The sequence below is a fragment of the Mycobacterium sp. 050134 genome, from assembly GCF_036409085.1.
Taxonomy (GTDB): domain Bacteria; phylum Actinomycetota; class Actinomycetes; order Mycobacteriales; family Mycobacteriaceae; genus Mycobacterium.
Window position 1 is genome coordinate 169411 of the sequence record NZ_JAZGLV010000010.1, and the last position, 57241, is coordinate 226651.

Sequence of the window (57241 nt, forward strand, 5' to 3'; positions counted from 1 at the left end):
GCGCCAGCCGGGACGGGGGGTCGGCCGATGGCGCGGCGGATTCCGCGGATTCGGTGCGGCGGTCGGCGTAGAACGGCGGCATGGAGCGGCGTTTTGGGTCGCGGCTCAGCGCGTCGGTGATCATCTGGAAGCCGGCCACACCGTCGACGACCGTGTGGTGCACCTTGATGTAGAAGGCAAACCGCCCGCCGTCGAGGCCGTCGATCAGATACGACATCCACATTGGACCCGACCGGTCCAGGGGCTGGGCGTCCAGTTCGCCGATCAATCGCCAGAATCCGTCCGGGGAAACGGTGCGGCGCTGACAATGTCGGCTCATGTCCAGGGTGTGCAGCTCCCGCCAAACCCAGAGGCCGCCGGTGTCCACCCCGCGGTGGGGATACCGGCGCAGCCGGGCGTCGACCGCGTCGCCGCCGGCGAGCGCCTCGCGATACAGCTTGTCGGCGTAGCGCTTACCGGCACCGCGCGGCGGTGCCAGGATGAGGACGGCCCCCACATGCATCGGGTTGGAAACCAGCTCCGCGGTCATCATCGCGGCGTCCAGCGGGTCCAGGGGCTTCACGGCGTCGCCGCCGCCTAGGCGGGACGTTCGCGCCGCGTCGAGGCTCCCTCGAGGAGCCCCGACTGCGCCAGCGCGGCCTCCACGAAGCGCTGCACCGGCCGCGCCCGGAAGAAGCCGGTGTGACCGCCCGGGTACCAGACGATTTCGGGCTTGCCCCAGTGCTCCCAGAGCCGGACCACCTGCTCACGCGGATGCACCACCTGGTCGGCGACGCCGGCGTAGATGAACCGGCCCCGCATGGGCACGAGCGGGGCAAGCGACAACGGCGACGTCATCCGCCCGATCGGTTCGGCGAACTCCATGGTCTGGCGTCGGGGATCGTCGGGGCGCAGCCCGGAGTGCCGGCCCAGCAGCGCGACCAGGTCAGCCACCGGGACGCCGAGAATCGCACAGGTGAGCCCGGTTTCAAGGCTGGCCACCAGGGCGGCGATGTAGCCGCCCAGCGACAGGCCGTTCAACCCGATCTGCGACTCCGGCTCTTCCCTCCGTATCCAGGACAGCAGCCGCCGGATGTCCCACACCGCCTGAGCGGTGGCGTGCACGTCGTCGAGGATGTCCTCGCCCGGAAAGATGGCGCCCTTCGGGAGGCCGCGGGCACGGGGCCCGTGCATCGGGAGGACCGGCATGACGACGTTAAGCCCCAGATCCTCATGCAACCGACGGGCCCGGAACAGCGCGAGATCCAATGCGGCACGGCCCATTTCGGTCCCATGCACACACACGAGCCAGGGCCGGGGTTCCGCGTGCCGCAGCAGCAGGGCGTACTCGCGGTTGTTGGCGGTGTATCCCATCCACCGCTCGGCGCCCGGCTCCCCGGGGCGGGGCAGATATTCGCTCGAGAAGAACAGTCGATGATGGGAGCTTCTCCCGCCCTTGACCTTTGCCACGGTGACGTCCGTGAGCGGCGGTGGGGCGCCGAAGAACCGCTTGGGGTTGTCCAGCCATCCGCGCTCGCCGTAGAAGTCCAGCCCGGCCGTCACCTCACGGGTGATGCGCTCGAACTTGGCGGGCCGGCTGACCGGGCGGCGGGCCTTAAGGCCCATGAGAACGATCTCGTCGCGGAACGCTTGGGCCGCGAGGGCGACGGTGGGCCGGGCGATCGGCAGGCTGCCCGGCTCCGGGTGGTCGAGATACTCCCGCCACGACTGCGCCACGTACCGGCCGGTGTGCATGAAGGGTTTGACGACATCGCCCAGGCCGACGGGGCCCGGACCGCTGGGTACGGCCATCGTTGCAAACTAGCAGCACCCCTACTCGGGCGGTTAGGGACTTACGTCCGCTCTGCGGGCCGCGAAAGTCCTTGACCAGCAGACAAAGGACTTTCGCCACTCGTGTCGGCGCACCGGCGGTCGCAACGTCGGGTCGTCGGCAGTTCGCCGGCACACATTAGCCATCCCGAGTGAGGAGTCTCACAATGTCCAACCTCGGAGTCGACCACCCCGGAGTCGACAACCCGGGAGAAATCCGAGCCGCACTGGGCCGAGTTTTTCCGCAGCGTCGTGCGCAGCGCGGCCCAAGCGACGAGCAAACACGAGGACTAACGGGACGGATCACTCGACGTCCGGTTCGCCCGAGAGGTCCAGGACGGCATTGCGGACTGCGTGGTGCAGCTCGACCGCCGCGGCCCAGTCGGTGCCCGACGGGCGGATCGGACTGCCGACCACGATCTCGATGGCTCCGTGCCGCGGGAAGTGGTGTTCGGGCCGCAGGATGGTCCGGGTCCCGCGGATGGCCATGGGAACGACGGGCAGGCCGGTTTGCGCGGCCACCACGAACGCACCCATGTGAAAGGCGCGCAAACCGGGTGCTCGCGCCAGGCGGCCTTCGGGGAAGATGACGAGAGACTGGCCGTCGCGGGCCAGGGCAGCCAGCCGGTCGGTGTCGGCGACGCCGTGTTCGCGCTCGTGGCGCTCGACGAACTGGTGACCGAGCCGTCGCAGCACGAACCCGTTGATGCCTTGGTGCGCAAGGACTTCCGCGGCAACGAAGCGAAACGACGGCGGCATCACCGTGGCCAGTGCCAGCGGATCGATCCAGCTGGGGTGGTTCGCGACCGCGATACACGTTCCCACCGGCAGGTTGGCCATGCCGTGCACGGCGACCGGCGTCCCGGTGAGGCGGGCCAGCAGCCGTACCGCTCCCCCGGCGGCCCCACGGCGCCACGCGGGCCGCGGGAGCAGCAGCAACAGCAGTGCCACCGACAGGCCGAGCGTCGCGTACACCGCCCACGCGTAGGCGGCGAAGGCGACGGCGGCCGTCGCCCGCCAGGCGCGCCGCAGCGACGGCGCCGCGCCGCGCATCTGGAGCCGCGCCAATTCCCACCACACCGCCCGGGGACGCGCCCCCACTTTTGCTGCCGCATAGAGCTTTTCACTCGCGGCCCGACGGATTTTCCCGCTCGACGTCTTCAGCACCGTGCGTGGTGGCGCCAAGACGACGTCGTCGGGGGCCACACCCAACAGATCCACTGTCGTCGCGGCGATTTCGGCACGCAGCGCGGCGCGCGCGTCGTCGCGGAGCGCGCGCGTTTCGGCCATGACGACGAGCCGTTCCGGGCCGCCGGACGGGTCGGGCGAGGCGAACACGGCCACGCACCCCTTGCGCACGCCTTTGAGGTTGCCGACCGCCTCCTCGAGTTCCGCGGGATGCAGATTGCGGCCGGCGCGGATGATCACGTCCTTGATCCGGCCCGTCACGTACACGTCGGCGTCGACGGTGTAGCCCAGGTCGCCGGTGTCGAGCCAGTCGCCGCGATACAGCGCACGGCTGGCCGCCGCGTTGTGGAAATATCCCGCCGTGGACGACGGCCCGCGGAACTCGATGCGCCCCTCCCGGCGGTCCCCCACCTCGTTGCCGGTGGCATCGACGATGCGGATCTCGTGGCCCGGCAACGGTTGACCGCACGCCACGAAGCGCAGGTCCGGCTCCCCGGGCTGGACGGGCTCGGCACGACCGGACCGCACGAAGACGTCCCGGCGGATTCGGTCGATCACCGGGCCCCGGCCCAGCGGCGGGAACGCCAGGCCCACCGAGGACTCGGCTAGCCCGTATACCGGCGTCATCGCCTCCCGCCGGAAACCGTAGGGCGCGAAACGATCGCCGAACCGCTCGATCGTCGCCGGACTCACCGGCTCGGCGCCGTTGTAGGCGAGGCGCCACGAGCTCAGGTCGAGCCCCTGGATCTCCTCGTCGCGGATCTTCGACAGGCACAGCTCGTAGGCGAAGTTCGGGCCGGCCGACATGGTGGCCCGGTTATTGTGAATCTCCCACAGCCACCGCGACGGCCGGATCAGGAAAGCCTGCGGGCTCATCACCACCAGCGGGACGCCGAAATACATGCAGCCGAGCCATGCGCCGATCAGCCCCATGTCGTGGTAGAGCGGGAGCCAGCTGACGAAGGTGTCCGCGGCCGACGCCCCGGCGGCGTGACCCATCGCCCTGATGTTGGCGAGCAGATTGCGGTGGGTGAGCGACACGCCTTTGGGCTGGCCGGTGCTGCCCGACGTGTACTGCACCAGTGCAAGGTCGTCCGCGCGGGGCCGGGGCAGAGCCGTTCCGCCCGCGGCCGCGAGGGTGGCCGGAACCACCACGTGCCGCAGGCTTTCGACGTTCGCTCGCAACAGGTGACCCAGGGTGGCGGCCTCGGGCACGGTGACCAGCATGGTGGCGCCGGCGTTCGCGAGAATCCCGGTCGTGCGGCGCAGGTGGTCGGCCAACTGCGACGGACGGGCCGGCGGGTAGACCGGAACGGGGACGGCGCCGGCCAGCATCACTGCGGCGAAGGTGACGAAATACGAACGGCACGTGGGCAACATGATCGCCACCCGGTCGCCGGGCAGCACGTCATACGCGATCAGCGCTGCCGCTGCGGCGGTGGCCTCCCGGTGCAGGTCGGCATACGTCAGGTCCGCGGGAGCGGCCGGTTCGTCCAGGATCCGGAGGTGGGTGCGGTCCGGAGTGGCGCCGACGTGCCACGTGAGGGTGTCGTTCAGCGTCGCCACGGTGTCGGGCGCGCAGACGCCCGGCTCGGCGACCGGTGGCGGGAGCCCCCGGTGGCCGTCGCGTGCGGCGGGGTGGCCGCGGCTGACGGCCGCGACGAGGTCGCGGGGCGTCTCCGCGCTGGCCAGAATGTGGGGCGGCAGCGCGATCGCGAACTTGTCCTGCACGCGCAGCAGGAGTTCCGCCAACTCGAGGCTGCCGACCCCCAGGTCGTCGAAGGTGGTGTCCAGCGTCACCGCCGGCGACCCGCCGTGCGGGTGCACCTCGGTGACGAGGCCGCGCACCAGCGCCAAAACCGCGGGGGTGGCTTCCTGGCTGGGCATCGGTCACGAAGCCGGCAAGTCAGGGGGCGGTCGCCGGGGGCGCCACCCGGTTGCGCAGGCGTTCCGCGAACGCCGCGGCCCGGTCCAGGTCGGAGTCTCCTGGCCGGCCGCGGTTGATTCCGCCGATGAAGCCGAACGGACCCACCGTGTCGAATCCACGACAGGAGAACGAATCGAGAACATGAAAACCCTTGGCGGCCAGTGGCTTTCGTATCGGCGCGGTGTAGTCCATCAGCGGCATCTGGCTGGCGCCGCTGGTGAAGAACGTGAACGCGCGCACACCATCCACGTTGTGCAGGCGGCGGATCAGCTTGCGTATCCGCGCGTCGAATGCCATGTAATAGATACCGGAGCCGAAGCCGACGAGATCGTACTCGCTCAGTTGCCCGGGATCGACGGACTCGGGTTCGACGACCTCGGCACCCAGCACCTCGGCCATCCGGTCGGCCACGCGGCGGGTGTTGCCGTGGGACTTCGACACGCACACGATGAGCGACTTCATGGGGTCAATGCTGCGCGTCGGCCAGCGGCCCGGTAAGGGCGCAAAGCCACCGGTGCCCGGGGCATTAGTCCTTTGGCAGGTCCTTTGCAGGTCCTTTCGAGTCTCAGTCGAACGCGTGGATCACCTGGCGAGCCACCTGCTCGATCCGGCGGCGCAGCGCCCGGTCGAGCTGAAGTTCGTTGAATTCCGGGATTTCCCCGGTTGTCGTGACCACGCCGGGCTCCTCGTGCTCCCAGCGGGCGTGCACCTTGTCACCCAGCGCGCGGGCGGGCGGATTGTCGGCGAACACCCGGGCGTGGAACCGCTTGACGCCGTCCACCCGCGCAGCGACCGCGAGCGCCCCGAGCAGCAGCGTGCCGATCCCCCGGCCCTGATAGGCGTCGGCCACCGTGAGCGCCACCTCGGCCGACGCCGGGTCATCCTGGTCGCGGATGAACCGCGCGTCGGCGACCACCGGTCCGTCGCCGCCGTGCGCGCCGTCGACCACCACCCACACGAAGTGGTCGACGTAGTCGACCTGGAACAGATAGACCAGCCGCGCCTCGGACGGGACGCCACCCTGGTAGCGCCGGTACAGCGTCTCGCGCGAAAACGACCCGTCGTCGGTGAATCGCTCGGCGTCGCCGGGCAGGACCGGGCGCAGCAGCAGCTTGGCGCCGTCCTTCGTCGCGACCGGGATCGGGGTGACGTACGCGGCCATCCGTTGCCGCGCGGTGGGGACGAGCCGTTCGGCGACGGCCGGCATCGCCAGCATGCACTCGAAGGCCGCGTTGTCGCCGAGGTAGCCGTGGATGTCGTCCCTGGCGACCACCGTCGCCGTCCGGGGCGCCCGTCGCAGCAGGGCGATCTCGCCGACGATCGTCGGCGGCGGCAGCTCGACGATCACCACCTTGCCGTCCGGACCGGCATGCCTGATCTCGACCCGGCCCGACGCGATGATCGCGAAAGATTCCGCGTCATCGCCCTGCCGCATCAGCACGTCGCCGGTGACCGCGCGCAGCGGCCGTAGGCCGGCGGCCAGTCGGGCGAGGTCCTGCCCCGCGATGCCGGCGAATACCGGCAGCGCCGCCAGGTCCTCGACCCTGGCGGGGCTCACGTCGTGGCATCCCCGTGATGCGCCCTCACCGGACGTAGGGTACGCGACCCCCGGCGCCCGACGCCCGGGAAATTGGTGGTCAGGGGTGGTGACAAAGGACCCTGAAGTGCCGGCGCGGGTGACGTTTGCCGGTGGTCGCGTGACTTTCGTCTCTTTTTCCGGCCCGCCGAAGGGCGCCAGCATCGAAGGCGTGCCGGCCACCGCCGGCATCCGGTTCGGCACCAACGGAATCCACTATGAACGCAGCACCGGCCGCAGCGGAGCGGCCTGACGTCAGCAAGATCGACAACCGCGCACCGTCGGTCGCTCACCTGTTCCTCGACCGAGTCGCCGCCACCCCGCACGCGGAAGCCTTCCGCTACCCGCAGGACAACACCTGGGAGAGCGTGACCTGGCAGCAGGTCGGCGAGCGGGTCCATAACCTTGCCGCCGGGCTGATCGCGCTGGGCATCGCCCCGGAAGACCGGGTCGCGCTCGCGTCCGCCACGCGCTACGAATGGGTGCTGGCCGACTTCGCCATCATGTGCGCGGGCGCGGCGACCACCACCGTGTATCCGACCACCAACGCCACCGACGTCGCCTACATCGTGGCCAATTCGGGCAGCCGGGTCGTGATCGCCGAAAATCAGGCCCAGCTCGGCAAGCTGCTCGAGCACCGCGGCGAGCTGCCCGAGGTGCGCAGGGTCGTGCTGATCGACGGCAACGGGGACGGCGACTGGGCGATCACCCTGACCGAGCTCGAGCAGATGGGCAAGCAACTGCTCGCGGACTCCCCCGGCGCCGTCGACGAACGGGTCGCCGCCATCGGGCCCGACCAGCTGGCCAGCCTCATCTATACGTCCGGCACCACCGGGCGGCCCAAAGGGGTGCGGCTGACGCACCGCTCGTGGACCTATACCGCCGCGGCCATCGACTCGCTCGGCATCCTGGGCCCCGACGACCTGAACTTCCTGTGGCTGCCGCTGGCGCACGCGTTCGGCAAGGTGATGCTGGCGCTGCCCCTGCAGATCGGCTTTCCCACCGCCATCGACGGCCGCGTCGAGCGGATCGTCGACAACCTCGCGATCCTGCATCCCACGATCATGGGGGCGGCCCCGCGGATCTTCGAGAAGGCGCACGCCCGGGTCCAGGAGATGGCGGCCGAACAGGGCCGGCTCACCAAGATGATGTTCGATTGGGCGGTGGGTGTCGGCCGGAAGGTGTCGGAAGCCCGTCAAGCCGGACGGAAGCCGTCGCTGGCCTCGTCGCTGGCCTACAAGGTGGCCAACCGGTTGGTGTTGTCGAACATCCGGGAACGGTTCGGCGGCCGGCTGAGGTTCTTCGTCTCCGCGGCCGCCGCGCTGGACCGCGACGTGGCGCAGTGGTTCGACGCGGTGGGCATTGCGGTGCTCGAGGGTTACGGGCTGACCGAGACCGCCGCGGCGTCATTCATCAACCGCCCCAACGCCTATCGTTTCGGGACGGTCGGCCATCCCTTCCCGGCCACCGAGGCCAGGATCGCCGACGACGGCGAGATCCTGCTCAGGGGGCCAGGAGTGATGACCGCCTACCACGACCTGCCCGACGCCACCGCCGAGGCGATCGACGAGCAGGGGTGGTTTCACACCGGCGACATCGGGGAGATCGACGACGACGGGTATCTGCGGATCACCGACCGCAAGAAGGACATGTTCAAGACCTCGCAGGGCAAGTACGTGGCGCCCTCGGCGATCGACGCGAAGTTCAAGGGCCTGTGCCCGTACGTCAGCGAGCTGGTCGTCTACGGCGAGGGCAAGCCGTACTGTGTGGCGCTGGTCAGCCTCGACACCGAGGCGATCACCGATTGGGCCGGCAAGTCCGGCCTGGCGGGTAAGTCCTTCGCCGAGATCGCCGGCGACGAGAGAACCGAGGAACTGATCGCCGGCTACATCGACGCGTTGAACGTCGAGCTCAATCGCTGGGAGCAGATCAAGAAGTTCGTCATCGCCGATCGCGAATTCACGGTCGAGTCGGGCGATCTGACGCCGAGCATGAAGCTTCGGCGCAAGGTCGTCATCGAGAAGTTCGCGGATCGCCTGTCGGCCCTCTACGGGCCGTGACGGCGATTGGGACCTTAGACCCCCGGCCGGTGGCCAACGACCCTCGTGCCGTCCCGGCCGTCCTTTCTACGGTTGGCGCAACAGCAGGCACGTAGCGAAAGAGGAATGGCATGCAATCACAACGCCTCAGGTGGCTGGTCAACGCGCAAGGCCCGTTCGTCTCGGTGTATTTCGACGACTCGCATGACACCGCGGACGCCATCGAGCACCTCCAGACGACCTGGCAGGACATCCGCAAGGAGCTCGAGGCCAGGGGCGCGGGCGACGACGTCGTCGCCACGCGCGAGGAGGCCGTGTTGCGCTTCCGGCCCGCGGTCGGCCGGCGCGGCAGGGCCGTGATCGCGACCGCCGACCAGGTTCTGGTGAACGAGCACCTGACCAGTCCGCCACCGGCCATGGAGGTCCGCGTGTCGGATTACCCCTACGTGGTCCCGCTGGTCGAATTCGAGATGCAGCGACCGACCTACGTGTTCGCCGCGGTCGACCACACTGGCGCCGACATCACGCTGTACCAGGGCGGCAGCGTCGCCGCCACCAGCATCGAGGGCGGCGGGTTTCCGGTACACAACCCGGTCAGCGCGGGCTGGAAAGGCTACGGCGACCATCAGCACACCACCGAGGAGGCGATCCGCATGAATTGCCGCGAGGTCGCCGACGCGCTGACCCGGCTGGTGGACGAGGCGGACCCGGAGGTGGTGTTCCTGTGCGGCGAGGTGAGTTCGCTCGCCGACCTGGGTGCCGAGCTGCCGGAACGCGTTGCCAACCGGGTGTCCCAGCTGCACGCCGGCGCACGCAAGAGCGGCATCGACGAAGAACAGGTCCGGGAACTGACCGCCGCGGAGTTCACCCGGCGCCGCGGCATCGAAATCGCCGGCTTCGTCGAACGATTCGAGGCTGAGACGGGACGCGGCTCGGGGCTGGCCGCCGAGGGGCTCGCCGCGGTGTGCGCGGCGCTGCGCGACGGCGACGTGGACACCCTGATCGTCGGCGAGGTGGGCGACGAAACCGTCGTCACCGGCGAGGCGCTCATCACCATCGCCCCGAACGCCGACGCACTCTCCGAACTGGGCGAGCCGGTTCGACGGGTGGCACGGGCCGACGAGGCGTTGCCGTTCGCGGCAATCGCCGTCGGCGCGGCGCTGGTGCGGGCCGACGGCCGGATCTCGCCGGCGGACGGGGTGGGTGCGCTCCTGCGCTACGCCGCGACCGACCGGCTCGCCGGCCAGCGATAGGACTTCTCAAGTGTGAGCGGCGGTCCCGGACGGGGGGAGTTCCGGGACCGCCGCGGCATTCAGATGGCGTGAGGGCGACCGGCCTCAGCCGGCTGGAGTGATGAGCCCGTAGTGACCGTCGTAGCGGTGGTACAGCACGCTTCCCCGCCCCCGGGCCGCGTCGACGAAGAACAGGAACGGCAGGCCGAGCAGGCCGATCCGCTCGATGGCCTGATCGGCGGTGAGTCGCGGGGCCGGCTGCGAACTAATCGTCACCGGCGCCTCGAACGGCGTCAGATTGCCGGCGGATTCCGGATCAGCCAGGGCCAGGCGGTATTCCGTCGGTCCCGCATGATAGACAACGCTGTCCTGCCGCGTGCCCGCCTCGGTGAAGAGATGGAAGTCGTAGTCGAGCAGTTCCATCTCGGCCGCGGCGTCGTCGACGGAACAGGTCGGCAGGCTGTACGACTTGCGCCGCATGATCCTGCGCTCGCTTTCCGGGCGGGGGAAGTAGTTCGTCCGGTGATTCGGCTCGGACTGGTGGCGCCATTCGTGTGCGCCCGCCTTGGGCATGCCGCCCCGTTTGGCTTCCCAGTGTTCCGCGCTGCGCTCCAGCCGGCGCCGCAGACGCGCATCCAGTCCGTCGATCGCCTCCCGCGCGGTGGCGCCTTCCACCTGGGCGCGCACCAACCGGCCGTTGACGTCGAGGTTCGCCTGGGCGATCACCCGCCGGGCCACCGCGGGGTCGCCATGCTCGCTCAGTCGCACATGGGCGTCGAGGATGGGTTCGTGGGTGAGGTGACCGAGTTCGCCGATCTTGGTCCGGGCGTAGTCCTCGGCGCCCGGCAGCTCACCGTGCGTCGTCACACGGACGTCGATGACGGCCGGTAAATCAGGTCGGTGCCTCATGATTCGTCGCTACGCCCTTCTCGTGGTGCTCGATCCGACAGTCACGCGGTCAGCGGTGCAGGCCGGTGACGGGTTCGTGGGTACTCGCCGCAATGTCCGCGGAGGTCAGCGCCAGCAGCTGATTCGCCAGGTCGGAGAGGGCGCGGGCGACCGCGAGCTCGTCGCCGATCCTGTCCACCGGTTCGTCGGCGGGATCCAGGCGCGCCAGGCCGACACCCACCAGGTGGCGGCCCGCCCAGGACAGCCGGGCTTTGGCCCGCGTGCGCTCGTCGCGCTCCTCGATGAGAACCTCGACCAGGCAGGCCTTGCCGTCTTCGTCGCTCATCTCGAGTCTCCCTGTCGCGCGGACTGTTTCGCACCCAGATCCGACCATCCGCGGTCGGCCGGGCAGTAGGGGAAGAAGTCCCGAGTCGGCGGGTCGTTCGTCGTCACGTCGGGGCGCTCCCGCGGTGCAGCGTGGCCGCGAGCTGCGGCGCCGACACGGCGGTGCGCCAGATCATGATGGACAGCACGGGGTTCCGCGCTTGTACGGCACCGATGACGCCCCGCCGCGGTGGTCGCCTCCCGGCTCACCGAGCTCGGCGATCTCGGCCGAGATGTCGTCCTGAGAGGCGACACCCTCGGCGGACATGAGCCGGGAGGCTACCCCGTACAGGTCCTTACAGGGCGCGCACCAAGGCCGCACGCCCCCGGGTGCGGAGTCGGTGCATCGCGGAGCCGCGGTACTGCTCCATCTTGGCGGCCATCTTGTTGCCCAGCTCCTCGAGCTCGGCATCGGTGATCCGCACCGGCGGCGGGGCGGGAATCATGTCGCGCTCCTCCTCGTCAGCGTGCGCTTCGAGGACGGTCTTGAACGAGTTCCACTCGTCGGGGTAGCCCGGTTCGCTCTGCGGGGTCCTCAGCAGGACGGAGAGCTGGTCGATCACCTGGCGGTGTTCGGCGTGCGCCACCGCGATCAGCTTGCTGGCTTCGCCGAGCGCCGGGTAGTACAGGTCGTCCTCGATGCGAAAGTGGATGTCGAGCTCGACCAGCATCTCGTCGAAAAGGGCATGGCGCTCTTCGGAATTCACCGGGGCCTCGCTGACCTTGCGGCCCAGGCCCTTGAGCACGACGTGGTGCTCTTTCAGTACGTCGTAGGCGTTCACTCGGTCATCCCCTTCTGTCCGCCCAGGGCGGGTTCGCGCTCGCCGCGGACTTCGACCATCCCGTTGACCAACCTGGCCTCGTAGCACGGCAGCGGAGCTGCGGACGGGCCGCGCACCACCTCGCCCGACTCGGCCGCGAACCACGAGCCGTGCCACGGGCAGACGATCCGGCCGCGGTCGACCCAGCCGTCTTCCATCGGCGCGGCCAGGTGCGGGCAGAACTCGCCGAACGCCGCGACCTCACCGGGGCTGGTTTGGCACACCACCAGCCCGACCCCGTCGACCTCGACCCGCACCGGTTTGCCGTTGAGCGAGCTGGACGGCAGCACGGGTGTCCACTTGGTGGTCCGCAGCCGCTCACCCGACTGGTCGATGCCGATGCCGGATTCGAACACCAGCGCGCCGCCGACGTAACTGCCGGCGAGGGTGACGCCGTACCCCAGGGCGGTCAGGGCGATGCCGCGCCGGTGCCGACCCTGGCGGCGGTCCCACCACGACCGCGCGTAGAGGGCGGTCGCGGCCAGGTTCACCAGGCCGTGCACGGCGCCCACCCGGCGGGCCTGCTCGTGGGTGTGCTGCCAGTCGGCAACACCCGTGACGGCCGAGCCGACGCTGGCCAGGATGCCCACACCGAGGGCGCGGGACGCGAACCGCGAAGCGTCGCGGACCTCGGTGGCCGGCTGTCCCGGGAACAGGCTGAGCGCGTCGAGGGCCACGGTGGTGCCGAGCGCTCCGCTCGTCAGTGACGCCAGCGGCGGGTGTACGGGGTGGCCGAGCCAGACGCCGTTCAGGGCGTTGGCCACGGTGTTGCGGGCGCCGCCCAGCGCGTTGAAGCCGAAGCTGAGCAGGTGTTCGAACCGATAGCTCGGCCGATCCAGCCACGCCTGACGCCCGAGGGCGGCAACCGCCCGCGGTCCCAACCTCGGCAATCCCCCACCAGGCGACCGAATGACCATGACACCAGTCCTTCCCTCACATTCCGCCGTGAAACGCACGTGATATCGGGTGATGACCGCACGGTAGCCGCGGCACCTTGCTATGCGGTTGTGTGGCAGCTGTGAGTTAGCACAAAGCTCTCTTGTAAAAACCCGGCGGGGTCACGCTCGCCCGGCGTCGGCCAGTTGCGGGGAAACGACCGGTGGTTTCTCCGCAACCCGCACGACGGCGACTACATGGTGCGTCGGGTGCTCGACGACTCCTTCATCCTCACCCGGGATTCGGACGGCGCCCTGCGAGCCTTGGTCAATATGTGCCTGCACCGCGGGATGCACGTCTGCCGCGCCGAGCTGGGCAATGCCTCCGGATTCGGGCCGGGCGCGCCGCGGTGACGCCCGCTAGCACGAGCGTGCGCGGATGTACGCATTCGGCGGCGTGTCGTCGTACCGACACGCACGCTCGCCTGACCGGACCTCTCGAGCACGTCACAGCTTCGCATCGAGTGGGCGCCGCGCGGCGTGGGTGAGCCGCGCCGCGTCGGCCGTCGACCTAACGTTCGCTGGTCCGACCCGCGAACTCAGGAGCAGTCAGGTGAGCGAACTTGCCCGGCGGCGCTTCCTGCTCGCCCTGGCCGCGGTGTTTGCGGGCGTCTCTTCGTGCGCCGCCGGCGGACCCCCGGCGCCGGTGGCCCGGGGCGACGTCCTCGGCTCCGCCCCCGGACCAATCAACCCGGGATCGCGGGTGGCGCTGCCGGGCGGCGCCGTACTGAAGAGGTTGCCCGGCAACGGCGGTCTACTGGCCTGGACGGTCGACGACGGCGCCAACTCCGACGTAGTGCGCCTCTACACACAGTTCGCCAAGGACAGCGGCGTGCGGCTCACGTATTTCGTCACCGGCGACTACCGCTCGTGGACCGAGCACGCCGCCCTGCTGCGCCCGCTCGTCGATTCGGGGCAGATTCAGCTGGCCAACCACACCTGGACGCACCCGGACCTGACGAGGCTGACGCCGAGCCAGGTCGCCGACGAGCTCCGCCGCACCGACGGGTTCCTGCGCAACACGTACGGGGTGGACGCCACCCCCTACTTCCGGCCACCCTACGGTCACCACAACGCCGCGGTGGACGCGGTGGCCGCCGACCTCGGCTATCAGCATCCCACGTTGTGGTCGGGCGACCTGCACGATTCCGCGCTGCTGTCCGAGGACCAGATCGTCGCGCTTGCGAACCAGTCCTTCATCGCGCAGAACATCGTGATCGGCCACCTCAACCATCCGCCGATCACCCACGTCTACGGGCAGCTGCGGGAGATCATCCGCGCCCGCGGGCTGCGCACCGTGACGCTCGACGACGTGTTCGCGCGCCGGTGAGCCGGCCTCAGCCCAGTTGGTCGCCAATGGCTTGGGCGGCGGCGTTGAGCACGAGTCGACGGGACCCACCTGATGCGTCGGCGGCGTCACTCAGATCAGGCTCAGCACCGTCGCGCCGAGCAACCCGGCCGCGACCACCGCGGCTGCGGCGGTCGTCGTCGCCTTCCATCCCAGACCGCGCGCCACCATCACGGCACCCGGGACGCTGACCGCGGGGAGCGTGATCAGCAGGGCGCCGATCGCCCCCGACGAGACACCCAGCAGCGCAAGGCTTTGCAGGATGGGAATCTCACCGGCCGTGGGGATGACGATGAGCGTGCCGACGATCGCCGCGAGCACCACGATCAGCAGGCCGTGGTGCGGGAGCCGGGTCGCGGCGAGCAGCCAGCCCCGGCAAGCGCCCAGGGCGAGCACGATCACGGCGTACTCCGGCAGCAGGATCAGGCACAGCCGCAGCAGTGCCCGCGCGAAACTGCGGGCGGGCGACCCCGCGTCGAGCGCGGGCGGGTTGTCCGGCGCCGACGGCGCGGCCCCGCGCGGGCGCGTCACCAGCGCCACCGCGACGGCGGCTCCGACCACCGCCACGGCGCCGACGAGAATCCTCGTCAGCGTCCACTGCCAGGGCACAACGAAGAACAAGAAAACCAGCACCGCGGGATTGAGCAGCGGATTGCCGAGCCAGTAGGCCACGCTGGCGGCGCGGTCGACCCCGTTGCGCCGCAGCGTTATCGCGACCGGGGCGGTGCAACACGTGCACATCATCGACGGCGTGCTGGCCACCGCGCCGGCGAACGCGCTCGACAGCACGTGTCGCCGATTCAACAAGCGGGGCAACCAGGTTGGCGGCACCAGCGCCTGCACCGACGCGCTCATCAACAATGCGACGACGAGCGCCGGCCAGATCGAGGACAGGTACGCGTGGAAGAACGTCGTCGCGGCGTGCCAGGTCGGATCATCCCCCGGGCGGACGCCGCCCGTGGTGAGGATGTCGGACCCCGGCCAGTGATGGGTTCGCCGGGCCTTCAAGGCTTTGGCCGCGTATGGCGTCCACTTCGCCCACGCCAGCCCCGCCACGAACACCATCAGCGTGACCCCGACCCCGACCGCGAGGCCCGCGCGGCTCCTGACGTCCCGCGCGTTCGCCATTCCCGTCACGGCCACACCCTCCGGTTCGCGCCCTGTGAATTGGGGTCACCCCTATCCCAACCGGGGCGCCGCTCGCTCTTCATCACTGATCTCCCTGCGCTGCAACCGCTTTAGCCCAACGGTAGTCGGCCTTGCCGGACGGCGACCGTCGCAACCGGTCGCGGAAAACGATCGCCTTGGGCAGCTTGTAGCGGGCGATGTGGCGGGCGGCCTCGGCGATGATGGCGTCGGCCAGGCCGTCCCCGTCGGCCCGCTCGCCATCGCCCAGCTGGACGACGGCGACGACCTCGTTGCCCCACCGCGCGCTGGGCCGGCTGGTCACCACCACGTCGTAGACGGCGGGGTGCCGCACGATCGCGGCCTCCACCTCCTCGGCGAAGATCTTCTCCCCGCCGGAGTTGATCGTCACCGAGTCGCGGCCCAACAGCTCGATCCCGCCGTCCGCGTGCCATCGGGCCCGGTCACCGGGGACCGAGTGCCGGATCCCCTCGATCAAGGGGAAGGTGCGCGCGGTCTTCTCCGGATCCCCGAGGTAGCCGAGCGGTATCCGGCCCTGCTGAGCCAGCCAGCCGATCTCGTCGTCACCGGGTGACAGGATCTTGGTCATGTCCGAGCTGACTACCACCGCACCGGGATTGGGAACAAACCGGCCCAGCGCGGCCTGCGCGCGGCTGGACACCTGCCCCATCTGGGCGCCGGACTCCGACGCGCCGCCCGCGTCGACGATCGTCAGCTGCGGCAACAGTTCGACGAAGCGCCGCTTGAGCGGGGCGCTGAGCGCCGCCCCGCCCGTGACTAGGATCAGCAATCCGGGCAGGTCGTAATCGCCGGCCCCGAGCTCGTCGAGCAGCGGCCGCCCGAAGGCGTCGCCGACCATCGACAGCGAGACCACGCGCTCGCGGCTGGCCAGCGCCCACGCCTCGGCCGGATCGAAGTGGGTGGTGGTCGGCGCCATCACGAACGGTCGCCCGGCGCACAGGTTGGTGAAGGCAGCCCATTGTGCGGCCCCGTGCATCAGCGGTGCCACCGTCATCGAGCCCGGCCCCTCGGGCCGCGACCGCTCGACGATCTCCGCCAGGCTCGTCACCACTTCGCCGGTGCCGAAGTTGCGGCCGCCCATGGCGTTCAGATAGATGTCGTGTTGGCGCCACAGCACCGCCTTGGGCATCCCGGTGGTTCCGCCGGTGTAGAGGACGTAGAGGTCGTCGGGCGAGGGCGTGAGATCGAGCGGCTCGTCGGACACCGATGCCAGCAATTCCTCGTAGCGCACGGCGCCGGGCAGCGGCTCCTGGCCGGACCCGTCGTCGACGTGGATGAGGCGGATGCCGGCGCCCATGGTGTGCAGCGCCTCGCCCAGCGTTGGCGCGAAACGCGCGTGATACATCACCGCATCCGCGCGGGCATTGCCGAGCAGGTACACCAGTTCGTCGGCGACGTAGCGGTAGTTGACGTTGAACGGCGCGACCCGCGCCTTGTACGCCCCGAGCATGGCCTCGAGGTACTCGTTGCAATTGGCCATGTACAACCCGAGGTGGCTCTGGCCGGACTCGTGGGGCGCCAGCTCGGAGCGTTCCCGGCGCGCGCCGAGGCCCCACTGGTTCAGCGCGCGGGCGAAGCGGCGGGCACGCGCGTCGGTCTGAGCGAACGTGAACCGGCGGTCGCCGAACACGATGCAGTCGCGGTCCGGGTTGGCCGCCGCGACCGCGGCGAACACCTCGGCGAGGTTGAACTCGACGTCCTGCATGGACACTCCTCACCAGCGAGCGGCGGCGCGCCGAACGTGCACTCGCGGGTGCTCGCGAGTCGCGGCGAAGCCGGGCGACGCGGGTCGCCGCCACCAAACTAGTCTCGGCATCGTGCGCGGGCTTGGTCACGCCGGTTATCGCCGATACGTCGCCCTCGGAGACAGCCAGACCGAGGGGCTGTGGGACGGCGACGATGTCGTCGGCCTGCTGGGGTTCGCGGACCGGCTCGCCGCCATGATCGACGCGCTGCGCCCGGGCCTGCACTACGCCAACCTCGCGATCCGCGGCAAGCGGATCGGCCACGTGCTGCGCGAGCAGGTTCCGCCGGCGCTGGCCATGCGGCCGGACCTGGTCACGGTGTGTGTCGGGATGAACGACGTCATCCAGCCGGGCCGGTCGTTCGGTCCCGCGCTGCGCGACCTCGAAGAGCTCTACGCCGCGCTCGCCGGATCCGGCGCGACCGTGGTGACGACCACGTTCCCCAACGTCGCGCAGTTCCTGCCGCTGGGCCGGCTGGTGGCGGGGCGGTTGTCCCGCATCAACGCCACGATCCGCGGGGCCAGCGAGCGCTACGGCTTCCGGCTGGTCGATCTGTACGGCGCCGGGTCGATGCGCGACCTCGACACCTGGGACATCGACCGGGTGCACGCGTCCACCAAGGGCCACATCCTATTCGCCGCCGCGGCCGCCGAGGCGCTGAATCTGCCTGGCAGCAACCATGATTGGGCCGAGCCGAGCGTCAACCCGGCACGACTGTCGCTGCCCGCCACCGCCTACGGGCAGCTCCGCTGGACGCAGGACGCCTTCTTCCCCTGGATCTGGCGCCGGATGCGCGGCCTCTCGTCGGCGGACGGGCGCGAGCCCAAGCGCCCGCAGTTGGAGCCGTTTCGCATCGCGGGGCCGGGGAATACGGCGCGGGATGCCCGACGGTCGGGCATCCTTGACCCATGAACGTGGAGGCCTTGCTGCAGTCGGTCCCGCCGCTCGCCGTCTACCTGGTGGTGTGCGGGATCGTCGGGGTCGAGAGCCTGGGCATCCCCCTCCCCGGTGAGATCGTCCTGGTGACGGCGGCGCTCATGTCGTCGCAACACGACCTGGCCGTCAACCCGGTCGGCGTGGGCCTCGCCGCGGTGATCGGCGCCGTCGTCGGCGACTCGATCGGGTACGCCATCGGGCGCCGGTTCGGCATGCCGCTGTTCGACCGGCTGGGCCAACGGTTCCCCAAGCACTTCGGGCCCGGACACGTGGCACTCGCCGAGCGGCTGTTCAACCGCTGGGGAGTGCGGGCCGTCTTCTTCGGCCGCTTCATCGCGCTGCTGCGGATCTTCGCCGGGCCGCTCGCCGGCGCGCTGAAGATGCACTACCCGCGGTTCCTGGTGGCGAACGTCTCGGGGGCCATCTGCTGGGCGGGCGGCACGACGGCCCTGGTGTACTTCGCGGGAATGGCCGCCGAACGGTGGATGGAGCGATTCTCCTGGGTCGCGCTCGTGGTCGCGATCGTGTTCGGCCTGATCGCCGCCTTTGCGTTGCGCGAGCGGACCGCGCGGGCGATCGCCGAGCTCGAGGCCGAACATCACCGCAAGAGCGAGGCGTCGCCGGTCGAGGGCACGGTTTAGGCGACGTTCGCGCTCCCCTACGACCCTACCGCCTCGCCCGCGTCGGACGCCGAGAGCGGCCGGTGCTCGTCGATGAGGGCCCGCCCCATCCTGCGGGCCCGCAATGCCGCGTCCTGGTCACCGACGGCGGCCAGGACGATGGCGCCCTTCATCAAGATGTGCCACGACGAGGCGAACTCCTCCACGTCGGTCAGCCCCGCCGCGGCGGCGCGGCGGCGCACGATGTCGCGGACGTGCTCGATGTGGGTGATGCAGGCCTGCCCGGCCGGGTGATCCGCCCCCAGCTCGAGCAGCACGTTGATGAACGAGCAGCCCTCGAAGCCGTCGCGCAGCTGAAACCAGTCGTGCATGACGTCGAAGATCGCCAACAGCTGCTCTTCCGGCGTGGCGCCCCGCTGCCGCGATTGCTCCTCGATCAGGCCGTGCGTCCAGACCTGTTCGCGCCGCTCCAGCACGGCCAGCACCAGGTCGTTCTTGGTGGCGAAGTGCCGATACAGCGTCGCCTTGGCCACCCCGGCACGCTCGATCACCTCGTCGGTGCCCACCGCGCGGATGCCGCGCCTGCTGAACAGCTCGTACGCCGCGGACAAGATGCGTTCCCGGGCCGATGCGGCGGGAGCGACGTCGTGCGTCGTCATAGCCCGCCTCACCATACTCTTAGCCCCGCCATGTAGACAGACCGCCCTGTCTCGTTATACAACAGAGATTCGCACTGTGCGAGTCGGTCTTCAGTCAGCAGGACGGACAACCGTCTCGGCGTAGTTACGCTGAGCAATTAGGGAGTCCACCATGAGCCCGGTCATTGCAGAACCGCTACCCAGCACGCCCCTGAAGCTCAGCACGCGGCTGGTGTACGAACTGGGCGATCCCCACAGCACGCTGCGGGCGACGACCGACCGATTCGGCCCCGCCGTGCTGATCAATGCGGGCGGCGAGGTCGACGCGTGCAACGAGCACACCTGGCGCCAGCTGGTGAGCGAGGCCGCCGCCGTCGTGATCGCTCCCGGGCCGTTCATCGTCGACGTCACGGGACTCGATTTCATGGGCTGCTGTGGGTTCGCGGCTTTGGCAGACGAGGCCCAACGCTGCCGGGACCGCGGCATCGAGCTACGCCTGGTGAGTCATGAGCCGATCGTCACCCGGATCGTCGACGCCTGCGGGCTGGGCCGCGCCCTGCCGATCTACCCGACCGTCGACTCGGCGCTCGCGGCGGCCGCTCGCTGGTGAGCCCCGGCCGGGCCACAGCACGCGAATAACCTCCCGTCAGGTGGGTTGCGGCGCACCCCGGCGCCGCGCGGCATGGGCGGCGGCGTGGATGCGATTTTCCACACCGAGTTTGCTCAAGATCGAGCTGACGTGTGATCCCGCGGTCCGCGGGCTGATGTGCAGCGCGGAGGCGATCTCCGCGTCGCTGCACCGGCGTCCGAGTAGCTCGAGTACCTCCCGTTCGCGGCGGGTGAGTCCGTCCGGGTCCGACAAGGTTTCCGCTCGGCGCGGGTAGTAGGTGCGACCCCGCAGTTGAGCGAGGCGGCGCTGTGCACGTCGGGCCGCGGCACGGGCGCCGAGCCGCCGAAAGGTGCCCAGCGCCGCTTGGACGCCGTCGATGTCGCCACCGACTTGGGCCAGCGCAGCGTCGTAGGGGCAGCCGAGGGCTGTCCATTCGGCGGCGGCGGTCGCCCAAGCGCCGCCGATCTCGAACCGGTACGGCGTGACGGTGTCGACGGTGGCGACGTCCATCGGTGGGCCGCCGGCCACATGCGCCCACCGTTGTAGGTGCCCGACCAGCCACGGGTCGGCATGGGCGGTCGCCGCCGCCAGTCCAGCCCGCGCTTCGGCGCGTGCGGTGTCATCGTCACCCGCCAGCCAAGCGACTTCGGCGCGCGCGGCCCACACGAGCCCGAGCCGTGACAGGTCCTTGGGTTCCGCGGCGGTCAGGGCTTCGTCCAGCAACGAGTCCGCCTGCTGGTGTTCCCCGCGCCGGGCCCGGATGAGCGCGACGGTGACCAGTGGCATGATCCGGTGCAACGGAGTCAAGCCCGGCCGGGTCAGCACGTCTTCGGCGTAGGCGAGAGCCTCGGTCCACTCACCACGGTGCAACGCAACCAGGCCGGCGGAGCTCGTGGACAAAGCGTGGAAGGTGCCCAGGTCGTGGTCGGCGCAGAACGCGGCGGTTTCGCTGAGGTAGGCCTCGGCGCGCCCGTGGTGCTGCAGGCTGGCGGTCCAACAAATGATCGAGCCGATCACGCCGGCGTGCTCGGCCAGCTCCTCGCAAGCCATGGTGTCACGCCAAGCCGCCTGCAGCTGATCCCAGCCGCCGATTCCGCGCAGTACATTCGGCAGCGCACCGTAGCAGCGGGCTCGCGCAATCACCGCGGGATCATTTAGCTGATCCCCGAGCGCGATCGCACGCGCCGCGTATTCACTGCAGCGCGGGTCGTAGCTCCAGGCGGCCAACTGGGCCATCGTAACGAGCGACCAGGCCAGCTGCGGGCACGGCCCGATGCCTTCAAGCCGGCGCAGCGAGGCCATACCCGCCTCGGTGGCCTCGGCGGTGCGCCCCAGCGGCCAGAGCATGTTGGACAGCCAGCGTAGGTTGTCGCCCTCTCCAAGCCGATCGCCCAGTTCGCGACGCAGTTCGATCGCGTCGCGAAACGACCGCACCGAAGCCTCCGTGGGCCCGCTCAAGTAATTGGTGAAAGCGTGCTTCTCCAGCCATTGCGCCTTCTGCCTATTGGGGATGGCGGCGTCGGCATGGCGCAGCGTCAATGCGTAAAGTTCTGCGGCTTCGCGGTTGGCGTTCAACGTCGAAGCTCGTTCGGCGGCCGCCGGCCCGTACCGGATGACTGAACCGACATCGCCGGCCTGCTGAGCGTGAAACGCCAACGCGGCTAGCGCGTCTGAGTCGACTGGCGGTTCGGCCAGCGCGGCCAGAGCGCTTCTGTGCAATGCGACGCGCTGGTATTCAGGGATCTGCTCGAGGGCGGCGCGGCGAGCCAACTCGTGGCGGAAACCCACCGTGGGCCCGTCGGCGACCAACACCCCGGCACCAAGGCACTCATCGATCGCCGTAACGGCCGCCGGACAGACCTTGTCCACCAAATCCAGGCTCGCCCGTGGCCCACACACCGCGACCGCCTGCACAACCTCGCGCGCCCCGACCGACAACCGCGCCAACCGGCCGCACACCGCCTCCGACACACTGCGTGGCAACCCCGAGTCTTCGAGCGCCGAAGCCCCGGTCGCCAACACTTCGGTGACGAAAAACGCGTTGCCGCCGGTTAATTGGTGCAACCGCTCCGCGTTCACCCCGCTGCCGCTGGCCAGCACCGCCACCGCAGCCGCGCTCAGTGGGTCCAAGCCGATTCGCGTCACTGCTCCGCAGTTGGCAACATCGCCGAGTGCGACCGCCAGTGAGTGACATCCATCGACCTGCTCGTCGCGATACGACACGACGAGCAACACCGGCAGCAATCCCACTCGGCGGGCCAGGAACCGCAGCAGATCCAGCGTCGCACCATCGGCCCAATGCACGTCCTCAATCACGCACACCCACGCGTTGTCGTCGCGGAACAGTTGCAGGAGGCCGCCATAGATAGCCTCGGAATCCCCGGCGTCGATGGCGGCGCGCAACGGCAGGGCGTATTCGGCGCCCAGCGCGCTCAGCATGTCCATCAACGGGCCTAGGGGACGCGGGGCACTCAGGGGGTCACACCAGCCCCGCAACACTCGCGCGCTTCCATCCAGCCCGCCGAGAAATTCGCCAATGACCGCGGTCTTGCCGACCCCGGCCTCGCCCCGCAACAGCGCCAGACGGCCCGTGCCGCGGGTTGCCTGCCGGTACAAGGCGGCGAGCTCTGCCAGCACCGCGCGACGCTCCAGCAAGCCCTGCACCGGAATCGCCGTCCTTTCGCCCACAGCGCTCGACGCGTGGCCCCCTCCGCGGCAGCGCACCGAAGATACGGACAGGTTCCCGATGTCTTGCGCTCGAACAACAGGCACCGTAACCGACAGGCGGCGGAACGCCCAGCAACCCATACCGGGGCCTCATCCAGCCCACACCCTAACGCTTCCGGCGCACCCGTTGAACAGTCTTGAAGGCGCTCAGCGCGCAAAACCTGGCCGACGTCCGCTCGATCAGGGGCACCAAGGCGGTATTGGGCAGAAGTTGAGACCCGGCGGTGGGGGCGGGGGCGGTGGTGGAGCGTCCCCCTCGAAGATGTTTTGAGCCACATTCCCCTGCCCGGGCGTGACATACCAGTAGGTGTGGCAGACATTGTTATCCCAGATCACCGGGTTCACCCGACGATTTCCGGTCTGCACCGGGGGGTCACCCGGGCACCAACGACATGGCCCCGCGGGGTTGGCGTCCGGACAGCCTGGCCAGGCATGGTTATCCAGCGGCGCTGGGCCAGGCTTGGCGTGAGCGGGAACCCCCGCCACACCCGTAAGGCCGCCCACCACGATTGCCGTTGATATCGCAGCGATTTTTCGCTTCACAATCCGCCTCCCTGACATGGGACTGGGTCACAAACCTGTCTGTTGGCCACGTCGTTGGGCGGCATGGCGGACGCGGCGGTCGCACGGCTTCGACACGTGATCACAGGCGGGCGAGATTGAACAGACCTGCCAGGCCGGTGCCGACGTTGAACAGCCCCGATTCGATGCCGCTGGTCAAACCGCTGGGAAAGCTCCCGAAGGGACCGGTGATGCCGGTATTGAAGAAACCCGAGATCCGGCCATTCACGCCGGAGGCGCCGCCGGCGGTGTTGCCGAAGCCCGACATGTCACCGGCGAACAGCCCGCCGCTGGCCGTGTTGAAGAAGCCTGACACGCCGATTCCCGTGTTCGCGAAGCCCGAATTGTCGGCACCACTGTCGGTCGCGAAGCCGAACCCGGTGTTTGTGTCGCCCGAGTTCCAGAAGCCCGTGTTTATGCCGCCAGAGTTCCCACCGCCGGTGTTGAGCCTCCCCGAATTCTCCCAGCCGGTGTTGAAGTCACCGGCGTTGCCGTACCCGGTGTCTACCCCGCCCGAATTGCCGAAACCGGTGTCGAGCCTCCCCGAGTTTCCCACGCCGAAGCTTCCGAGACCGGAGTTCCCCAGGCCGATGTTGGCCGTACCCGATTCCCCGATGCCGAAGTTATTCATGCCGCCGGTGAGAGTGTTGGTGCCGGAGTCGAATAAGCCGACGTTGCCGTTCCCCGAGTTGAAAAAGCCGATGTTGTCGTTGCCCGAGTTACCTATTCCGATGTTGCCGCTGCCGGAATTCAGCCCGCCCAGGCTGAGCTGATGAGTCACGAGGCTGAAATAGGTGTTCCCAACACCGATTTCGTTGTCACCCGTGAGCCCGAAGCCGATGTTGTCGTTGCCGGTGTTTCCGCAACCGACGTTCCCGGTGCCGCTATTGCCGCCGCCGTAGTTTCCGTAGCCGAAGTTCCCGACTCCGACGTTGTTGTTGCCGACGTTTCCGACGCCGACGTTCGAGCCGCCCGGCGTGCCAGGGATATGGGCTCCGACGTTGCCAAAGCCGATGTTGTAGTTCCCGATGTTTCCGCTTCCAATGTTCGCGCTGCCGATGTTTCCGCTGCCCACGTTGGCGTCGCCGGCGTTGCCGCCCCCCAGATTGGAGCTGCCGGTGTTCCCGCTCCCCAGGTTGCCGCTCCCGACGTTGCCGTTGCCCAGGTTGGCGCCGCCGATGTTGCCGATGCCCAGATTGGGCAGCCCGTCGAGCAGTTGCTGCAAGCTCTGAGCGGGCGTCAGCGCGGCTGCCGCAGCAGATCCCGCGACATGGTAGGCCGCCATCGCCGCCGCATCCCGGGCCCACATCTGCTCGTAGTCGCCCTCAAGTTCGGCGATCGCGGGCGCGTTCAGACCGAACCAGTTCGACAGCACCATCTGAACCAGCGAATTGCGGTTCAGCGTCACCACGATCGGCCGCACCGCCGCCGCCTGCGCGGCCTCGAACGCGCTCGCCGCCACCCGGGCCGCGCCGGCGGTTGTCCTCGCCTGGGCCGCCGCGGCGCTCAACCACTCTGCAAGACGGCTTGCGACGCTGGTCATCGCCGCCGATGCGGCCCCCCGCCACGCCACATCGGTTAACCCCGAGATTACCGACGCGAAAGACTCTGCGGCATAGAATAATTCGGTCTCCAACCCGTCCCAGGCCGCCGCCGCTTCGAGCATTGGCGTGGCCCCTGGGCCGGCGAATATGAGCGCTGAGTTGATCTCCGGCGGCAGCGTCGAGAAGTTCATCGCGCGTTCCTTCAAATCGCACCGTGTTGACGAGTGACTACACGCCGGCGGGCAGATCCGGATATGGCCCACCGGCTGACTGCACGACGCTCTCTTGGGTTGCCGCCGTGCGGTTGGTCAATAGGGTGGCGGGTGTCCGTAACGAAGACATCGGGAATTTGTCCGTATTTTTACGATCCCGGCCGCTGCTTCGGGGGTCGCGGGAAGACCCGCCGGCCGGGTGTCGGTCGTCCGCCGCGCGGGTACTTCTTGACCAGGCGGTGCCGCCCGACGGACGCCGGGTCGGCGTGTGCGGCTGAGCAGTCAGGGGCCTGATGAGCGACCTTCCCACCTTCGGCGCGGAGGAGGAATTCCTTCTCGTCGACCCGCGCACCGGTGAGCCCGCACCGCGCAACACCGCGGTCGCCGCCGAGGCCGAGCGCCGGGGCATCGAGCTGCAGGTCGAACTGAGCAGCTGCCAGGTGGAGACCACGTCGAGCGTGATGTCGAGCAGCGCGGAGCTGTTCGGGGAGCTCACCCGGCTGCGCCGCGCCTCCGCGCGGGCCGCCGAGGCCACCGGGGTTACGCTGCTGGCCTCCGGCCTTCCCCCCGCCACGCCGCACGAGTTCCCGGTGACCGATACCCCGCGCTATCGGCGGATCGGCGAACGGTACGGGATGGTGGCCCACGAACAGGGCATCTGCGGATGCCACGTCCACGTGCGGGTCCCCGACCGCGCGGCCGCGGTCCACGTCAGCAACTGGCTGCGGCCCTGGCTGCCGTCGCTGCTCGCGCTGTCGGCCAATTCACCGCTGTATCGCAACGCCGAGAGCGGCTACGCAAGCTGGCGCAGCGTGCTGTGGCGGCGTTGGCCGGCCGCCGGGGCGCCGCCGTTCTTCCCCTCGCCCGGCGACTACGACCGAACGGTGCGGATGCTCGTCGACGCCGGGGTGATCCTGGACCCCAAGATGATCTATTGGGACGTGCGGCCCTCGGCGAACTTCCCGACGGTCGAGGTGCGGGTCGCCGACGTTCCGGCCACGGTCGCGGAGACGGTCCTCATCGCCACGCTGATCCGGGCGGCGGTGATGACGGCGCTGGACGCCCCCGACGAGGGCGACCAGCTGGGTCGGCTGCCCCCGGGCGCCCTGCGGGCGGCCTACTGGAAAGCCGCCCACGACGGGCTCGCCGGCGACGCGCTGGACCTCGTCCACGGCCGGGGCGCGGTGCCGGCACGGGAACAGCTGGCGGCGCTGGTGTCGACGGTGCGCCCGGCGCTGGAGGCGCTGGGCGAATACGACCGCGTCAATGATGAACTCGACCGGATCGCCGCCGAAGGCAACGGGGCGATGCGTCAGGTGCGGGCGTGGCGGCGGCGCGGGAAGGTGATGGACGTGGTCGCGCTACTCGCCGCCACGACGGTGGGCTGACGTTCAGGCCACCGCGAGCAGCCGGTACAGGCCGATCAGGCCCACCACCACGATGGTGCCGCGCAAAGCCTTCGGCGAGAGCCGCCGCCCGTAACGCGCCCCGATGATCCCGCCGATCAGCGAGCCCGCCGCGATCACCCCCGCAACGGGCCAGCTGATCCGGCCAAAGGCCGCAATCGAATAGCCCAGCGCGGCAACGAAATTGACGACGAGCGTGAGCAGGTTCTTGGCCGCGTTCATGCGCTGCACCGACTCGGGCAGCAATACCCCCATGACGCCCACCAGCAAAATGCCCTGCGCGGCGGTGAAATAGCCGCCGTAGACGCCGACGACGAAGGTGCCCAGCACCAGCGTCGCCATCCGCGCGGGTGTGGTGTGCTCCGTCGAGCGCCCCTGCGCCTCGGCCCGCTTCGCCGTCCACGTCTGGATCCGCGGGCCCACCACCACCAGCACCAGGGCGAGGATCAGCAGCGCCGGCACGATCTCAGCAAACACCTTCTCCGGCAGGTGCAGGAGCAGGTACGCCCCCACCACCGCGCCCGCCAGCGACGCCGGAATCTGCCAGCGCAGCCGGTCCCACTGACCGCTCAGTTCGGCGCGGTAGCCCCAGGTTCCGGACACGCTGCCCGCCACCAGCCCGACCGCGTTGGACATCGTGGCGGTCACCGGGGGGTAGCCCAGCGCGACGAGGGTCGGAAACGTCACGAGGGTGCCGGAGCCGACGAGGGCGTTGATGGCGCCGGCGACGAAGCCGGCAAGCGCGATCAGAATCAGGTGGGAGAGTTGCACTTGCGACCACATTAGTCGGCGAAGGCATTGCTCCAAAAACAGTCGGACGAGCGAGTTTTGTCACACCCGGGGCGCTTCGGCCCCCCGGTCGACGCCGGTGCGCAGCTTCACCGAGGCGGAGTACGCGAGGGTGCGGAAGCGCAGGACGGGGTCGTCGGAGGGTTCGATCCCGTCGGTGACCCGCATGGGGTCGAACACGACGATGTCGTTGCCGTGCTCGCGCCCGGTCTCAAGCCCGGTGATCTCGAAGTTGCCGACGACGACCTTCTCGGCGTCGCGCCAGGCCGCCGACGGGTCGACCGTCGAGTCGTTGGGTCCGGCGATCTCGACGACGTAGTCGAACCGCACCGGCGCGCTGGCCAGGCGATGGTTCAGTTCGTGATGCAGGAAGTCGGCGTCGCGGCCCTGCGCGGCCGATGCCGAGAGAAAGTGCTCGCCCGCGACCGGCCGCAGGTGGTAGCGGACGAATCGGGAGCTGCCGTCGGCGGCGACCCAGCGGAAGGCGTGCAGCCCGTGGTAGGAGACCGTGGCGTAACTCTCCGGAATCCTGTTGGCGTCGCGCAGCACGGGCAGCGCGCCCAGCAGGCGCGGGTGGGTGAGGAAGTACTTGCCCAGGCGCAGCGGCTGCGTGGGGCCGGGCCGCATCGCCTTGAGCAGGTCGACGAATCCCTCCGGCGTGCTCGACACGAACAACCGGGCGGTCTGCGTCGAGACGTCCGTGGTCGACCCGTCGGGCAGGGTGAGCTTCACCGCCAGCCCGCGTACGCCGGGCAGCGCGTCGCGCTGGGCGGGGTTGCCCGACCCGTTGGAGAACCGGAACAGCGCCGGGACCGCCGAGCCATCCAGATGCCTGGCGCGGGACAGCTTGACCGCATCGGGGCCCGCGGTAAACCGGCCGCGGTACAGCGTCCCCTTCGCGTGCAGGGCACGGGAACCGGGCTGCGCTCCCCCGGTGCCGCGGATCGCCTCGATCGCTTCGTCTGGAGTGACCATGGGCGAATCCTAAGGCGCTAGTCGGGAAACCCGAAGAGTTTGACGACACCGTGATCGCGACCCGCGGTATACCCGCCGTCGACGGCGATGGCCTGGCCGGTGACGAAGGAGGCGTCGGGCGAGAGCAGGAACGCCGCCATGGCCGCGACCTCGTCGGGCCGGCCGAGCCGCTGCAGGGCGTGCTCGGCGGTGATGGAGGCAAGCGGGCCCCCCATCCCCGGCAGCCCGAAGACGTTCTGCGCCATGGGCGTATCGATAAAACCCGGGCAGATGACGTTCGCCCGGATGCCGCTGGGCCCGTAGTCGAGCGCGATGTTCTTGGTGAGCAGGACGACGCCGCCCTTGGCCGCGTTGTAAGAGCTGCCGCCGGCCGTGCCCTCCAGGCCTTCGATGCTGGCGACGGTGACGAGCGAGCCGCGCTCCCCGTCGACGCGGGGTTGCTCGATCATCCTCGCGAGCGCCGCCTTGGCCACCAGGAAGGTGCCGGTCAGGTTGATGCCGATGACCCGGTTCCACTCGTCCCGATCGAGCAGGTGGACCGGCCCGCCGCCCGCGACGCCGGCCGCGTGGAACACGCCGTCGAGGCGGTCGGGCACGGCCGCGAACACCGCGGCGACGGCGGCCTCGTCGGTGATGTCGGCGGTGACGAAGTGAAAGTCGGCCCCGAGGTCGGGCGGGGACGCCACGTCGGCCCCGACGACGGTGCCGCCCTCGGCCAGCAACCGCCGCGCGGTGGCGAGCCCGATCCCGGACGCCGCGCCGGTCACGACGAAGGTGCGGGACTGGGCGCGGCCGGCGTTCACCATGGCAGTCATGCTGGCACACCCGTGGGCGGCCGCCTAGCCGCATCCCGTGCGGGCGTTATGCCGCCGACCGGTCGATAAACCCCGTCTATCGGACGATTCCGACACTGTCTTGGACTCCGATCAACCGCGGTGCGACGGTGAAACCAGTAGCGGATCAGCACACCTCCGGGTTGACAGGAGTCACGACATGGCCAGATCGCAGCAACCGGCCGGACTGGGCCACTTGGCCCGCACGTTGGCGATTTCCGCCACCGCCGCCGCGGGCCTGGCGCTCGCCGAACCCGCGACGGTCCCCATCGGCGTGGCGCTGGCCTCCGACGGACCGGTCGACATCGCTCAGGGGGTCTCGATCAGCCCGGCGCCCGGCTGGGCGGTCGGCCATCGAGGCCCGAACTGGGTGGCGCTCAGCAAGACCGACGGCAGCGCCCAACTCCGGGTCGCGGTCAAGCAGGCCGACGGAACGGATATCGCGGCCATCCTGCGCAACGACATGAATCATTACGCGGCGTCGACGGGCCTGACCAATTTGCGGACCCTGAACGCTCCCACGCCCGAGCCGGTGCAGAGCGCCAACTTCCAGCAGAAAGTCTTCATCGACTACACCGCCGACGTCTCGGCGCCCCAGGGTCCGATCCCCGTCCTCGGCGCCTTCACCGAGCTGCTGAACGCCTCCAACCACCTGTCGGCCTTCGTCGACTTCCGGCAGAACAACGAGGCGACCCCGCAGGCCGTCGAGGACGGCGGCACGATGATCCGCTCCCTCTGAGCGGGCGAGGACTGGGTCTCCACCGACTGCGCCCGCGGGGTCGCTAGCCTTGAGGATTAAGGCCGTTGACCACGGGCTGGACGATCGGAGAACCATGCCACACACCCGCACGGAGACGCTCGCCGGGTTCGTCGAACGGCACGCGCGGCAGCGGCCCGGCGATTTGGCCATCCGCTACGGGGAGCAGCAGTGGACCTGGGCCGACTGGTCGGCGCGGATCCGCCGGGCGGCCGGAGCGCTGCGGTCGGCCGGTGTGGAGCGCGGCCAATGCGTGGCCTTCCTGGACAAGAACCACCCCGCCTGCCTGGAGATCCTTTTCGCTGCGGCGTCGATCGGGGCCTTGACCACAGTCGTCAATTGGCGGGTGGTGGGCGATGAAATCGTCCACGTCCTGCAGGACAGCGGCGCCCGCGTCCTGTTCGTCGGCGCCGAGTTGCATGCCGCCGCCGAGCCGGCCGCGGCGCGGGTCCCGGGCGTGCAACGCGTCGTCGTGGTGGGTGGCGACGACGACCAGTACGAACCGCTGTTGGCGGCGGCGCCGCCCGCGGATGCCGACGCCGAGGTCGACGAGACCCAGGCGGCGCTGGTGATCTACAGCTCCGGTACCACCGGCCGTCCCAAAGGCGTGCTGCTGAGCCAGCGCGCGCTGGTCAACCACGCCACCAACCTGGCGCCGGCCTTGCCCTTCGCCGAGGGCGACGCGAATCTGGTGGCCATGCCGCTCTTCCACGTGGGTGGGATCGGCTATGCGCTGTTCGGCATCCGGGCGGGGGTGCCGACGATCATCACCCGCGAGCCGGACGCCGCGGCACTGCTCGGGGCGGTACGGGCGGGCGCGACGCACGCATTCTTCGTGCCGCCGGTCATCGCGCGATTCCTGGACGCCGGCGAGGCGGCAACCGCCGCGATGGCGGCCCTGCGCTACATCGTCTACGGCGCCGCGCCGATGCCGTCCCCGCTCCTGCAGCAAGCCCTCTCGACGTGGCCGGACATGAACTTTGTTCAGGTGTATGGGCAAACGGAACTGTGCGGCGCGGTGACGGCGCTGTCCAACGACGACCACCGCGACCCCACCCGGCCCGGACTGCAGCTGTCCGCGGGGAAAGCGGTGCTGGGCACCGAGATTCGAGCTTTCGATCCCGAGACCGGCATCGAGGTGCCGGTCGGGCAGGCAGGCGAGATCTGGGTGCGCAGCAACCAGAACATGAGCGGCTACCTGAACCGGCCCGAGGCGACCGCCGAGACGATCACCGCCGACGACTGGGTGCGCACCGGTGACGTCGGGCGTCTCGACGCCGACGGCTACGTCTACGTCGAGGACCGGCTCAAGGACATGATCATCACCGGCGGTGAGAACGTGTACGGGCCCGAGGTGGAAAGCGTGCTCATCGAGCACCCGGCGATCGCCGACGCCGCGGTCATCGGTGTGCCGGACGACTTCTGGGGCGAATCGGTCAAGGCGATCGTGGTGGCCGAGAATCCCTCGGCCGGCGTCGAGGCGAAAGACGTCATCGAGTTCTGCCGCCGGCATCTGGCGGCCTACAAATGCCCGCGGACCGTCGACTTCGTGGCGTCGCTGCCCCGCAACGCGAGTGGGAAGATCCTCAAAACCGAACTGCGGGAGCCGTATTGGCGAGACCGCGGGCGGGCGGTCTAGGCGGCGATCAGGCGCAGGGTACCGGCGCCGAAAGTGACTGCGGCGTCACGCCGCACCCACCAACGCGACCGCGATGTCGACCAGTACCGCCCCGACCCCGGCCTGCGTGCGCAGCCGCGGCATCACCACGATGTCGTTGATCATGATTTGGGCCGCCTGCACCCGGATCCGCGCCTCGGCGACGGTCCAGCCGGGGTGTGGTTGGCGCGCCAGGTGCACCCATTCGTCGATGTAGGCGCGTTGCGCGCCCCTGGCGCTGTGACTGTCGGACGCCGGGAGATGGGCGGCCTCGGTGATGAGGATCTCAACGATGTCCGGGTTGGCGAAGGCGAAGGCTTGGTAGCTGCACACCACGCGGCGCAGGGCCCCGGACGCGTCCGGGGCGTCGGCGACGGCGCGGTTGAAGTCCATCCAGAGCCGTTCGTTGCCGCGGAACATCGCCGCCACCAGAATGTCCGTCTTGGACGCGAAGTGGTTGTACACGCTGGCGCCCGCGATGCCGACGGCGGCGCCGATGTCCTCGACGCTGACGCCCGAAAACCCCTTCTCGGCGAACAGCGCGGCGCCCGCCGACAGGATGGCCTCCCGGCGCGAGTGCGGACCGAGCGCGCCGCCGGGGCCGGCGCTCGCCGCCCGGTTCGGTGACTCGGCGGCCGCCCGCATCGGCACCGAGATCAACTCGGCCAGCAGCGCCGAGAATCCCGGCTCGGACATCGAAAGGCGATGGAAGGAAACGCTGTTCGCCACGCCGAGCGCGCACCATGCCAGCAGGTCGGCCTGCGGGGCCGTCACCTCGGGCCGGCGCGTGCGGACGTGTTGAGCGAGCCGGTCACCGATCCGCCGCGCCACCCGGTTCAACCGCCTGCGATCCTGCTCGGCCAGGTGGCGGCCCTCGCGCCGCCACAGCACGCCGACGGTGCGGTGATCGAGCAAAAGGCGGGCCAGCACCCGAGCCAGGTCCGCGGAAGCGTCGGCCGCCGTCAGCGCCCGGTCCATGGTGTCGAGCGCGTCCTCGATCACCGCTACCAGGAGCGCCTGTTTGCTCGCGAAGTGCCGGTAGAGCGCCGACGGGCCGACCGCCACGGCATCGGCGACGTCACCCATCGAGACGTTGCCGTATCCCTTGTCGCAGAACAACGTTGCCGCCGCTTCGATGATCAGCTGGCGCCGGTTGGGGGGCCGTGTTCCCCGGGCGGGTGGACTGGGCGCGGACTGCCGACGGCTACCCATCAGCGGTCGTCGGCGCGGCACCGATAGCGTTCCCGTAGCTCACGTTTGAGAACTTTACCCGCACCTGCCCTACCTGACGTTCGAGCGGCACGGGCCGATCGCGGTGTGCACGATCGACCGCCCGGAGGCGCGCAACGCGCCGACCCCCGCGATGTACTTCGGAATCCGTTACGCGGTGGGCCGTCTCAACGAGGACCCGGACCTGGCCGGGCTCCTGATCGCCGGGAGCCAAGGGCCGACGTCAGCACGTTGGCGCGACTAGAGGATCACCCCCTTGGGTCGCCGTCAGATGAAACAGGGGCGCGGCGTGCAGGATTCGGCCGCGGTTGCCCGGTCGTGCCGCCGGTATAGAAGATGCCGAGCAGCTCGTCGCCGCCGCCTGGCGACCGGCCGCTTCCTCACCGAGGTGCCGAGGCAGTCGCCCCCGGGAGGACGGGGACCGCCGCTCGGTGTCGCCACGGGGCTGCTCTCGCGTCGGCGCAACGCGCACCCAAGTTTGTTACTGTAACGCCTTCGGTAGTGACGCTTACAGGTAGGGCAGCGTGACCGACGCTATCGTCCGGGACACGTCGGCAACCAGTGCGGCGAGCCCGGCCTGCAGCGTCGCGGTGGCCTCCCCCAGCGGCTTGTCGCAGTAGCGGCAGCGCGTCTTGAACTGGGGCTGATCGTCCTCGTCAGGCCAGAAACGGCGCGGGCCGACGGCGGCGCCCGGGTCGAACATCACGGCCTGGTGCGGGGCCTCTTTGAGGATGCGGCCGACCGGATGGGACTGCCCGCACTCGAGCTTCAGCACCCCGATGCCCTCTTGGTTTCCTACCATCGCTCACCGTCCTTCGCGCCTGAGACCGACAGCGTCACGGTAGCCCCGCAGATGGCTCGAGCACCCGTCGACCGGCCCACGAACGAGCGTCGGGCTACCCGGCGCAGTCACTCGCATCCACCGCGTGCAGCAAGTCGTCGCGGGCCCGCGCTACCCGGGAACGGACGGTACCGATCGGGCATCCGCAGACCTCGGCGGCTTCGGCGTAGGAGAGGCCGAGGAGCTGGGTGAGGACCAGCGCTTCCCGGCGCTTCGCGTCCAGGCCGTCGAGCAGAACGCGGATTTCCACCACGTTTTCGATCCGGCTACCACGGCGCCCATGGCCGAATGCATCGTCGACGTCGGCCACGAATGCCAATCGTGGCCTGCTCGTGTCGTAGCGGATCTGATCGACGACCACGCGACGCGCGATCGACAACAGCCAGGTCCGAGCGCTCGACCGGCCGGCGAAGCGGGGCAGGGCGCCGATGGCGCGGAGAAACGTCTCTTGGGTCAGGTCGTCGGCGCTGCCGGGATCGGCCAGGTATGCGACCAACCGCCACACGTCGCGCTGCGTGGCCCGGACGAATTCCGACAGAGCAGCGCGGTCGCCTCGCCCGGCTAGCTTGGCGAGCTGGGTAATCTGGTCGTCGTCGCCGCATGTCGCCACGAATGGTGAGCCTAAGCCATAAGTGCCGGGAACTTTTTTCCGCGCTGGAACGACTTCTTCGCGTGGAACGAGTTCGTAGGGAGGTAGACACACACAATGTCGGTGACGACCCCGGCAACTGAAGCGCCGGCGGCGCCTGTGCAGCGGGTAGAGCTGGAAATTTCCGGGATGTCCTGCGCTGCCTGCGCGAACCGGGTCGAATCGAAGCTGAACAAGATGCCGGGCGTTCGCGCATCTGTGAACTTCGCCACCAGAGTGGCGACCATCGACACGACCGGGGAAACGCCGACGACGCTGTGCGAAGCGATCCGGCGGGCCGGCTATGCGGCCGAACCGCGCCGCGCCACCGCGGACGCGGATGACGATCCCGACGCCGACCATGCCCGGTACCTGTTGATCCGGCTGGCGGTTGCCGCCGTGCTCTTCGTTCCCCTGGCCGACCTGTCGGTGATGTTCGCCGTCGTGCCCAGCACCCGCTTCACCGGCTGGGGATGGGTGCTGACATCGCTGGCGATACCGGTTGTGATGTGGGCGGCGTGGCCGTTCCACCGGGTTGCGTTACGCAACGCCCGCCACCGCGGAGCCTCGATGGAAACCCTGATCTCGGTCGGCATCACCGCCGCCACGGTGTGGTCCCTCTATACCGTCTTCGGTGTCCATCGATCCGCGGAGCGCAAGGGGGTATGGCAGGCCTTGCTCGGGAGCGACGCCATCTACTTCGAGGTCGCCGCCGGTGTCACGGTGTTCGTGCTCGCGGGCCGGTACTTCGAAGCCCGCGCCAAATCGAAGGCGGGAGGGGCATTGCGGGCACTGGCCGCGCTGAGCGCCAAGGACGTCGCTGTCCTGCGGCCCGACGGATCGGAGATGGTCATCCCGGCGCAGGAGCTCAAAGAGCAGCAGCGTTTCGTGGTGCGTCCCGGTCAGACGATCGCCGCGGACGGCCTCGTCGTCGAGGGGTCGTCCTCGGTCGACTTGAGCGCGATGACCGGTGAGGCCAAACCGGTCCGGATAGATCCCGGTTCACAGGTCATCGGTGGCACCACGGTGCTGGACGGCAGGCTGATAGTCGAGGCCGCGGCGGTGGGGGCCGACACCCAGTTCGCCGGCATGGTCCGCCTCGTCGAGGAGGCGCAAGCGGAAAAGGCCGACGCCCAGCGACTGGCCGACCGCGTCGCCAGCGTGTTCGTGCCGTGTGTGTTCGCGATTGCGGCCCTCACCACCGCCGGATGGCTCCTCGCGGGCGGCGGGCTTGATCGCGCTTTTTCGGCCGGGCTGGCCGTGCTGGTCATCGCCTGCCCGTGCGCGTTGGGACTGGCGACGCCCACCGCCATGATGGTGGCGTCTGGTCGCGGCGCTCAACTTGGCATATTCCTCAAAGGCCATCGCTCGTTGGAGGCCACCCGCGCCGTGGATACGGTCGTCTTCGACAAGACCGGCACCCTGACGACGGGCCAGTTGACGGTCAGCGCGGCCGTGGTCGCGCCCGGCTGGCGCACCGAAGAGGTGCTGGAACTGGCGGCGACGGTGGAAGCGCCGTCCGAGCACGCGATCGGAATCGTGGTCGCCGCGGCGGCGGCCCAGCGAGAACCGGTCACCGACTTCCGTGCAGTGCCGGGCCGTGGAGTCCTCGGCACTGTGGCAGGACGGGCGGTGCGTGTCGGCAAGCCGTCGTGGATCGCCCCCTCCTGCGGCTCGGAGGCGATGGTGGCGACGCGGCGCGACGCGGAATCCCGGGGCGAGACGGTGGTGTTCGTCGAGATCGATGGCGAGCCCTGTGGCGTCATCGCGGTGGCCGACGCCGTGAAGGACTCGGCTGCGGGCGCCGTTTCGGCATTGCACGATCGCGGTCTTCGAACCGTGCTGTTGACCGGCGACAATCCGGCGTCGGCGGCCGCGGTGGCCGCCCTGGTCGGTATCGACGACGTGATCGCGGACGTCCTCCCCGAGGGGAAGGTCGACGTCATCGAGCAACTGCGCGACCGCGGACGCGTGGTCGCCATGGTCGGAGACGGCATCAACGACGGACCCGCGCTCGCCCGTGCCGATCTGGGCATGGCGATCGGCCGCGGCACCGACGTCGCGATCGGTGCGGCCGACATCATCCTGGTGCGCGACGACCTAGACGTCGTGCCGCTGGCGCTTGACCTGGCCAACGCCACGATGCGGACGATCAAGGCGAACCTGGTATGGGCGTTCGGCTACAACATCGCCGCGATCCCCATCGCTGCGGCCGGACTGCTCAACCCGTTGGTGGCAGGCGCGGCCATGGCGTTCTCGTCGTTCTTCGTCGTGTCGAATAGCCTGCGGTTGCGCAACTTCGGAGGTGTGCGCGCACAGACGGGACCGGCGCGAGAGTCGGATCGTTTGGCGCAGACCCGCTAGACCCGGACGCCAATCGCGAGATTAGCGAGGTCGCGACCGCAACGGCGACGTCGACCACGTAGCGGCCAAATTGCAGACGCGCCCTAGTGTCGTGAGTCATTGGTTCGGGTGCAGCCTTCGCTCCTGTTTCCGAGCGTGGGCCCTATGGAGGAAAAGTGTTGGCGGTTTATACTTTTCCCCCACGTTCGACGTGTTCACAGCGGGATGCACGGCCGAAGATGCTGGTGCACTATTAACGACTCACGACACTAGCGATGCAAGGGCGACATCAGCCAACCCGCCAGCGGCGCCAGATGCGCGAGGACACTCCGCAGCAGGGCGGGGTTCGGGCTGGTAACGAGATCGGCGCTCGGTTCGGCCCCCGCGGATCGCTGCGTGGCACCGTACCCGACGCTGCGCACGGACTCACAAAGATCGGAAACGCTGGGTGCGCAATCGGATTCGATGGTTGCCACCCTGGTCGCGAAGTCGACCGATGCGCGCACCCCGTCGATCTTGTTCAGCGCCTTCTCGACGCGGCGCGCGCACGCGCCGCATGACATGCCCGTCACGTCGAGTTCGATCCGTTGGCCGTGGGCCATTCGGGCCTCGGCTGCTCCCAGTTCCGTCAACGCCGTTCCTTCCTGTCCCGCCATTTGCGGCAACATCCCGCGAATAGTCGCCTTAAAGGTCGTTGAGAACCTGTCTTGAGTTCCCGGCCTGGACGAGGAAGATCCGGACGGTCCGATCATCCAAACGATCACTCGCGCCGGCGTTTTCCGATCAACCGAATTCCACCAGCGTCGTGGGCGCCCGAAGGCGCCCGAGCCATGGCGTCCCATACAGCAGCCGAGTGGTCCGCTGCAGGAACCCGCCACGCACGGGTGGCGCCGGCAACTCTCGCACCGCGCGGACCTCCGGAATGGCGCGCAATTCGCCATACTGCCCGGCGGTGAACCAGAACGGCATCGGGGGCACCGTGTAGTGCTCGCTAAGCTTGATGCCGCGGCGCCGCGAATATGCGCTCAGGAACCACGGAACGCTGTCGAAGACCAGCCGCCCACCGGGAAATCGTTTGGCGCAGTCCGCGATCAACCCGAAGACAACGTCACGCTCCAGGTACTGAAACAGGCCTTCCGCGGTGACAAGCACCCCGTGACGGTCATCGACGTGGTCCATCCACGAATAGTCGAACACCGACTGCGCGCGGTGGCGTAGGCGATCCGAACCCGGGAGCAATCGCTCACGCAGCCGCACGATCGGCGCCAGATCGACCGAAAGCCAGGTCAGCTCTCCGTTGTCGAGGCGCCAGAAACTCGTCTGCAGGCCCTCCGCCAGCGCGACCACGGTGGCGCGCGGATGCGCCTGCAAATACTCGCGAGAGGCATTGTCAAATGCCAGCGCACGCCAAGCAGTGGCCTGATGGGTGCGGCCGAAGCGGTCGTAGTCGTAGTCGAGGCTGTCGTGCAGTGCGACGGCCATCGGGTCGTCAATGATGCCGTCAGACCGAGCGGCCTCGGTCGCTCGCTGATGGAGTGTGAGCAGGGCGGTTTCGGAGATCCCGCCCAGATGGCGGGCGTCGACGACGGGCACGCGCCCGACTCTACTAGCGCCGATTCCACGAACGATCAGCCGTCGCCATTGGCAATCCGAATAGGCCAGGGATTACTTATTTGGTCGTGCGGCGGGAACTTTCGGCCCACCTCAACCGACTACCTGATAAGCCAGGCGAACCAATGCGCGTCCATACGGTCACGCATCCCGTCGCCAATACAAGGAGGTTGCGCCCTGACATCCCCGGTGTGGATGGCATTGCCTCCCGAGGTGCATTCGGCTCTCTTGAGCGCGGGTGCGGGTCCGGGATCGTTGGTCGACGCAGCTACCCAGTGGCAAGGTCTCAGTGATCACTACAGTCGCACGGCCGCGGAGTTGAGCCAGCTGCTGGCCGACGTTGTGGCCAACAGCTGGCAGGGGACCTGCGGCGCGCAATATGTTGCGGCGCATGCTCCCTTCCTGGCGTGGCTAGAGGAAGCCTCCATAAAGAGCGCGATCGCCGCCGCCCAGCACGAAACCGCCGCCGCCGCCTATACCTGCGCCCTGGCCGCGATGCCGACCCTGGCAGAACTGGCCGCCAACCACGCCGTTCACGGCGCCCTGATCGCCACCAATTTCTTCGGCGTCAACACCATCCCCATTGCCCTCAACGAGGCCGACTACGCCCGGATGTGGGTCCACGCCGCCGAAACCATGGCCACCTATCAGGCTGTCACCACCGCGGCCGTGACAGCGAGTCCATCCACCCAGCAAGCGCCGACCATCCTGGCACCCGGTGGCCAAACCCAAGACGCCCAACCGGTGGCATTGAGCTCGATCAGTCAACTCATCACTGATATCGCGGATTTCGTCGCCGATCCGTACACGTACTTTTTGGATTTCTTCCGACGACTCGGATTCAGCCCCACCGCCACCATTGTCCTGGCCGTGGTCGCCCTATTCCTATACGACGTCCTGTGGTACCCGTATTACGCTTCGTATTCTCTCTTGCTTCTTCCTTTTTTCACTCCGGCACTCAGTGCGCTGAGCGCCCTGAGTGCACTCACGCTCATGCCGAACGGCGATCCCTCACCCGCACCAGTGGCGGCTGCCGCGGCGCAGGACTCCGATCACACCGACGGGCATATGAATATTGCGCCGGCTCCGATGACCTCGACCGCTCCCAGCGCGGCTTCGCAAATCGGCAACCCAGCGCCCGGCGCTCCCGCCACGGCTCCGGCCGCCGCCGCTCCCCTTTCGCCTGGTCTCCCCTACGCCGTATCCGGCCTCGCACCACCCGGTATCGGCTCGGGCCCCAAAGTCGGCACGAAATCGCGTGCCATCGCGACCGACTCCGTCAGGGCCGGCGCTGCCGGGGCGGCCGGCGTCCGCGGGCGCGGGCGCGCCCGCCAAAGAAAGCATCGCGGGGACCGAGCGAGACTGCGCGGGTATCGCGACGAATTCCTGGAGGCAACCGTCGGCCTCGACACCGACCCCACCTCCTGCGCTGCGAATGCCCAGGGGGCCGGAACGCTCGGCTTTACCGGCACCGCCCCGGCGGCCGCATCCCGCGCTCCCTCCGGGATGGTCCAACCGGCTTCCGGCGCCACGAGCGCCACGAGCGCCACGAGCGCCACCGTCCCCCTACTCCCAACCAACTGGGCGAACGACAGCACAACGGGGTCGAACGGGGGGAACTTTTAGCGACCGTTTTTCGACCTTTGCTGTAGCCGACGGTGGGAGCCGACAGCCTCCCAGTACGCGGGTATCCGCGCGCCGCGAGACCACAAACCGGAAATGAACGAGGAGAAGAACCGTTGACGCTCAACGTGAAGGGCGAGGGGCTTGGGGCGCATGTCACGGGCCTCGATCCCGAGAATCTCGGCGACATCACCACGGAGGAGATCCGCGATGTCGTCTACGAGAACAAGCTCGTGATCCTCAAGGACTTCCACCCCACGCCGGAGGAATTCATCAGGCTTGGTCGGTTGGTCGGCCAAATAGTTCCTTACTACGAATCCATGTACCACCACGAGGAACATCCAGAGATCTTTGTATCCTCCACCGAGGAAGGCCGGGGCGTTCCAAAGACCGGCGCGTTCTGGCACATCGACTACATGTTCATGCCGGAACCGTTTGCGTTTTCCATGGTGGTTCCCCTTGCCGTGCCCGGGTCGGACCGCGGCACCTATTTCATCGATCTCAACAAGGTTTGGGAGTCGCTTCCCGCCGCCAAGCAGGACCCCGTCCGGGGAACATTCAGCACCCACGATCCGCGGCGCCACATCAAGATTCGGCCCAGCGACGTGTACCGGCCCTTCGGAGAGGTCTGGGACGAGATCACCCGGACCACCCCACCGATAAAGTGGCCCACGGTCATCAGGCACCCGAAGACCGGGGAAGAAATCCTGTATATCTGCGCGTCGGGCACCAAGAAAATCGAGGACAAAGACGGCAACGTGCTCGACCCAGCGGTGCTGGACGAACTCATGGTCGCGACGGGACAGCTTGATCCCGAATACGCATCGCCATTCATCCACACCCAGCACTATGAGGTCGGCGACGTTGTGCTGTGGGACAACCGCGTTCTGATGCACCGGGCAAAGCACGGCACGGCGGCCGGCACACTGACGACCCACCGCCTGACCATGCTGGACGGCCTCGAGACGCCTGGATATCCCGCATGAGCACGGCCGAGGTCACCCCCTCCGCGCCCACCGAGAGCGAATACGGCGAGACCGCCCGGATCAGCGAGGATCTGCTCGCCAGAGTCCTCGAACCCTACGCCTACAAGGGATGCCGCTACCTCATCGACGCCGAGTACCGGGCCACCGCGAATTCCGTCCTCGCGTACGGAACTTTTCGGATCGCCGAGTCCGCCTACATCCGCAGCACCGGGCACTTCAACGCCGCGGAACTCATCTTGTGTTTCAACCAACTCGCGTACTGCGCCTTCGCACCCGCCATCCTCAACGAGCAGATCCCTGCGCTGCGAGGCTGGTCGATCGCGGATTACTTCGACAATCAGCTCCCGAGCATGTTGATCAAGAACGCGTCGTCGCGATTCAGAAAGCCCATCAACGCCGAAAGCTTCTCAGCACGCCTGCTGTGCAAGGATTTCCGGGTCATCGAGCGAACATTGCGGTATCTCCTCGTGCCCTGCGTCATCGAGTTCTGGGATGGGATCGGTGGCGCCGCCTACGGCGAGGTCGAACTAGCGGTCCTCAACATCCCGTAACGCGTCGGGAAGAAAGCAGTTATTAGCCATGCCTGAATCACCGGCCACGGTGCTGGAACGGATCACCGACCAGGCGCGCCAGCGCCCCGAGGCTATCGCGCTGCGCCGCTGCGACGGCACCAGCACCCTGCGCTATGCGGAACTCGTCGCCGAGGCGGAAAGCCTCGCTGCGGCCCTTCGCTCTCGATCGGCCTCGGCCGGATCTCGCGTTCTGGTCATTTCGGACAACGGACCCGAGACATATCTGTCGGTACTGGCCTGCGCGAGTCTGGGAGCGATCGCCGTCATGGTCGATGGCAACCTCCCGCCCGCAACCGTGAACCGATTCTGTGAGATCACCGATCCCAGCGCGATTCTCGTCACTGCGGGGAGCAAGATCGGAATTTCCGCTCTGCCCGACGCCCTGCAGGAGTTACCGGCGATCAGTGTCGATCTCACCGCAGGCCCGACGGGCTCCGGTCACCCGGACCCTGGGGGCCGCGCCGCACGCAACCCGGATCAAGGGGCGGATGATCCGCTGGCGATGGTTTTCACCAGCGGCACCACGGGCGAACCGAAGGCCGTGGTGCTGGCCAATCGCACCTTCTACGCGGTCCCGGATATCTTGCGGGACGAGGGGCTGGACTGGATCACTTGGGTCGACGGCGAAACGACCTACTCCCCGCTGCCGGCCACGCACATCGGAGGACTGTGGTGGATCCTGACCTGTTTGATGCGAGGCGGATTGTGCATCACCGGTGGTGAGAACACGCCATCTCTGATGGAACTGCTCAATGCGAACGCGGTCGCGTCGACATGTCTTGTTCCCATGCTCCTTTCGAAGCTGGTTTCCGAACTGAAGTCCACAGGCGTAACCATTCCCTCGCTCCGCCTGCTCGGGTACGGCGGTTCGCGGGCAATCGCAGCCGACGTTCGCTTCATGGAGGAAGCTGGCGTCCGCACCGCACAGGTCTACGGATTGAGCGAAACCGGTTGCACGGCTTTGTGCCTGCCGACCGGCGAGGGATCGATCGCCAAGATCGAGGAGGGAGCTGTCGGAAGGCCGTATCCGGGCGTGGAGGTGTATCTGGCGGGCTCCGACGGCAGTACACCACCCGGTTCCGGCACCGCCCCATCGGCCTCGTTCGGCACGCTGTGGATAAGGTCACCGGCAAACATGCTGGGGTACTGGAACAATCCGGGACGCACCGACGAGGTCCTGGTCGACGGGTGGGTGAACACCGGCGACCTCCTGGAGCGCCACGAGGACGGCCTCTTCTACATCAAAGGACGGTCGTCCGAGATGATCATCTCCGGTGGCGTCAACGTCGCCCCAGACGAGGTCGATCGCATCGCCGAAGCCGTCGCCGGTGTGCGCGAGGCCGCGTGCTATGAGATCCCGGACACGGAGTTCGGAGCGTTGGTCGGCCTGGCCGTCGTCCCGTCGACCGACTTGGAAGAGTCGGAGGCCCGCAAACTCAAGCAATTAATCGCCGCCCACTATCGCCGGGAGGCCGAGTCGGCGGCGCGTCCATCGACGATCGTGATGGTCGCGGAGATCCCGCGTACCCAGTCCGGCAAAGTCATGCGGGCATCACTGGCCGCGGCCGTCAGCGCGGCCGCGGCCGGAGCGGTCGTTCGTGCCTGAGTCCGTGCGGGACAAGATCTTTGACGCCCTCTGTGAGGTGTTGTACATCGACGAGTCAGACCTGATCGACGGCGACGCGACCGACCTGCGGGATCTCGGGCTGGATTCCGTTCGGTTCGTGCTATTGATGAAACGGCTTGGCGTGGATCGCGAATCCGATCTACCCCTGCGATTGGCCGAAAGCCTGTCGATTGCGGCCTGGGTTTCCGAGTTCGAGGACGTGCATGACCGCGCCTGAAGCAGCCCGCGCGACTCGCGTTCCGCTGAGCAGGTCGCAACGGAACCTCTACAACGGAGTGTTGCAGGATAACGATCCCGGCCTGTATCTGATCGGCAAGACATACCGGTTTCACCGGTTCGGGCTGCCCGAATTCCTCACCGCGTTGGAAGCGGCGATCCTCAAAAACCTTGTGCAGCTATGCGTTCTCGAATTCCAGCCAACGGAAATGGACTATCCGGATCTCGTGGCCCGGCTGCGCCCACACGACATCGTGCGCGTTCGCCCTCACGATGTCCAGGCAGGTTGCGCTGCCGACGAGCTCACACGAAGCTGGGAGTCCGGCATCCTGGCCAAGCCGCTTGTGCGGTACACGGTGCGGACCGACGAGGCCGGTTACGTTTCGGGCCTCGAAGTCTTCAGCCATCACATCTTGCTGGATGGCGGCGCGACGGGAATCATCGAGGCCGATCTGGCGCGCCACCTCACCGCCGGCGCGGTCGAAAGTCCCTGCCTCACCGGTGGCCTGGTCAGGCTGGGCACGGCCCACCGCCGCGAGGCGGCCAGGGTGGAGGAGGCGCTGCGGCGCCTCGGCGATGCCCTACAGCGTGAACTCGCCGACGATGCGGGCCACCATGGCGTTGGTCTGGACTCGAACGGACCTTCCGGGCCCGCCGCCAAGGGTGTCCTTCATGAGTCGATAAGGATCGACGGCAGGGCGTATGGCACCATTCTCGCCCTCTCGGAGGCGAGGCAGGTACCGCTCAATGTCCTAGTGGCCACGGCGGCACTGGCGGTGCACGCGGGCCTGCGGAAGACCACCGAGAGCCTGCTGGTGCATGCGGTGGACAACAGGTTCGGAGACCCCGACCTGGATGTAGCGACCTGTCTGGTTAACTCGGTGGCGCACTCGGTCCGGTTTCCGTCATTCGCATCGGTCAAGGACGTCGTGGCGATGGTGGACCGAGGCTACGTCAAGGCGGTGCGACGCCGCTGGCTACGTGAGGAGCACTACCGCCGAATGTATTTGGCGATCAACCGGACACCACACGTAGAGGCGTTGACGCTCAACTTCATCCGCGAGCCATGCGCGCCCGAACTGCGCGAATTCCTCTCGGAGCCACCGGCTGCGACGCATATCGGTCCGGTCGAAGGCATGACGGTCGCGGGCGTCCTGGACGAGGTCCGGCAGACGCTCGACATCGCCATTTGGGACAGGGCGGATCTGCCCACGAGTGCCACACGCCGGAACGTAGCGAAGCGAATCGCCGCGGTGCTTGAATCGATGGCAACGCTGTGGCATCAGCCAATCGCGATGGCCGTCGACGAGTGGTTCTCAATCGGGGCGGACGGAACATGCTGCCAGGGCGATTCGATGCACCCGACGCAAGCTTTGCCGGCGTCTGCCTGGTTCCTGAATCCCGCAGGGGCCGTCCGCCTATTCCTTGAAAGGCGTCGGTACGTTTCCTCTTGGATCGGCCGGCTGGTGCAAGACGGCGTCGCGCTCGGTGATGTCGTGGTGTTCACGGACGACAACACTGACAAGGCAGTCGATCTCGCGATCGCTTGCCACCTTGCGGGCTGTGGATACAGCGTCTGCGACACCAGCGACGAGGTGCCGGTGCGAGTGGACGCCATCGCCGCCCACTGCGAGGGAGTTTCGCCGCACGCGGTCGATGTCACCGCCGCAAGGATCAAGGCCGATCCGGACGAGCGCCTACGGGAACTCATCGACAGGCGCGTCGAACAGGTGGCACGCGATGCGCTGCTCGCGGCCCGGACGGCCTACATCATGCCGACCTCGGGATCGACGGGGCAGCCAAAGCTCGTCCGAATCACGCACGGATCACTTGCGCTGTTCTGCGACGCGGCCAGGCGCAACTATGGCTGGGGGGCACACGACAGGATCCTTCAATGCGCTCCGTTGACGTCGGACATTAGCGTCGAAGAGATCTTCGGCAGCGCGACGTGCGGATCGGAGCTGATCCGATCCGCGGCCACGAGGACCGGCGATCTCGCGGCTCTCGCAAGAGATCTCGTGACCAACGGAGCGACCGTCGTCGACCTGCCGACCGCGCTGTGGCACCTGCTGTGCGAAGATGCCGACGCCATGGACGTGCTGCGCGGCGCACGCCTGCGCCAAGTCGTCATCGGAGGCGAAGCCGTCCGTCCCGGTGCCGTCGAAAAGTGGATTTATTCTGTTGCCACACAGGGTATCTCGCTCGTGTCCAGCTATGGACCGACCGAGACTACCGTCGTCGTCACCTGTTTGCCGATCGGCGGCGCGACGGCAGCAGGCGGGGGGGCCCAGCACCGGCTGGGCCGACCCCTGGTGCCCAACACGGTGTTCATCGCCTTCGGCGAAGTCGTCATCGTCGGAGATCTGGTCTCCGCCGGCTACCTCGGTATCGACGGCCGGGCGTTCGGCAGCGTGATCCTCGCCGACGGCCAGCCGCGGCGCGCGTTCGGCACCGCGGACCGCGTCATCGTCGACGACGAGGGTTTTCCCGTGTTATCGGGGCGCAAAGACGCCATCGTCAAGGTTTCCGGCAAGCGAGTCGACACCGCCGAGATCACCAGGCGAATCACCGAAGACCCGGCCGTCTCGGATGTCGCCGTCGAACTTCACCGCGGAAGCCTCGGCGTGTGGTTCCAAACGCAGCGGACCCGCGGCGGCGGCGACGATACCGTGGCTGCGACGCGGATCCGGCTCATCCTCGTCCGCTCGGGGGTCTCCTCGTCGTTCGTTGCAGGCGTTCCGGTTATCCCGAGGAAGCCCAACGGGAAGGTCGACACCGACCGCCTCCGGACAATGCCGCAAAGTGTGGCCGCCGCGCGAGGCGATGCCGATCTGGACAAGAGGGCGGTCCGTCTGGCGGCAGCCTGGAGCGGGCGACTCAGGAGGGCGATCCGCCCGGACTCGTCGCTCCTCGGCGAGGGGATCGGGTCGTTGGATCTCATCAAGATTCTGCCCGAGACCCGTGCGCACCTGGGCCGTCACGTCACACTTCTGGACCTGATCAGCGCCGACAGCGCCGCAAACCTGTTCTTGGCCGGTGCCACCGCGTCAGTTGATGGCTGGAGGGACGCCGATACGGCCGCAGAGATAGCGAGCGATCTCGCGTCGCTGTCCCGGCGCCGCCCCGCAAGGGGTGCGGGCATCAAACAATCTCCCAACGGTTCCGGCGACCAGACGATCGTCGTACTGGGTGCGTCGGGAATTCTCGGCACGGGATTCGCCCAGGCGGTTCTCGACCTCAAGCGGTCGGGAGGGCTGCCCCCGGACGTGGTCCTGGTGACGAGAGCGACGCTGCCCGAAACCGATCCGTGGACGTCGCTCCGCGACGTCGACGGGGTGCGGGTCGAAGAACTCCCTGCCGCCCTCGGCCCGACCGAGCTGGACGCGCTGCTGCGTGACACGGGCGCCGGAACGGTGGTCAATTGCATCGGCAACACCAATGTCGTCGTGCCGTACCGCCAACTTCGCTCGGCGAACGTGGAATTGGTATCGATCATCACCCAAACGTGCGCGGCCCACGGCGCCAGACTGGTGCACTTGTCGACATCTGTCGTCAACGCGGACGTTAGCGCGCCGCGAGTCGTCGACCCGCGCGAAGGCCCGTATCCGTACGCGGCATCCAAGTCGCTCGCGGAGCTGGCGGTGGCCGGGTCACCGCGTGGACTCGATTTCACCATCGTGCGACTGCCCAGGGTCCTCGGGACGGAGCATCAACTGCGCGACTCAAACGACATTCTGGTCTCTTTCCTCAATGCGTGTGTCGCGTTGCGCGCCTACCCTTCCCTGACGCTGACGGAGGAAGTCACCACCGGCCGAGCGGCAGCCGAGGCACTGGTGAAACAGATGATGCAACCGGTCGAGCTGGGCCGCGGAATCACGGTGGTGCGCGGCGAGCCGGTCACCTACGCGGAGCTCCTCAGGGAATACGCGTTGGACGAACTGGATGTCACCGAATGGAAGTGCCGGCTGGATCAAAGCGGCTGGGCCAGAATGAATCCGCGGCGGTGGTCGGTGATCGATGCCTGGATCACTTTGGGAATGAGGCTCGGTGCGCGCTCCTATGCCGACTACCTGGCCGACTACCCGACCATCGCCCTCGAAATCGAACGCGTCGCCGAGGTTGTCGCGAAGCCGCGGTCAATTCGCGCCCATTTGAGACAAGACGTACCGAGTCATTGAGCAGGGGAACTTTTCGGCAGATGGGGCCGACTTCTACGGACGTGAGGGATTGTCTTCAGCGCCGAAAGCCGCATGGGCCGGAGGGCTCAGCCGTCACACGGGTAGGCGTGAGCAATCGACTCGTGCCGCGCCAGAACGGATTTCGCGGATTTTGATGCACCGCGGCGGGACCGCGTCATTGATAATCGTTTAGACGGAGGTAGCAAATGTCTTATGTGATCGCGGTGCCGGAGTTGATCGGGACGGCAGCAACGGATCTCACCGACTTGGGTTCGACCATCAATGCTGCAAACTCGGCGGCAAGCCAGTCCACGACGCGGTTGCTGGCCGCGGGTGCCGACGAGGTGTCCGAAGCCATCGCTGCGGTGTTCTCCGGGCAGGGCATGCAATTTCAAGCCCTTAGCGCACAGGCCGCGACGTTTCATGACCAATTTGTGCAGCTGTTAGACGGCGCCGGGGGCGCGTATGCCGCCGCCGAGGCCGCCAGTGCGTCGCCGTTGCGGGACATCGAGCACGCTCTGCAGACCCTGGCTGCCGATGCGCCGCCCATCAATCTGGGGTTCGGCAATATCGGCAGTCTCAACGTGGGCAGCGGCAACAGCGGGAGCTTCAATTTCGGTGGCGGTAACCTGGGCAGCCTGAACTTTGGCAACGGCAACCTGGGCAGCTACAACTTGGGTTTCGGCAACCTCGGATACACCAACCTGGGCCTGGGCAACGTCGGAGGGTTCAACCTTGGCTTCGGCAACGGGAGCCTGGAGCAGACCGCCCTGCAGAACAAGTTTTCCACCTTCAACTTGGGCAGCGCCAACCTCGGCAACTACAACGTGGGTGATGCCAACATCGGCAACTACAACTTCGGCTTCGGGAACGTCGGCACCAGCAACTTCGGCTTCGGCAACCTCGGCACCAGCAATTTCGGGTTCGGCAACAGCGGGACCGGGAACATCGGCATCGGACTTTCCGGTAACAACCAGATCGGTATCGGCGGCCTGAACTGGAGTGGCAACACCGGTTGGAACATCGGGCTGGGCAACAGCGGCGGCTTCAACATCGGATTCGCCAATACCGGTGACGGGAACTGGGGCATCGCCAACACCGGCAGCAACAACATCGGAATCGGGTTGACCGGTAACAATCAGTTCGGTTTCGGGGGCCTGAATTCGGGAACGGGAACGTCGGGTCTCTTCAACTCGGGTCTCAACAACACCGGTTTCTTCAACTCGGGCGACATTGGTCATGGTGGCGGCGGGAACTGGGGATTGTTCAACTCCGGTGGAGCAAACTCGGGCGTGTTCAACTCGGGCAGTTACGAGACCGGGCTGTTCAACGCCGGCAACCACGACACTGGTTTGTTCAACGCGGGCAGCTACAACACAGGCTTGTTGAACCCGGGCTCGTTCGGCCTTGGGGTGTTGAACGCCGGCGAGGGCAACGTGGGCCTTTTCAACTCGGGCACCGGCAATTTCGGCAGCGGAAACGCGGGCACCTTCAACGTAGGCTTCGAGAACGCCGGTTACACCAACTTCGGGATCGACAATTCCGGTTACTCCAATATGGGCGCCTTCAACTCAGGATTCGGCAACCTCGGTGCGTTCAACTCGGGCGGCGTCGACGTCAACACCCTCACGGTCGGAGGCGGCAACGTCGGCTTCTTCAATTCGGGCTACCTCAACACCGGCTTCGCGAATTCGGGTGACCTCAACACCGGCGCCTGGAACGCGGGCAGCGTCAACACGGGTTTCGGGAGTTCCGTCACCCAGCCTGGCACGGTCTCTGGCTTCGGGAATTCCGGTGATCACCTCTCCGGCCTCTTCAACTCCGGCAGTTTCAACGCCGGTTACGGGAATTCCGGCAATTACAACTACGGCTTCGCGAACTCGGGCGACGGCGTAGGAGGATCGATGATGGTGCCCCCGGAGCTGGCCCCGAATGTCGGCTTCTTCAACACCGGAACGAACGGCGTGGGCTTCCTGAACACCGGACAGTACAACGTGGGCGCTTGCAACTCGGGCTTCAGCGACGTTGGCTACGGAAACAAGGGCATGGTCGACACCGGTTTCGAGAACACGGGCAGTTACAACGTCGGCTTCCTCAACGCGGGTGTATGGGACTCGGGGTTCGCGAATGCGGGCAACTACAACTCGGGCGGTTACAACAAGGGTGACAACCAGTCGGGATTCTTCAACTAGCCAACTCCCGCGGCCAACCACCCCTATTGCCAAACGTTCTCGCCCACGCGGGTCATGGCCAGCGGTGGGCTGAATTCGGCCGGTTCAAGCGGAAGTCTCCCGGGCTGACTCGGCGGGCCGCACTCACCGCCGATTACGGGAGAGCTCGCGCAGCATCGCGTTGTAGGCGTCCAGCTCGTCGCCGGCGTAGCTGGAGTCGGCGTGGCGATCCGCTCGTGACGCGGCCCGGCGATCCTCGCGTGCCCACTGCGCCACCAGCGCGACGACCACCAGAACCACCGGGAGTTCGCTCGATCCCCACGCAATGGCCCCGCCGAGATGTTGGTCGGCGCCGAGGCTGGACACCCACGGCAGCGCCACGGAGCGATAGAACTGCCCGCCCATGACCGACGTCATCGTCATGGTCGCGATGCCGAAGAAGGCGTGAAACGGCATCACCGCGAACAGCAGGCCGAGGCGGCCCAAAAACGGCAACTTCCGCGGGCCGGGGTCGATTCCGATGATGCCCCAGAAGAACAGGTACCCCACCAGCAGGAAATGCACGCTCATCAGCTCGTGGCCCCAGTGGTAGCGGACCAAGGTGCCAAACACCGGTGTGAAGTACACGACGTAGAGCGACGCCACGAAAAAGACGAAGGCCGTGATCGGGTGGGCGAGGAAGCCCGTAACCCTCGAGTGCACCAGCCACAACAACCATTCCCTCGGACCGGGGGGCTGTCCTTTTCCGGCCGGGTTCAGCGCGCGCAAAGCCAGGGTGACCGGCCCACCCATGACCAGCAAGACCGGAATGAACATGTTCATCGTCATGTGCTCGGCCATGTGCACGCTGAACATCGCCGATCCGTAGGCCTTCACCCCCGAACCGCTGGTGAACAGCAGGGTCAGACACCCCGCCAGCCATGCGGCGAGGCGGCCAACCGGCCAGCTGTCCCCACGCCGACGCAAACGCAGGAACCCGTAGACGTAGACGGTGGCCAGCACCACCGCCCCCATCCCGATGAACGTGTCGAACCGCCACACGGTCAAGAGGGTCAGCACGCTCGGCGGACCCGGCAGCGTGTAGCCGAGGAAGACGTCCCACGTGGTCAACGGGTGTGTGAGCAGCCGCGGCGCGGTCTGTGTCGCCATCGACGCGGTCAGCGCACCCACGGCCAGCACCGCGAGCGCGCCGAGCACGCCGGCGGCGCGGGACTTCAGCCAACCGCAGCGCCTCGGGAATGCGAGGGCCGCCATATCGGTCAGCCAGACCAAGAGCAGCAGGCAGAAGGCAGCCGCGCCCGCACGCCCGTAGGCTGTCCCGGCCACGTTGCCCAGGTCTGTGCGCGTCGACAAGAGCGCCACACCGTAAATGAGAGCAACTGTCCCGCAGAGTGTTTCGACGACGAGGACGCGACGAGCCAGCCTCTCCACCGGAGGACCGACCGCCGCCGCCAGTTTCACGCCCGTCAGGGCCGCGAACGCCACGGCGCACACGATGGCCGCACTCGTCGCGTAGTCGTGATCGGGTCCCTGTCCCGCGTTGCCGGAAACCGGAACGGCGACAACTCCGATCGACGCGGGTATGAGCAACACGAACTGCGCGACCCATCGGACAGACAGCCGGATGCACACCGCCACCACGACGGCCGCAACGGCGGCGGCGACCCACGCCCGCGCCATCTCGGAGGTGGCGACGGCATCGACCACGGCCGCCCCGCGCAGGAGCCGGGACACCGGAATACCCGCGTCGCTGGCGGCCTGCACCACCACCATGGCGATCGCGCTGAGCGCCCAGATCACCGACGAACGCTCAACCATCAGGTGCGTTCGGAAGGCGCGATCGTCGAGCACAAGGCGCGCGTCCGGGCGGGCGACGACCACGGTGTAGAGCAGTCCGCCCAAGCAAAGTCCGCCCGCCACCGATGTGACGAAGTAGCCCAGCGGTTCGGCAACCCCTGTCAGGGCTCCGGGATACGATTCGCCGCTGGCCAAGTACGGTCGCGCGCCTCGGGCGAACGCATCACAGGCCAGGGCGACCAGCGTGGCGATCCCGCCGATCGCCAACGACACCAACGCCGCCCGTGGCCTCGCCGGACGTGTCTGGTTCGCCTGCACCGTCGCCGCGACCTTTCACCAAAACTAATCGATTGCGCCCAGTCTACGACGGGTTGTCGTAGGTCCCGGGCAGCGATTCAGCGATATCGGGCCGATGGTGTTCTTCGCTACAGCGCGCCAGGCGACAGTGGCGGCGGCCATGACCATCGCGCGCGGCCTTATGTGGTGGCCTCCGCTAGGCCGCAGACCCGTCCGTCGGCCACAAATGCCCGCGGCGGCGGCCACGGGATGCGTTCTGGGGCAGGACAATACCGGGCTCGGGCTCGGCGTTGTCCGGGGCAGGCCGCGGCTCGGTTTTGCCCCGCCACACCAGGATCGCCAGGGCGGCGCCGACCACCACCGGCACGTGAGTCAGCATCCGGGTGATCGTGACGGTCCCGGACAGCGCGTCCACGCTGACGTAGACGGTGAGGACGCCGACGAACACGGTCAGCACGCCCGCGAGACCAGCCGCGGCGCCAGGCCACAATGCCGCGCCCACCATGGCCACCCCGAGTGCTATCGACCACGCCGTCGACTCGTTGAGCAGATGGCCTCCGGAACGCATTCCGTGGTCGTTCGCCAATCCGACACCCAGCCCAAGCCCCTGAACGGATGCCAGGCCGACCTGCGCAATACCCACACAGAGCAACGCCCAACGCTGCCACGTCATCTTCCGACGCCGCCGCGGCGGCGCCCAAGCGTCGCCCAAGGGCACGAGGGGCGTGATAACCGGCCGGGACTCGACCAGCCGACGCAGCGAACGCGTCTGGACGCCCACCCGCTCGAACCACGAACGGCATTCGCCGCACTGCCCGACGTGCTCATCGACGCGCGCCGACGGCACCGGCTCGCGCTCGCCGTCGAGTCGCGCCGAGAGCGCCTCGCGCGCCACGTCACAATCCATATCTCTATAGTCGCGCGGCAACGCCTCATTGTTCCCGGCGGTGATCATGTCGAGGCGCGGGCGGCGGTTCGCCCCGTCACCTGACCGAACGCATCAGCGCGGTCTCTGCCGGTGCGGGGCGGCGATCCACCAGGCCCACGCGATGACCCCCTCCAGCACGAGCCCGACCCCGACGAACACCCACTGCACGGCAGACATGCATGAGATGACAGCAGGAGTCACCGGCTTACCGCAACCCGCGTCAGGATTCCGCTGCGGGTTCGATGGTGGTCAGTTCCGTGAGCCCGCTGATGCTGAAGACCCGGATCAGGCGGGGCCGGGCGATGAGGTGGATGTGCTCGGCGTGGGCGAACAGGGCGTTGATGGCGGCGCTGTCCAGGTACTCCACGCCACTGAGGTCCACGGTGAGCGGCCCGACGCCGCCGGTGGTCTCGGTGAGGGCCGTGCTGAGCGCCCGGGTGAACGTGTCGATGTTGCTCAGATCGATTTCCCCCGCCGCGGTCAGCACGAGTGCGCCGTCGGTGCGGCGCGCGGTGTCGAGAGTGAGCAATGTGGGCATCAGGCGATCCTCGCGGATAGGTGAACTGTCGTGCCGTCGGAGGCGGGGTGGATGTCGACGTCGGCCATGAGCGCCCGCATGAGGGTGATCCCCCGGCCGCGATGGGGGTTCAACGCCGGCTGCGGCGTCTTCCACGTGCCGGTGTCGGCGATGGTCAGCTCCACGTGGTCGACGAGCGCGGTCGCGCGCAGGGTGATGGTGCCCTCGGGTCTGGAGCGATGGCCGTGCTCGATGGCATTGGCGACGGCCTCCCCGGCGGCGATCAGGACGTCGTGTGTCAGGTCCGGATCCACCCGTGCCTGGGTCAGCCATCTGCGCAGGGCGGCGCGGGTGCGGGCGAGGTGGCTGGCGTCGGCGGGGAAATTCATCTCCAGTGGGGCCGGGTGGCGGTACAGCAACAGGGCGACGTCGTCCTGATAGCCGCCCGTGGGCGCGAGATCGGACATGATCTGGTTCGCCAGATCGTCCAGCCGGGAGCCGCGGCCCTCCAGGACGAGGTCCGAGACGCGCACGATGCCCTCCTCCACCGGGCTGCGGCGGCGCTCGACCAGACCGTCGGTGTAGAGCAGCAGCGTCGCGCGCGCCGGGATGGTCACGTGCGCTTCCGGGCGCGGCCAGGCGGGCCGGATGCCCAGCGGAATGGTGTGGCCGTCTTCGAGCGTCTGGGTGGTGCCGTCGGCGAGAACGAGGATGGGCGGCGGGTGCCCGGCGCTGGAATACACCAGTTCCCCGGTGTCGGGGTTGAGCACCGCGCAGACGGCGGTGGTGCATTGGGCGCCGGGCAAGCGCGCGGCGAACCGGTCCAGGCCCGCGAGAGCGGCACGGGGGCTGGGGTTGTCGAGCAGGAGCGCGCGGCAGGCGCTGCGTAGCTGGCCCATCACGGTGGCCGCGGCCAGGCCATGACCGACGCAGTCGCCGACGATCAGCGCGACGCGCCCGTCCTCCAGGTCGACGACGTCATACCAGTCGCCGCCCACCTGAAGCGGCCGGCTGGCGGCCTGGTAGCGCACCGCGAACCCGGGTGGGAGGTCCGCGGGGCCCAGCATCGCGTGCTGTAGGGCCAGCGCGGTCTCGCGCTGCTGGTCGACCTGGTGTACTCGGTGCAGGCCCTGCCCGAGGCGGCCCGCGAGGACGGTCAGCAGCGTCTGGTCCTCGAGGGTGAAGAGCCGTTCTTCGGCGAGGTCGATCCAGACGACGAGCACACCGTCGGGATGCTGCACCGCGATGGCCGCCGTCCCGGACGTCGTGACGTGGGGTGTCAGGAGGTCGCCGTCACGCAGCGAGGTGAGCAGCTGCCTCGTCTGGTCGGGCAGCTCATCCCACCGGGCGGGCTCCCCCACCGACACCAATTCCGGTGCGCCATTGCCGTTTTCGCCGGAGACGCCGTGGTTATTGAAGGTGACGGCAAGGACCCGGCGGGCCCGCCACAGCCGGCGCAGTTCCTCGGTCGCGGCCCGCAGCGCGTCGTTGACCGTATCGGCCTGGGCGAGTTGCTGATTGAGCGCATGCTCGCGGCCCGCCGCCAGCGCCAGCGCGATGGCGGCGTGCCGGGCGAAGTCGCTGACCAGCTCCAGGTAGTCGTCGCCGAACGGGGGCTGCTGCGGGTTGCGCGCGACCGCGATGACGCCGAGCACCGCTTCGTCGGCGATCAGCGGCATGACGATCGCCGAGCGCTCACCGACGTCGGTGAACCCCTCGATCGGGTACTGGAAGGAGTCGGTGATGAGCGGTGTGCCGCGGCGCGCGACACCGCCCGTGGTGGAGCCGTCCATGGGGACCTGCCGGCCGATCACCTCCAGCGAGTACCGGCCCGCGGTGGCGGCGACCACCAGGGTGTCGACGTCGACGGCGGGCAGGTCGGGCTCGCTGGGAACCAACAGGATCGCCTGCTCGGCGCCGGCCAACTCCAGCGCCCGGTTCACGATCAGCTGCAGCGGCCCCGTCTGCGGGTCGCCGGACAGCAGCGCCGTCGTGATCTCGCGGCTGGCCTTGGTCCATTTCGCCGATTCGCGCTCCCGCTCGAAGAGCCGGGCGTTGTCGATGGCGACCGCCGCCGCCGAGGCCAACGCCCGCACGGCACTCTCCTGTGAGGGGGTGAACACCACGCCGGGGCGGTCGTCGGCCAGGTAGAGGTTGCCGAAGTCGGCCGCCCGGACGGTGATCGGCATGCCCAGCAGCGCCCGGATCGGCGGCTCGCGGCCTTGCAGCCCGGCGGCCAGCGGCTCGGCGCTCAGGTTGTCGACGCGCAGGGCCTCGCCCACCGGTAGCTCGCCCAGGCGCCGCGCCGTGTCCTCGTCGATGCCGGAATGGATGAACGAAACCATGGCGCCATCCGGGCCCCGGATGCCGAGGGCGCCGAAGCGGGCCCCGGTCAGCTCCGTCGCCGCGGCGACGATGCGGTGCAGGGTGACGTCAAGGTCCAGGTCAGCGCCGATTTCGACGATGACCTGAACGAGTTGTTCCATCTGGTCGCGAGCGGCCCGCAGATCGTCGAGTTGCTCATGGACTCGGTCTACGAGCTGGCGCCGGCCCATCCCCCCGGTGAGCCCCGACTCACCCCGGTCGCTGTCCATAGATGCAACATAACCAGTCACCAGGGTTACTGTTGCGTTCGGTGCCAGTATGGGCGGATCGGGGCGGTGTGCCTTGGAGATCGGGCGTTTTGAGTGGTCCCGGCTGGGATCGAACCAGCGACCTTCCGCGTGTGAAGCGGACGCTCTTCCACTGAGCCACGGGACCGGCGCCGAGAGGCGAACGACGTCGAAGATTAGCACGAGATCGGTGTCCACTTTTGCGCCGCATCCGCCGCCGGGCGATCGCGCGCTGGCCCGGACACTCCACTTACCAAGAGATTTGTGTGGGCGCGCTCGGGTGGACTATCGTCGTGCTTCGCACCGGGCGACGATCTCGTCCGTTGCGCGCGGATGTAGCGCAGTTGGTAGCGCATCACCTTGCCAAGGTGAGGGTCGCGGGTTCGAATCCCGTCATCCGCTCGAAGGTGCAAGTGGCATCAATCCCAGCGGTGGAGTGGCCGAGTGGTGAGGCAACGGCCTGCAAAGCCGTGCACACGGGTTCGATTCCCGTCTCCACCTCCAGCTTTTGACCCCCCGCGCGATTAGCTCAGCGGGAGAGCGCTTCCCTGACACGGAAGAGGTCACTGGTTCAATCCCAGTATCGCGCACCACACCATTCTGGCTGGTAAAGCAGGTTTTCGGCGATCTTCGCGGCCGGTCCGCTGCCAATACGCTGTCGATCAGCGCAACTTAAGGCAGCACGAGACTGCACGAGACTGCACGAGACTGCACGAAAGCGTAAGTTCTTCTCCGGGTGGTTAAAACGAAGGAGGGGACGGCAAGGATGCCGAATTTTTCTTTCCGAGTCCGCTTTGAGGGATACGTCGACTATCAAGTCGCTCAGCCGCAGACATTCATGAGTGCAGTTGGTATCGATCAAAGCATCCCGATCGAACAGGTGTCCCCGGAGCTAGCGGCGCAAGAGCTGGAGCGACTCCTGAAGGAACACACCGAACGGGTACACGCAGCGCTATTCGACTTTAGGAAGTACCAAGTCGGCGGCGTGAACGTCAGCAGCCCCAAGGTGACAACGATGAGCGTGGAGCGAGGGCCTGGGTTTCAGATCCCTTGAGGCGCCGGGTCACTACCTCCGACTAGACAGGACCGGGGACGGGCCAGATTTCGATGAGCAGGGCGCCGTCGACGTTGCGGGTCGTCGTCAGGAGGCCCTCCCGCCGGTAGTGCTCCAACAAACTCCGTACCGCCGAGGCGATGTGGCACCCAGCGGAACCCGCACCCCAGACGACGTTCGTCGTCCCGTTCGCCTGACGTCACAGTTCATACGCAACTCCAGCGAGCGTGATTTTGGCGAGATTCCTCACGAATGTGGCGCATTGCCTAGCGTCGCCCACCCTGATACTTGGACCGCCGGGCCTATGCTCGCATCTCGCCAACGGACCGCTTCCAATACAGCAACCGCTGGAATCGTCTTGCCACCGTGGGCGATAGCGTGACGAACCTTAAGCCAGTCGCGGAGTTGTTCCTCGACGTCGTGCGGCTCAAGCATCGTTATTCGACGGCCGCTCTCCCACGACCAATACGGACGCGGATCAAAGCCGACCAGCCCCGCGGAAGTGCTCGCCGCCGACCGGGCCGAGCCGCGACGGTGGTGTCGGCTTAGCGTGGAAGCGCATTGCGTCGTGCAGCGCGGCGACCAGATCGGCCCGGCTGTCCAGCTGCGACAGGTGGGTGATCCCCGGCGCGGCGGCCCGGACCAGCCGCTGCTTGACCGAACCCGACCGACCGTCGAACTCCGAG

General features: G+C 68.1%; 48 protein-coding genes, 4 tRNA genes and 2 pseudogenes (2 of these 54 running past the window's edge). 24 read left to right on the forward strand and 30 right to left on the reverse strand.

Annotated elements, in window-relative coordinates; translation table 11 throughout:
- The 5 genes from SKC42_RS14270 to SKC42_RS14290 form a co-directional block, all read right to left on the reverse strand.
- Positions 1–562: the 5' end (the start) of a wax ester/triacylglycerol synthase family O-acyltransferase gene (locus SKC42_RS14270; protein WP_330964952.1), read on the reverse strand. The gene continues 827 nt to the left of window position 1, outside the view; only the first 562 of its 1389 coding nucleotides appear in the window; its start codon is at positions 560–562; its stop codon lies off the left edge, out of view.
- 14 nt (positions 563–576) lie between these two features.
- On the reverse strand, positions 577–1791 hold the full coding sequence (locus SKC42_RS14275; protein ID WP_330964953.1) for an alpha/beta hydrolase family protein: 1215 nt from the start codon (positions 1789–1791) through the stop codon (positions 577–579).
- 321 nt (positions 1792–2112) lie between these two features.
- On the reverse strand, positions 2113–4884 hold the full coding sequence (locus SKC42_RS14280; RefSeq protein WP_330964954.1) for an AMP-binding protein: 2772 nt from the start codon (positions 4882–4884) through the stop codon (positions 2113–2115).
- 19 nt (positions 4885–4903) lie between these two features.
- The gene (locus SKC42_RS14285; RefSeq protein ID WP_330964955.1) at positions 4904–5386 is read right to left on the reverse strand and encodes a flavodoxin family protein; all 483 of its coding nucleotides are present in this window, start codon (positions 5384–5386) and stop codon (positions 4904–4906) included.
- A gap of 103 nt (positions 5387–5489) precedes the next feature.
- Entirely contained in the window at positions 5490–6482 is a 993-nt protein-coding gene (locus SKC42_RS14290) for a GNAT family N-acetyltransferase (protein ID WP_330964956.1), read from the reverse strand.
- A 106-nt stretch (positions 6483–6588) separates the two neighbouring features.
- Between SKC42_RS14290 and SKC42_RS14295 the strand changes: the two genes are divergently transcribed.
- The 3 genes from SKC42_RS14295 (at position 6589) to SKC42_RS14305 (ending at position 9792) form a co-directional block, all read left to right on the forward strand.
- Entirely contained in the window at positions 6589–6753 is a 165-nt protein-coding gene (locus SKC42_RS14295; protein WP_330964957.1) for a hypothetical protein, read from the forward strand.
- A complete protein-coding gene (locus SKC42_RS14300) occupies positions 6719–8560 on the forward strand; it encodes an AMP-dependent synthetase/ligase (protein WP_330964958.1) in 1842 nt (613 codons plus the stop codon). Before SKC42_RS14295 ends, SKC42_RS14300 begins: the two co-directional genes overlap by 35 nt.
- A gap of 110 nt (positions 8561–8670) precedes the next feature.
- On the forward strand, positions 8671–9792 hold the full coding sequence (locus SKC42_RS14305; RefSeq protein ID WP_330964959.1) for an Rv2629 family ribosome hibernation factor: 1122 nt from the start codon (positions 8671–8673) through the stop codon (positions 9790–9792).
- 84 nt (positions 9793–9876) lie between these two features.
- On the opposite strand, the gene SKC42_RS14310 is transcribed toward SKC42_RS14305, so the two are convergent.
- The 5 genes from SKC42_RS14310 to SKC42_RS14330 all read right to left on the reverse strand — a co-directional run bounded on the left by SKC42_RS14310 (position 9877) and on the right by SKC42_RS14330 (position 12781).
- The gene (locus SKC42_RS14310) at positions 9877–10680 is read right to left on the reverse strand and encodes a ribosome hibernation promotion factor (RefSeq protein ID WP_330964960.1); all 804 of its coding nucleotides are present in this window, start codon (positions 10678–10680) and stop codon (positions 9877–9879) included.
- 49 nt (positions 10681–10729) lie between these two features.
- Positions 10730–11005, reverse strand: a complete 276-nt coding sequence (locus SKC42_RS14315; RefSeq protein WP_330964961.1) for a DUF1876 domain-containing protein — start codon at positions 11003–11005, stop codon at positions 10730–10732.
- A gap of 171 nt (positions 11006–11176) precedes the next feature.
- Positions 11177–11311: a hypothetical protein gene (locus SKC42_RS14320; protein WP_330964962.1), complete on the reverse strand. Its 135-nt coding sequence runs from the start codon at positions 11309–11311 to the stop codon at positions 11177–11179.
- Positions 11312–11339: 28 nt separating this feature from the next.
- Positions 11340–11825: a hemerythrin domain-containing protein gene (locus SKC42_RS14325; protein ID WP_330964963.1), complete on the reverse strand. Its 486-nt coding sequence runs from the start codon at positions 11823–11825 to the stop codon at positions 11340–11342.
- Entirely contained in the window at positions 11822–12781 is a 960-nt protein-coding gene (locus tag SKC42_RS14330) for a Rieske 2Fe-2S domain-containing protein (protein WP_330964964.1), read from the reverse strand. Before SKC42_RS14330 ends, SKC42_RS14325 begins: the two co-directional genes overlap by 4 nt.
- Before the next feature lie 198 nt (positions 12782–12979).
- On the opposite strand from SKC42_RS14330, the pseudogene SKC42_RS14335 reads away from it, so the two are divergent.
- Positions 12980–13132 (forward strand): annotated as a pseudogene (locus SKC42_RS14335) (Rieske 2Fe-2S domain-containing protein); the annotation flags it as partial.
- Between the two features lie 220 nt (positions 13133–13352).
- A complete protein-coding gene (locus SKC42_RS14340; RefSeq protein ID WP_330964965.1) occupies positions 13353–14129 on the forward strand; it encodes a polysaccharide deacetylase family protein in 777 nt (258 codons plus the stop codon).
- A gap of 90 nt (positions 14130–14219) precedes the next feature.
- Here the strand turns inward: SKC42_RS14340 and SKC42_RS14345 are convergent, their stop codons facing one another.
- Together SKC42_RS14345 and SKC42_RS14350 are read right to left on the reverse strand one after the other, a co-directional pair.
- The gene (locus tag SKC42_RS14345; protein WP_330965007.1) at positions 14220–15275 is read right to left on the reverse strand and encodes a permease; all 1056 of its coding nucleotides are present in this window, start codon (positions 15273–15275) and stop codon (positions 14220–14222) included.
- Positions 15276–15357: 82 nt separating this feature from the next.
- Positions 15358–17019, reverse strand: coding sequence for an acyl-CoA synthetase (locus tag SKC42_RS14350; protein ID WP_330964966.1), 1662 nt, complete (start codon positions 17017–17019; stop codon positions 15358–15360).
- A 112-nt stretch (positions 17020–17131) separates the two neighbouring features.
- Here SKC42_RS14350 and SKC42_RS14355 point away from each other — a divergent pair, with 112 nt between their 5' ends.
- Together SKC42_RS14355 and SKC42_RS14360 are read left to right on the forward strand one after the other, a co-directional pair.
- Positions 17132–17971, forward strand: coding sequence for an SGNH/GDSL hydrolase family protein (locus tag SKC42_RS14355; RefSeq protein WP_330964967.1), 840 nt, complete (start codon positions 17132–17134; stop codon positions 17969–17971).
- Positions 17968–18636, forward strand: coding sequence for a DedA family protein (locus tag SKC42_RS14360; RefSeq protein ID WP_330964968.1), 669 nt, complete (start codon positions 17968–17970; stop codon positions 18634–18636). The genes SKC42_RS14355 and SKC42_RS14360 overlap by 4 nt, the downstream gene beginning before the upstream one ends.
- A 17-nt stretch (positions 18637–18653) precedes the next feature.
- On the opposite strand, the gene SKC42_RS14365 is transcribed toward SKC42_RS14360, so the two are convergent.
- On the reverse strand, positions 18654–19274 hold the full coding sequence (locus tag SKC42_RS14365; protein ID WP_330964969.1) for a TetR/AcrR family transcriptional regulator: 621 nt from the start codon (positions 19272–19274) through the stop codon (positions 18654–18656).
- Positions 19275–19425: 151 nt separating this feature from the next.
- On the opposite strand from SKC42_RS14365, the gene SKC42_RS14370 reads away from it, so the two are divergent.
- A complete protein-coding gene (locus SKC42_RS14370; RefSeq protein WP_330964970.1) occupies positions 19426–19863 on the forward strand; it encodes an anti-sigma factor antagonist in 438 nt (145 codons plus the stop codon).
- Positions 19864–19899: 36 nt separating this feature from the next.
- Here the strand turns inward: SKC42_RS14370 and SKC42_RS14375 are convergent, their stop codons facing one another.
- Together SKC42_RS14375 and SKC42_RS14380 are read right to left on the reverse strand one after the other, a co-directional pair.
- Positions 19900–22527, reverse strand: coding sequence for an AAA family ATPase (locus SKC42_RS14375; protein ID WP_330964971.1), 2628 nt, complete (start codon positions 22525–22527; stop codon positions 19900–19902).
- A 706-nt stretch (positions 22528–23233) separates the two neighbouring features.
- Positions 23234–24886: a PPE family protein gene (locus SKC42_RS14380; RefSeq protein ID WP_330964972.1), complete on the reverse strand. Its 1653-nt coding sequence runs from the start codon at positions 24884–24886 to the stop codon at positions 23234–23236.
- A gap of 314 nt (positions 24887–25200) precedes the next feature.
- Between SKC42_RS14380 and SKC42_RS14385 the strand changes: the two genes are divergently transcribed.
- A complete protein-coding gene (locus SKC42_RS14385) occupies positions 25201–26295 on the forward strand; it encodes a glutamate--cysteine ligase 2 (RefSeq protein ID WP_330964973.1) in 1095 nt (364 codons plus the stop codon).
- 3 nt (positions 26296–26298) lie between these two features.
- Here the strand turns inward: SKC42_RS14385 and SKC42_RS14390 are convergent, their stop codons facing one another.
- The 3 genes from SKC42_RS14390 to SKC42_RS14400 form a co-directional block, all read right to left on the reverse strand.
- Positions 26299–27069 (reverse strand): sulfite exporter TauE/SafE family protein, encoded by a 771-nt coding sequence (locus SKC42_RS14390; RefSeq protein ID WP_442932146.1) that lies wholly within the window; start codon positions 27067–27069, stop codon positions 26299–26301.
- A gap of 75 nt (positions 27070–27144) precedes the next feature.
- Positions 27145–28077, reverse strand: coding sequence for a catalase family peroxidase (locus tag SKC42_RS14395; protein WP_330964975.1), 933 nt, complete (start codon positions 28075–28077; stop codon positions 27145–27147).
- Between the two features lie 17 nt (positions 28078–28094).
- Complete coding sequence (locus SKC42_RS14400; protein WP_330964976.1) at positions 28095–28892, reverse strand: SDR family NAD(P)-dependent oxidoreductase; 798 nt, start codon at positions 28890–28892, stop codon at positions 28095–28097.
- A gap of 292 nt (positions 28893–29184) precedes the next feature.
- On the opposite strand from SKC42_RS14400, the gene SKC42_RS14405 reads away from it, so the two are divergent.
- Both SKC42_RS14405 and SKC42_RS14410 read left to right on the forward strand, forming a co-directional pair.
- Entirely contained in the window at positions 29185–29649 is a 465-nt protein-coding gene (locus tag SKC42_RS14405) for a hypothetical protein (protein WP_442932147.1), read from the forward strand.
- A gap of 94 nt (positions 29650–29743) precedes the next feature.
- Positions 29744–31306, forward strand: a complete 1563-nt coding sequence (locus SKC42_RS14410; RefSeq protein WP_330964978.1) for a long-chain-fatty-acid--CoA ligase — start codon at positions 29744–29746, stop codon at positions 31304–31306.
- A gap of 45 nt (positions 31307–31351) precedes the next feature.
- On the opposite strand, the gene SKC42_RS14415 is transcribed toward SKC42_RS14410, so the two are convergent.
- On the reverse strand, positions 31352–32536 hold the full coding sequence (locus tag SKC42_RS14415) for a TetR/AcrR family transcriptional regulator (RefSeq protein WP_330964979.1): 1185 nt from the start codon (positions 32534–32536) through the stop codon (positions 31352–31354).
- A 64-nt stretch (positions 32537–32600) separates the two neighbouring features.
- Here SKC42_RS14415 and SKC42_RS14420 point away from each other — a divergent pair.
- Positions 32601–32765 (forward strand): annotated as a pseudogene (locus tag SKC42_RS14420) (enoyl-CoA hydratase/isomerase family protein); the annotation flags it as partial.
- Positions 32766–33062: 297 nt separating this feature from the next.
- On the opposite strand, the gene SKC42_RS14425 reads toward SKC42_RS14420, so the two are convergent.
- The 3 genes from SKC42_RS14425 to SKC42_RS14435 all read right to left on the reverse strand — a co-directional run bounded on the left by SKC42_RS14425 (position 33063) and on the right by SKC42_RS14435 (position 34271).
- On the reverse strand, positions 33063–33356 hold the full coding sequence (locus SKC42_RS14425) for a hypothetical protein (RefSeq protein ID WP_330964980.1): 294 nt from the start codon (positions 33354–33356) through the stop codon (positions 33063–33065).
- 94 nt (positions 33357–33450) lie between these two features.
- Positions 33451–34005: an RNA polymerase sigma factor SigC gene (gene sigC, locus SKC42_RS14430; RefSeq protein WP_330964981.1), complete on the reverse strand. Its 555-nt coding sequence runs from the start codon at positions 34003–34005 to the stop codon at positions 33451–33453.
- 11 nt (positions 34006–34016) lie between these two features.
- Complete coding sequence (locus SKC42_RS14435) at positions 34017–34271, reverse strand: hypothetical protein (protein ID WP_330965009.1); 255 nt, start codon at positions 34269–34271, stop codon at positions 34017–34019.
- Between SKC42_RS14435 and SKC42_RS14440 the strand changes: the two genes are divergently transcribed.
- Positions 34174–36387, forward strand: coding sequence for a heavy metal translocating P-type ATPase (locus SKC42_RS14440; protein ID WP_330964982.1), 2214 nt, complete (start codon positions 34174–34176; stop codon positions 36385–36387). The genes SKC42_RS14435 and SKC42_RS14440 overlap by 98 nt on opposite strands.
- Positions 36388–36635: 248 nt before the next feature.
- On the opposite strand, the gene SKC42_RS27740 is transcribed toward SKC42_RS14440, so the two are convergent.
- Positions 36636–37034, reverse strand: a complete 399-nt coding sequence (locus tag SKC42_RS27740; RefSeq protein ID WP_442932142.1) for a heavy-metal-associated domain-containing protein — start codon at positions 37032–37034, stop codon at positions 36636–36638.
- Between the two features lie 115 nt (positions 37035–37149).
- A complete protein-coding gene (locus tag SKC42_RS14450; protein ID WP_330964983.1) occupies positions 37150–37959 on the reverse strand; it encodes a class I SAM-dependent methyltransferase in 810 nt (269 codons plus the stop codon).
- A gap of 213 nt (positions 37960–38172) precedes the next feature.
- On the opposite strand from SKC42_RS14450, the gene SKC42_RS14455 reads away from it, so the two are divergent.
- The 7 genes from SKC42_RS14455 to SKC42_RS14485 all read left to right on the forward strand — a co-directional run bounded on the left by SKC42_RS14455 (position 38173) and on the right by SKC42_RS14485 (position 49371).
- Complete coding sequence (locus SKC42_RS14455; protein WP_330964984.1) at positions 38173–39603, forward strand: PPE family protein; 1431 nt, start codon at positions 38173–38175, stop codon at positions 39601–39603.
- 113 nt (positions 39604–39716) lie between these two features.
- Positions 39717–40586 carry a (3R)-3-[(carboxymethyl)amino]fatty acid oxygenase/decarboxylase gene (gene scoE / locus SKC42_RS14460; RefSeq protein WP_330964985.1) on the forward strand — a complete coding sequence of 290 codons (870 nt, stop codon included), beginning with the start codon at positions 39717–39719 and terminating at the stop codon, positions 40584–40586.
- On the forward strand, positions 40583–41137 hold the full coding sequence (locus SKC42_RS14465; protein ID WP_330964986.1) for an FcoT family thioesterase: 555 nt from the start codon (positions 40583–40585) through the stop codon (positions 41135–41137). Before scoE ends, SKC42_RS14465 begins: the two co-directional genes overlap by 4 nt.
- A gap of 28 nt (positions 41138–41165) precedes the next feature.
- Positions 41166–42764, forward strand: coding sequence for a fatty acid--CoA ligase FadD10 (gene fadD10 / locus SKC42_RS14470; RefSeq protein ID WP_330964987.1), 1599 nt, complete (start codon positions 41166–41168; stop codon positions 42762–42764).
- A 4-nt stretch (positions 42765–42768) separates the two neighbouring features.
- Complete coding sequence (locus tag SKC42_RS14475) at positions 42769–43002, forward strand: acyl carrier protein (protein ID WP_330965008.1); 234 nt, start codon at positions 42769–42771, stop codon at positions 43000–43002.
- Entirely contained in the window at positions 42989–47179 is a 4191-nt protein-coding gene (locus SKC42_RS14480; protein ID WP_330964988.1) for an AMP-binding protein, read from the forward strand. Before SKC42_RS14475 ends, SKC42_RS14480 begins: the two co-directional genes overlap by 14 nt.
- 206 nt (positions 47180–47385) lie before the next feature.
- On the forward strand, positions 47386–49371 hold the full coding sequence (locus tag SKC42_RS14485) for a PE domain-containing protein (protein ID WP_330964989.1): 1986 nt from the start codon (positions 47386–47388) through the stop codon (positions 49369–49371).
- 123 nt (positions 49372–49494) lie between these two features.
- Here SKC42_RS14485 and SKC42_RS14490 read toward each other — a convergent pair whose 3' ends face one another.
- The 5 genes from SKC42_RS14490 to SKC42_RS14510 form a co-directional block, all read right to left on the reverse strand.
- A complete protein-coding gene (locus SKC42_RS14490; RefSeq protein WP_330964990.1) occupies positions 49495–51465 on the reverse strand; it encodes a cytochrome c oxidase assembly protein in 1971 nt (656 codons plus the stop codon).
- 175 nt (positions 51466–51640) lie between these two features.
- Positions 51641–52351 (reverse strand): zf-HC2 domain-containing protein, encoded by a 711-nt coding sequence (locus SKC42_RS14495; protein ID WP_330964991.1) that lies wholly within the window; start codon positions 52349–52351, stop codon positions 51641–51643.
- A gap of 241 nt (positions 52352–52592) precedes the next feature.
- Positions 52593–52910, reverse strand: coding sequence for an STAS domain-containing protein (locus SKC42_RS14500; RefSeq protein WP_330964992.1), 318 nt, complete (start codon positions 52908–52910; stop codon positions 52593–52595).
- Complete coding sequence (locus tag SKC42_RS14505) at positions 52910–55483, reverse strand: SpoIIE family protein phosphatase (protein ID WP_330964993.1); 2574 nt, start codon at positions 55481–55483, stop codon at positions 52910–52912. Before SKC42_RS14505 ends, SKC42_RS14500 begins: the two co-directional genes overlap by 1 nt.
- Positions 55484–55577: 94 nt before the next feature.
- A tRNA-Val gene (locus SKC42_RS14510) sits at positions 55578–55649 on the reverse strand.
- A 181-nt stretch (positions 55650–55830) separates the two neighbouring features.
- Between SKC42_RS14510 and SKC42_RS14515 the strand changes: the two genes are divergently transcribed.
- The 4 genes from SKC42_RS14515 to SKC42_RS14530 all read left to right on the forward strand — a co-directional run bounded on the left by SKC42_RS14515 (position 55831) and on the right by SKC42_RS14530 (position 56555).
- Positions 55831–55903 (forward strand) — tRNA-Gly (locus SKC42_RS14515).
- Between the two features lie 28 nt (positions 55904–55931).
- Positions 55932–56005, forward strand: a tRNA-Cys gene (locus SKC42_RS14520).
- Positions 56006–56019: 14 nt separating this feature from the next.
- Positions 56020–56094 (forward strand) — tRNA-Val (locus SKC42_RS14525).
- A 173-nt stretch (positions 56095–56267) separates the two neighbouring features.
- Entirely contained in the window at positions 56268–56555 is a 288-nt protein-coding gene (locus SKC42_RS14530) for a hypothetical protein (RefSeq protein ID WP_330964994.1), read from the forward strand.
- A gap of 478 nt (positions 56556–57033) precedes the next feature.
- Here SKC42_RS14530 and SKC42_RS14535 read toward each other — a convergent pair whose 3' ends face one another.
- Positions 57034–57241 carry the 3' portion of a hypothetical protein gene (locus SKC42_RS14535; protein ID WP_330964995.1) on the reverse strand. It continues 170 nt past the right edge of the window, so 208 of the gene's 378 nt are visible here — the last part of the coding sequence; the start codon falls outside the window, past its right edge — the gene reads right to left on this strand; its stop codon occupies positions 57034–57036.

What these genes read in the sequence shown, in the direction of transcription:
- SKC42_RS14275 (WP_330964953.1), bottom strand. Translation starts at nt 1,791, where the DNA reads ATGGCCGTACCCAGCGGTCCGGGCCCCGTCGGCCTGGGCGATGTCGTC.
- SKC42_RS14280 (WP_330964954.1), bottom strand. Translation starts at nt 4,884, where the DNA reads ATGCCCAGCCAGGAAGCCACCCCCGCGGTTTTGGCGCTGGTGCGCGGC.
- SKC42_RS14285 (WP_330964955.1), bottom strand. Translation starts at nt 5,386, where the DNA reads ATGAAGTCGCTCATCGTGTGCGTGTCGAAGTCCCACGGCAACACCCGC.
- SKC42_RS14300 (WP_330964958.1), top strand. Translation starts at nt 6,719, where the DNA reads ATGAACGCAGCACCGGCCGCAGCGGAGCGGCCTGACGTCAGCAAGATC.
- SKC42_RS14305 (WP_330964959.1), top strand. Translation starts at nt 8,671, where the DNA reads ATGCAATCACAACGCCTCAGGTGGCTGGTCAACGCGCAAGGCCCGTTC.
- SKC42_RS14310 (WP_330964960.1), bottom strand. Translation starts at nt 10,680, where the DNA reads ATGAGGCACCGACCTGATTTACCGGCCGTCATCGACGTCCGTGTGACG.
- SKC42_RS14315 (WP_330964961.1), bottom strand. Translation starts at nt 11,005, where the DNA reads ATGAGCGACGAAGACGGCAAGGCCTGCCTGGTCGAGGTTCTCATCGAG.
- SKC42_RS14320 (WP_330964962.1), bottom strand. Translation starts at nt 11,311, where the DNA reads ATGTCCGCCGAGGGTGTCGCCTCTCAGGACGACATCTCGGCCGAGATC.
- SKC42_RS14330 (WP_330964964.1), bottom strand. Translation starts at nt 12,781, where the DNA reads ATGGTCATTCGGTCGCCTGGTGGGGGATTGCCGAGGTTGGGACCGCGG.
- SKC42_RS14345 (WP_330965007.1), bottom strand. Translation starts at nt 15,275, where the DNA reads ATGGCGAACGCGCGGGACGTCAGGAGCCGCGCGGGCCTCGCGGTCGGG.
- SKC42_RS14350 (WP_330964966.1), bottom strand. Translation starts at nt 17,019, where the DNA reads ATGCAGGACGTCGAGTTCAACCTCGCCGAGGTGTTCGCCGCGGTCGCG.
- SKC42_RS14360 (WP_330964968.1), top strand. Translation starts at nt 17,968, where the DNA reads ATGAACGTGGAGGCCTTGCTGCAGTCGGTCCCGCCGCTCGCCGTCTAC.
- SKC42_RS14365 (WP_330964969.1), bottom strand. Translation starts at nt 19,274, where the DNA reads ATGACGACGCACGACGTCGCTCCCGCCGCATCGGCCCGGGAACGCATC.
- SKC42_RS14370 (WP_330964970.1), top strand. Translation starts at nt 19,426, where the DNA reads ATGAGCCCGGTCATTGCAGAACCGCTACCCAGCACGCCCCTGAAGCTC.
- SKC42_RS14380 (WP_330964972.1), bottom strand. Translation starts at nt 24,886, where the DNA reads ATGAACTTCTCGACGCTGCCGCCGGAGATCAACTCAGCGCTCATATTC.
- SKC42_RS14385 (WP_330964973.1), top strand. Translation starts at nt 25,201, where the DNA reads ATGAGCGACCTTCCCACCTTCGGCGCGGAGGAGGAATTCCTTCTCGTC.
- SKC42_RS14395 (WP_330964975.1), bottom strand. Translation starts at nt 28,077, where the DNA reads ATGGTCACTCCAGACGAAGCGATCGAGGCGATCCGCGGCACCGGGGGA.
- SKC42_RS14400 (WP_330964976.1), bottom strand. Translation starts at nt 28,892, where the DNA reads ATGACTGCCATGGTGAACGCCGGCCGCGCCCAGTCCCGCACCTTCGTC.
- SKC42_RS14410 (WP_330964978.1), top strand. Translation starts at nt 29,744, where the DNA reads ATGCCACACACCCGCACGGAGACGCTCGCCGGGTTCGTCGAACGGCAC.
- SKC42_RS14415 (WP_330964979.1), bottom strand. Translation starts at nt 32,536, where the DNA reads ATGGGTAGCCGTCGGCAGTCCGCGCCCAGTCCACCCGCCCGGGGAACA.
- SKC42_RS14425 (WP_330964980.1), bottom strand. Translation starts at nt 33,356, where the DNA reads ATGGTAGGAAACCAAGAGGGCATCGGGGTGCTGAAGCTCGAGTGCGGG.
- SKC42_RS14440 (WP_330964982.1), top strand. Translation starts at nt 34,174, where the DNA reads ATGTCCTGCGCTGCCTGCGCGAACCGGGTCGAATCGAAGCTGAACAAG.
- SKC42_RS14435 (WP_330965009.1), bottom strand. Translation starts at nt 34,271, where the DNA reads ATGGTCGCCACTCTGGTGGCGAAGTTCACAGATGCGCGAACGCCCGGC.
- SKC42_RS27740 (WP_442932142.1), bottom strand. Translation starts at nt 37,034, where the DNA reads ATGTTGCCGCAAATGGCGGGACAGGAAGGAACGGCGTTGACGGAACTG.
- SKC42_RS14455 (WP_330964984.1), top strand. Translation starts at nt 38,173, where the DNA reads ATGGCATTGCCTCCCGAGGTGCATTCGGCTCTCTTGAGCGCGGGTGCG.
- SKC42_RS14465 (WP_330964986.1), top strand. Translation starts at nt 40,583, where the DNA reads ATGAGCACGGCCGAGGTCACCCCCTCCGCGCCCACCGAGAGCGAATAC.
- fadD10 (WP_330964987.1), top strand. Translation starts at nt 41,166, where the DNA reads ATGCCTGAATCACCGGCCACGGTGCTGGAACGGATCACCGACCAGGCG.
- SKC42_RS14480 (WP_330964988.1), top strand. Translation starts at nt 42,989, where the DNA reads ATGACCGCGCCTGAAGCAGCCCGCGCGACTCGCGTTCCGCTGAGCAGG.
- SKC42_RS14485 (WP_330964989.1), top strand. Translation starts at nt 47,386, where the DNA reads ATGTCTTATGTGATCGCGGTGCCGGAGTTGATCGGGACGGCAGCAACG.
- SKC42_RS14495 (WP_330964991.1), bottom strand. Translation starts at nt 52,351, where the DNA reads ATGGATTGTGACGTGGCGCGCGAGGCGCTCTCGGCGCGACTCGACGGC.
- SKC42_RS14500 (WP_330964992.1), bottom strand. Translation starts at nt 52,910, where the DNA reads ATGCCCACATTGCTCACTCTCGACACCGCGCGCCGCACCGACGGCGCA.
- SKC42_RS14505 (WP_330964993.1), bottom strand. Translation starts at nt 55,483, where the DNA reads ATGGACAGCGACCGGGGTGAGTCGGGGCTCACCGGGGGGATGGGCCGG.
- SKC42_RS14530 (WP_330964994.1), top strand. Translation starts at nt 56,268, where the DNA reads ATGCCGAATTTTTCTTTCCGAGTCCGCTTTGAGGGATACGTCGACTAT.